The sequence below is a fragment of the Syntrophus sp. (in: bacteria) genome (assembly GCF_040768185.1).
Classification (GTDB): domain Bacteria; phylum Desulfobacterota; class Syntrophia; order Syntrophales; family Syntrophaceae; genus Syntrophus; species Syntrophus buswellii.
The window spans coordinates 516,678-574,348 of the sequence record NZ_JAXGNC010000001.1 but is presented as its reverse complement, the minus strand read 5'-3'; the positions used below and the strand labels follow the sequence as shown (position 1 = coordinate 574,348).

Below are 57,671 nucleotides of genomic sequence, written 5' to 3'. Positions count from 1 at the left end.
AGGTCGGCCGTGCCGGTCAGTTCGGCCAGCCAGTATCTCAGGCTCAGGCCCGGATCGCGCTTTCGCCATGACTTTTCGTGGACGGGGTCTCCACACCAGTGCCCGAGCCGGACATTGAACACGGTCATCAGGAACGCGACAGCGGGTGAGGTATGAAACCCCTGGTTCGGGTTTGCCGCAGCGCCCGAGATGGCCATGACCGAGCCGACCTGTACGGGACTTGCGGCATTGTCCTTCCCGTATTCCGCCGTCGGGCGGTAACCGCCTTTCACCTGGTGCGATGCCGGCTCATAGCCCGAGTACAGAGGAGTGAACGCGAAGGATGCGGCGCGCCGGTTCTGCCACGCGAGCTGCCGGCCGCGATTCAGGTTGATCGATGTCCCGAAGATGTGGAACGGCCGCTGCCCCGCCAGCTCGGCGAGAGCAAGATCGTCTTTGGGATCGAAGCCCGTCAGCAGGTGTGGACGTCGCCCCGTGTTCGTCGCGCCGAGGTAGCAGCGGGAAAGGCGGTTTCGATAAAAATGGTGCAGCGAGAACAGGTTGATGTTGACGCGCCATGACAGAAGGAGGGCTGCCATAAGCGCCGTTGCGGCGACGATCGGAAGCGTCCAGGGCGTCTTGAACCGGAGTTCCATTTGACCGTACTTTTCCTCTGCGATGTTGAGGAAGCGCTCCCATGGAGCCGGGCTGTCGATATCGCGGGCGGTGACGACGGGCGACCCCGCGGCGGATTCGGCTCGCAGATAGATTCCGGGTGCGTTGTGGCCGGGCATCCCGCCGGCCCTGGAAACATGGGATCCCTTGGAAGGGGTATCGCCGGGCCAGATCAGCGACTGGTGCAATCCCCAGGAAAGCAGGAACATCAAGCCCAGCAAGAACACAAAGGGGGCGATGACCGTCAGCTTGTCCATCCAGCCCTGTGACGCCCGATCCCCTGTCTGTTTGCTCTTTCCGGCAAAAATCCCGAATAATGTGGTGGCAATCCAGGTGATGCCTCCCATGCCGACGATCCAGTCGTTTGTCCATCCCAGTATCGCCGCTCCGTAAAATCCGATGGCGAAAAAGATTGCCCACGAGAGGGAACGCCCGATCAGGCGCCCACCGTATACGCTCCATAGCTCCCTGTCGTTTTCGTCGAATTTCCGGCCCATGATGCCGATGTAGACCGTCAGCATCAGGAGGAACGCGGCGATAACTGCCGGAGGCCCGAAGGCCACCGTCGCCCAGAGGCGGTGCGGTTCGGATACCGCCGCAATCGTGTTTACAATCCCCAGAATGACCGACCCTCCCGCTGCGCTGGCCAGGGTCATGGCTAGAATGAACGCCCCCAGCCACTTCAGATTTTCGCGGAGAACCGGAGTTCGGTTCTTTTCCCGGAGCCGGGCTGTGAAGTCACAGAGGAAGGAAATCACGACACCGATGAGCCAGAGGATGACATATTCGAAAAGAGTGGTCCTGAACAGGGATTTTCTGTCGATCTCGCTGTACTGGGCAAATTGCAGAAAGAAACAAACGGTAAGAAACGCGGCAAGGATGACGGGAATGTCATACAGGATGTTGAGCCAGAGGGAGCGCAGGTACCAGGGCCATGGGTGGCGTGGTTTTTCCGTTGCGGCCTGCGTTCGTTTATTCTTTGCGTCTGCTGCCCGGTAGAACAGTCCGAGCGTTGCGACCAGGATCGGAAAAAAGAGGACGGTGATGATGATCCCGTAATAAATGCGGCCGAAGCCGCTCCAGGCTACCAGAGATTCGGCCGCCAGGGCCGTGATCCGGGGAACGATGAGCAGCGCGGTCATCAGCGCAGCCAGGATACAGAGATTAAGGATCAGGTTGCGCAGATATGTGGCGACGGCAACGAGCGTGTCCCCAGTCATCCCCATGCGCGGGGTGAGGTAGTTGCTGAAGGCGCGCAGGAATCGGATCGACGGGGGTTCAAGGTTGTTCTCGTCTCGTTGGTTAATCACTTTTTCGGCCTCGGCGACGTTTCCTCCGGCGCAGCGCTTGATGAAAAGTGAGAGCCAGCCTCCGATGTAGCCGCCCCCCGAGATGGTCGAGAGATAATCGAAGCGCTTCAGCAGGCCCATGGCGGCCAGCGCCTGCGTAACGCCGAGGTTGAACGTCGCGCTGCGGATGCCGCCCCCGGAAAAGGCAAGCCCAAGCGCTTTTCCCTCCGGAGGGCAGCCGGCCCTTGTTTCGGCGGCTTGAACCTCGTCAAAGTGCAGCAGCTTGTTCCTGTCGTCATCACCTTCTCTTGTTGTGTTCATGCCCGTCCTTCTCAGTGTGTGTTCAGTGGAATAACCCTATGTTCTCCCCACCGGGATGATATAGACAGGCTCTTCCTGCTCGGCGAGGTTCAGAATCGCTTTGACCTCCATGTCATGAAAAGCCCCGATGACCACGGCTCCCAGGTTCAGAGACACGGCCTGAAGAGAGACATTCTGCGCCGCCCAGAGAAGCTGCGAGAGTTCGGGCAGGGGAAGGGGCGCTCGGATAAAATCCCGGATGGATTGGCGTTTGCGCAGGGCCTCTTCCACAGATTTTTCCCCGGCCGACATCGGTTCGGGAAGCTGGATCGCTTCCGGTTCAGGATGGCCGCCGTGGCCGGGAAGTGCAGAAAGGGCCATATCCCATCCTCCGTTTTACCTTCTATCCAGTTCCTTCCGTATCGCCATCCCGATTTTTTCCAGGTTGTAGGGCTTTCTCACATATTTGCCTGCGCCGAGTTCCTGAGCTTTTCCAACCCGTTCGTCTTCTGAAAAGCCGCTGACGATAATGGCCTTCTGATGGGGCTCGATTGCCCGCACCCTCGTGAACGTTTCCAGCCCGTCAATCCCCGGCTCCATGAGCATGTCCAGCAGCAGCAGATCGACCTTGTGTGTCTTCAGATATTCAATCGCCGCTTCACCGCTGGAAACGCTGCAGACCTTATAATTCAGCCTGCTCAGCAGATTGACGGCGAGTTCCCGCTGAAACGCCATGTCGTCGACAACGAGGATCGACTCTCCGCATCCCATGTACCGGGCGATATCCGATTTCTCCTGCCTGCGAATCAATTCCTCGGGGGTGACGGGAAAATAAAGCGTGAACGTGCTTCCGACGCCTTCCTCGCTTTTCGCGTCAATGAATCCATGATGATCCTTGACGGTTCCCCAGACGACGGCCAGCCCCAGGCCTGTGCCGCTGCGCCCCATCATCTTCTTCGTGTAGAAAGGCTCGAAGATTTTCCCCAGATCCCTTTCCGGAATGCCCTCCCCGGTGTCTGAAACGGACAAAACGACGTAGTCGCCTTCCTGCATGTCCTCATACCCGTTGACGGCGAAATCGAGATAGCGGTTCTCCGTCCTGATCGTGATGATGCCCTCGCCGGATATGGCTTCCGCGGCGTTGGAAACAAGATTCATGACGGTCTTGATCAGGTGGATGGGGGACCCCTTGATGCGGAACAGATCCTCTTCAAGCTCCGTCCTGACCAGGATGTTCCGATGATAGGACTTCAGCTTCTCGTGTTCGGGCGAATCCAGGTAATCGACGATGACCTTGTTCAGATTGATCACTTCCGAAACGGACACCCCTCTCCTGGCCATGGTCAGAAGGTCCTGGATGATGGCGGCCCCCCGTTCGCTGGATTGCAGAATGTTCCGTGCGTATCTTTGTTGAAGGCTGTTTTCGGGCAGCGTTTCCATCAACAGTTCCGAATATCCGACCAGCACGCCCAGGAAATTGTTCATGTCATGGGCCACGCCGCCGGCAAGCGTACCCAGTGCCTCCATCTTCTCCGCGCGGTTTAAACGGTCCTCTATCCTTTTCTGCTCCGTTATGTCGCGGACGCATTCGATGGCGGCGACGGTTTCTCCCCTGGAGTCGTGCAGCGCAACGGCCTTCGCGGAGCAGTAGCGCTCACCAGCGGCCAGACTGGAGGCAAAACCTTCTCCCTGGATGATGCCGCCTTCTGTAAGGAGGTTTGTGTAAACCCTTTCGAATTTCTCATTGCTGCGGTGGCCAAGGACAAGATCGATCAGAATCGGCCTTCTGCAGCCGTGGAAAGGAATGGCATATTCGTAGTTGCCCCTGCCGAGCATATCTTCCGCCTTGACGCCGGTAAGGGCTTCCATGGCCCGGTTCCAGGCGGTGACTTTACCGTCCTTATCGACAACCAGGGTCGCGTCGGGGAAAAATTCTATAATTTCTGAAAGTCTCCTCTGCGACTCCTTGAGCGTTTCATCCGCCCGCTTGCGGTCCGTGATATCCAGAAGGGACGCAATACTTTGTTTTGTGTTGGGGATCATATCGACCGTGAGGTGAATTTCTCTTGCCTGGCCGTCTTTGTTGACAAGGCGAAATTCGTAGTTTTTCCGGGCGAAATCCGGTTGAACCCTGCGCAGCCTGTGTTGTGTCATCAGCATGTCCAGATCTTCTTTCGCCGCGAATTCCGTCCAGGATTTTACCCCTTGGATTTCCGCCTTTGTATAACCGGTCAAGTTTTCAAATTCCGTATTGGCGAGACTGATGGTGGTGTCTTCTTCCACCACAATCATGGCTGTCCCCGTATTTTCAAAAATCGTCCGGTACCAGGCTTCGGATGTATTGAGTTCCTCCTCCGTGCGTTCCCGGCTGGTGACATCCCGGAATGTCCAGATTCTTCCATAACAGGTTCCGTCCCTCCCCAGGACGGGAGACGTGTACTGGTCCAGGATCGCGCCGTCGATCAATTCGATTTCGTTTCTGCTGGTGTCTTTCGGATGTCTGTGAAGATGGTCCGCCAGATGGGAAAATTCCCCGGGATCCCTGGTCCGTCCTGCCAGATAGTGAAGAAGAAGGGCTTCATCGTGGCCTTCCCGGATGTGCCGCGGGACTTGCCAGAGGTCCTGGAGATGGTGATTCATACGGATGATCTTGCCCTGTTCATCCACCACCAGGATTCCCTTGGCCGCGGCTTCCTTCTGAGCTTCGAGAAAAGCCGTTTTCCAGGCAAGTTCTTTCTCTGCCTTGCGATAATCCGCGATTTCGGACGTCAGGCGTTCCCGTTCCTCGAGGAGCGCCTGGTTGGCGAATATTAAATTTGTAATGATTCCAGAGATATTTTCTAAAAGGGAGACGGCGTTGTCGAGTTTTTCTCTGCTTGCGGCGGGCGATTCCGTCAGCGTCTGTAAAGAGGCCTGTTCGTCGAATCCGAAAGACCGGGCACGCATTCTGAGTTGACTCAAGCCGGGTTCCTGCGGAAAGGGTTGATCCGTCGCCGGGCTTGTGATGTTTTTCCTGCTGGTGATCATCGGAACCACACGATCCGCGAGGCTGTTATCCGTCTGTGCGATAACCCTCCCGCACTGGTTTTCCCTGTGGTTCGAGAGCTTTTGTCTGCTTGTTTCACAGGCGGATTCTGCTGTCGTGCAGACCCTCCGGAGCTTTGTGCCGATACCCCGCCAGTCCGCGGCAATCAGGATATCCAAGCCGGGGTGATCCAGAAAATTGATGGTAAACCCGGTGGCCTCGGTAAAGAGTTCGAAGATTTTCTGCAGCTGTTCCAGATCCACAATGTCGCCAATGCCGTATTTCCCTTCAATCACGTTGATTCGTTCCGGATCACTCGCTTCCATCGTCACCTCGCATTGTCAGTTGCTACTCTGTTCATTGCGCGGCATGTTATCGATGCCCTTCCATCTGTAAATCCTGAATCGTTTAACTCTGACTTTCGCTCCTTGGTTGTCCGGCTGGTTCTATTTCTGGCTGTTATGTAGCTTTTCCGCAACTGCAACATAAGGCAAGGTTTTCTTGTATGTCAATAAAAAATTGAACATGCTATTAAAAATAATACAAAAATGATCCGAAACGGGTGATCCTGGTATGGTTTTCCTGATAATCCGCAGCATCCACCCGCGAACAAATCTTGCAAAAGGAGAAACAATTCCTGATCTCATGAAAAAAGCGAAGGATTTTTAATCCTCTCTGTCTACCCTGTTGTATACTTCGTGGCATATAGGTCTTGATTAAAGAATTCTTCCCCGGTATCTTTTCCCCGTTCTGTTCTTTTTCCGGTGTATGGTCGTGGTGGTTGACAGCATGGAATCCCGATTGAAGAAATCTCATAGGCTGATCCGGATAGTCTCGGACATCAAAAGCTCACCCTATCTGACCGTGGAGCAGCTTCTCGTCTCTCACGGGATCAGCCGGGCTCAGTTCTATAAGGACAAGTCGGCCCTCAGGGAACTGGGGTTTGAATTTTTCTGGGATCGCCACCGCCGCCGTTTCAGCATTACCCGCGACGCCTATTTCCCCATCGAAAATCTCAGCCTGAGCGAACGCCTCTCCCTGCTGATGGCCGTCAGGCAACTGTCCGCTGCGGGAGACTACGCCCTCAGCTTCGAAGCCCTCAACGCCGCCCGCAAGTTGATTGCCGATCTGCCTGAGCCCATGCGGGAAACCGCCGTTTCCCTCTTTGACGACCTGGTTCTCCGCGAGGGATTCGGCTGCAGGAAGGAGATTCTCGAAAAGCTCAACACGGCCGTTTCCGAGAACCGCCGCGTTGTTCTTTCCTACCGGAAACCTTCGGCAAAACAGCCCAAGCGTGAAGAGCTTGATCCCTATCATCTTTTCTTCCAGGACCGGTCCCTCTACGTGGAGGGCTACGCCTGCCGTCAGAAGGACATCCGGATGTTCCGGCTCAACCGGATTCAGGACATCGCCTTCACCCCTATCAAGTTTACCATCCAGGAAGATTACAGCTTCGGCCAGCGTTACCGGAACGCCTTTTCCGTCTTTGCGGGAAAAACCACTGAGAAGGTCGTCGTGCTGTTTGCGGCACGCATCCGGACTTATATCGAGGAAACCCTCTGGCATCACAGCCAGATCACCACCAGAAACGATGACGGATCGCTTCGCTTCGAAGTGCATGTCGCCGAACCCCGCGAGGTGATGTGGTGGGCCTTCCGCTGGGGTGCTGGTGCGGAAATCATGGAACCGGACTGGTTGCGGGAAGAGGCGAAGGGGGAGGTGGGGAAGATGAATGTAGTTTATGGGATAATGTGGTGAGTACAGTAGTAACTTCATAAAAACTATCGAAAGAAATAAAAAATGGAAAACATTGCACATGCTGGACAAACATTAGAAGAGCATCTTTGGGGAGTTGCTGAATTAGCTAAAACTCATGCCGAAAAAATCTGCATGGGGAATTACGGGGAACTACTTGGACTTCTGCATGATTTTGGGAAATACAGCAGTGCGTTTCAAAAGTACATTAAAGATGCGATCAGGAAGGATGACCCAAGGTTTAATCCGGATGAAGACGAAGATTTCGAAGATCCGAAAGGAAAGAAAGGCAAGATTGACCATTCTACAGCTGGAGCCCAGTTCCTTGTTCGCAACAATAGTTCCTCTAGTGCACATAAGCTTCTTGGACAATTTCTCTCTCTTTGCCTGGTTTCTCATCACTCGGGGATAATCAATTGTTTAACGACCGACAATAGCGGAACTTGGGATTACTATTCGAAACGGCTGTCAAAGGATGACAATAAAACGTATTTTGAGGAATGTGCCGGAAATGCCGATAAACAATTACTCAAAAGGGTGAATGATATTCTTACAGGCACGTCATTTACGAAACCTTTTGAAAACATGTGCCGTGAAATCTTACGTTCCTCCCCAGAAAGAATCCCTTTTCAACAGTTGCCCAATTCCAATTCGGCCTGCTAGTGAGGTTTCTCTTTAGTGCTCTTATTGATGCCGATCGACAGGATACGGCAGATTCAGAAAAACCGAAAAACGTCCAGCATCGTCAGCAGGGAATTTATCGCACGTGGGATATTCTGATTGAGCGACTTGAAAATAAATACAGGACTTTTGAGACAAAAAACCATGTGGATAAAATTCGCAAAGACGTAGCGGAACATTGTCTTCGTGCAGCGAAGCGTCCGGGGATTGTTTACTTTGACCGTGCCGACCGGCGGAGGGAAGACCCTCGCGAGCCTTCGTTTCTCGTTACACCATGCAAAAGAGCATAGCATGGATAGAATTATCTACGTTATCCCATTCACGACAATTATCGATCAAAATGCTCAGGATGTGCGGGAAATATTTGAACCGAAAGAGTATCCCGAAGACGCCGGTAAAATCATTCTCGAACACCATTCGAACATCGGAGCGGATGTGCAGAGCTGGAAAGAAAAACTTTTAACTGAGAATTGGGATGCGCCAGTTGTTTTCACTACGATGGTTCAATTCCTCGAAACTGTGTTCGGGGCCGGTACCCGTGGGGCAAGGCGCATGCACCAACTCGCGAAAGCCGTCATTATATTCGACGAAATTCAAACGCTGCCAATAAAATGCGTCCATATGTTCAACAACGCCATAAATTTTTTGGTCAATCAATGCGGAAGCACCGTTGTCCTCTGTACCGCTACCCAGCCGCTTCTGGGATCGGTTGATGAGAAGAAAGGGGCCCTCAAGCTGACGGAAGAGAATGAACTTATGCCGGATGTTGACAAACTCTGTGCTGATTTGAAGCGGGTTCATGTTCATGACTGTCGCAAATCCGTTGGCTGGAGTTATCCGGAGATAGCCGCGCTTGCCATTGAGCAGCTCAAGAAAGACGGCAGTTGTCTCGTCGTGGTCAATACGAAGAAGGCCGCCCGGCTCATTTTTGAGGAGGTGCAAAGTGCTGACTTTGAAACATTCCATCTAAGCACGGGAATGTGTCCTGCACATAGAAAGAGGACTTTAAAAGCAATACACCAGAAACTTGCGGATAAAGAGCCGGTTCTCTGCATCAGTACACAGCTGATTGAAGCAGGCGTCAATATAGATTTCCGGTCGGTTATCAGAATGCTTGCCGGACTTGATTCCATAACCCAAGCGGCGGGCCGGTGCAATCGCCATGGCAGTCCGGAACTTGGGAATGTGTTTATAGTGAATCCCGCTGAGGAGAAACTTGAGTTACTGAAGGACATAGCGGTCGGTAAAGAAAAGTCAAATCGTGTTCTGGACGATTACAGAGATGAACCATCAAAATATGACAGCGACGTTATCGGACCCAAAATGCTTGAGTGGTACTATCAGAATTACTTTTACGATCGAAAAGATGCCATGGATTATCCTGTCGATGTAAGTCGCAACGACACTCTTTTAAATCTGCTTTCTTCCAATAGCAGTGCCGTAAGCGAATACGGACGAGTTCAAAAAATTTTACCGGAAATATTTCTTCGCCAACCCTTTATGACAGCGGCAAAACTGTTTAAATCAATCGATGCCCCGACACGAAGCGTTCTTGTCTGCTATGGCGACGAGGGAAAAGAATTGGTCAATCAGCTTTGTGCCACCTTTGAAGTGGATAAGCAATATGGACTCATTAAAAAAGCACAGCAATATTCTGTAAACCTGTTTCCATACGAATTTGAAAAACTGGCAAAACAGAATGCCCTGCATCAGGTCCAGGAAGACACGGAGATATTCTACCTTGATGACAGGTATTACAGTGAAACATTTGGAATTTCCATGGAGCCAATCAATAAGGAGGTTTTTCTGAATGCATGAAACGGCAAAAAACAGCATTGAATTCAAACTATGGGGGCGGTTTGCACTTTTTACCGATCCCCTTACCAAAATCGGTGGCGAGAAATGTTCTTACCCTCTACCAACCTATGAGGCGCTGAAAGGTGTGTGTAAATCGATTTATTGGAAACCTACGATTATATGGGTGATTGATTCAGTACGGGTGATGAAGCGGATTCGCACACAGACCAAGGGAACGAAGCCGCTTGAGTATGGCGGTGGGAACACTCTTGCGATTTATACATTTCTCTCCGATGTTGAGTATCAGGTCCGAGCCCACTTTGAATGGAACAATCACCATAAAGCATTGGGGAAAGACCGCATTGATGGAAAGCACTTTGCCATTGCCAAACGGATGCTTGAGCTAGGCGGGCGGCAAGATATCTTCCTTGGCACCCGCGACTGCCAGGGATATGTGGAACCATGCATCTTCGGTGAAGGTGGAGGGGCTTATGATGGGGACGATGAAATTGGTTACGGGCTGATGTTTCATGGGTTTGATTATCCTGATGAAACAGGTACAAACGACTTATACGCTCGTTTCTGGTATCCAAAGCTGAAGAAAGGATTGCTGACTTTTGAAAGACCGGAAGATTGTAAGCTGGAGCTTAAGAAATTTGTGCGAGAAATGGTCCCAAAGACCTTTGGAACTGGGAATCTTAAATCAGTGGATCTTGAAGCCCAGGAACTGGGGGTGATGGAATGAGTTGGATGCAAAAGCTTTATGAAACGTATGAAGTTTGTACTGGTAATGAAAGTATTCCAGGCGTGGATGAGTTGTGTCCTGTCGGATATTCCGTCCAAAATGCCCATATCGAGGTTGTTATTGATCAAAACGGTAATTTCAGAAGAGCATCGCTGATTGATAACAGGGAAGCAAAGACGCTGATTCCTGTAACTGAAAAGTCATTGACGGGAAGAACTAGTGGGATTGCTCCTCACTCTCTTTGCGATTCACTTCAGTATTGTGCTGGAGATTATTCTCGATATGCCGGGGATCGTGAGAGTTATTTTGACTTGTGTAGATTTACCGATAGAGAATTCACTGAGCATAATTTCAATCCAATAACGCTTATTAATCTTATTCTGAAGGAGATACAAGAAACCGAAAAAAAATCATTATCAAAGCAGAAATGTATCCGTTGGCTTAACCTTCTGCTCGTCCTTGCAAATACTGAACGATTTCCTGAGATCCAAACACGTATTCACTACAATCGGGGTGTATTGGAACAAAAGTACCCGGACGAATGTCCTTCAAACAGCTCTTCTTACTTACTTCAATTAGAACGGTGGAATAGATCAAGCTTTTCGCATAATAAAGTCAAAGCAATCTACACTTATGTTTCAAAGAAAGCTTTGGTCGAGGATTTGATTAAACATAATTTACTCGCTGTTAAGGATGGAAAGCTGGCTATTGTTGAAAAAACGGATAAAAAAGAAAAGGTTAAGGTCTTTGCATCAAAAAATGATAAAAATCCACTGTTTATGTATTCAAAGGATCTACATCCTATTTTTAAGCTCCTTACAGCAGATGACAAGGGCATAAAAAGTCAGGGCAAGGTTTTTGTCCGTTGGAAAGTGGAATCCAATGACACACTCTGTGCTGAAACCTGGAAAGATCCGACACTTTTTGAAAAGTGGGCAGAATACTCGGGGTCACTCGGTACTGTGAAGGGTTTCTGTTACATCACTGGAGAGAATGAAACAGATATAGCTCAGAAACATCCCTCAAAGCTGCGTAGCGGAAGGGATGGGGCTAAGCTAATTTCATCTAATGATCTAAGCGGTTTTACTTTTCTTGGCCGGTTTAAATCCGTTAATGAGGCAGCTTCCGTTTCTTGCGTGGTAACACAAAAGGCACATAGTGCCCTGCGTTGGCTTATTGGTCGTAAGCAGGCGTTCCGCAGCGGTGACCAAGTTTTTGTTTCATGGGCCACAACAGGAAAACCGATTCCCGATCCATGCGCCAACTCCTGGGATTTCCTTGGTAATGAATTCCAAATAAACAATACTCCGACTCCACAGATTGGAGATGTCGGGCAATCGTTCGCGCATCGTTTCAATACAAAACTCGCCGGATACAAAGCCAACATTTCCGACACAGAAGACATTGTTGTAATGGGATTGGATTCCGCTACACCGGGACGCATGGCAATCACCTTTTATCGTGAATTAACCGGTTCTGAATTCCTTGAACGCGTAGAAAAATGGCATTCAAATTTGTCATGGTACCAGAATTACGGCAAGGTCAAGAACGACAAGAAGAGCGCAATTATTTTTGAGGGAGCTCCATCACCAAGGGATATCGCAAAGTGTGCATATGGCAGTAAGGTGGAAGGGAAAAACGGCATCAAACTTCTCAATGCCACCGTGGAGCGTTTACTGCCGTCGATAGTTGATGGCAGACCGGTTCCTCGTGATCTTGTTGAGCAGTGTGTCCGTCGTGTTTCGAATCGGGTCGGTCTCGAACCATGGGAGTTCGAAAAATGTCTTGGCATTACATGTTCATTATTCAAAGGGTTTTATAATGGAAGGGGGTACAGCATGGCTCTTGAAGAAGAAAGAACTTCTCGGGATTATCTTTATGGTCGATTGCTAGCGTTGGCAGATCAAATTGAGTTTAAGGCTCTGCAACTCGCTAACGAAAAAAGGGGTACTACAGCGTCTCGGCTCATGCAGCGTTTTTCTGACAGACCGTTTTCAACATGGAAAAATATTGCGGAAGCTCTAAAGCCGTACAAGGACAGGATACGTGCAAAGTATCCCGGCTTGCTCGATGGCTATGAAGAGCTATTGGATTTAATTCATTCAAAAATATTAGCTGCCAATTATATTACAGACACAAGACTCACAGGTGAATACTTGCTTGGATATCATTGTCAAAGACAATGGTTCCGTGAACACAAACGGGAAAAAGGTCAATGGGTGTTAAAATCAGCTAATGATGTGGCAAATCAGGAAACAGATTTAGAAGAATGAAGAATTATAAAAGGAGAAATACTTATGGCTACCTTGAGCAAGAAAATCGATTTCGCAATCATAATGAGTGTAAAGAATGCCAATCCTAATGGAGATCCGTTAAATGGAAACCGTCCCCGTACTGATTATGAAGGACTTGGCGAAATCACGGATGTATGTATCAAACGAAAAATCCGTGATCGCTTGGTGGAGCGGTATGTCGCACTGAAAAATGAAGAAGAAAAGAAGGGGCAAGCTATCTTTGTGCAATCCGATGATCGAAAAATAGACGGAGAGACCAGTCTTCGAAATCGTGCAGAATCAGAAAAAAATGGCTTGGGTAAGAAGGCTTTTGGAACTAATGCGAAAAAAGATGAGACCGCAAAATTAGCCTGTGAGAAGTGGTTTGATGTCCGTACATTTGGACAAGTATTCGCTTTTGGCAAAGGAAATGATGCTGATGGCGTGTCTATTCCTGTCCGTGGACCCGTTACAATTCAGTCTGCATTCAGCAGAGAGCTTGTAGGGATTTCAAGTACTCAAATCACAAAAAGCGTCAGTGGTGAAGGTGATGGTACGAAAAGAAGTTCCGACACCATGGGCATGAAGCATCGCGTTGACCAAGGGATTTATGTCACTTATGGCAGTATGAATCCTCAACTTGCTGAACGCACTGGATTTTCAGATGAAGATGCCGCCGTTATTAAATCGATTCTTCCGAAGATTTTCGAAAATGATGCCTCCTCCGCACGTCCGGAAGGCTCGATGGAAGTGGTTAAAGTGCTTTGGTGGCACCACAACAGTAAATCCGGAGACTACTCTTCCGCAAAGGTTCACAGATCTCTGAAGGTCAATCCTGATGGATCTTACATTATTGAATCCCTTAATGGTTTGGTTCCTGAAGAGATTGCAGGATTTTAATTTGGCGGGGAACTGTAAAGACCGCTCTATCACTTGATGTCATCAATTGAGTCCCGAATCAGGTAATGTGATGCCATGTTCGACGATGATGACTTGATCATGATTTCCGCTCTCCAGCATTATTGCTTCTGCCCTCGGCAGTGTGCCCTGATCCATGTTGAGCAGGTCTGGTCGGAAAACCGGCTGACTGCTGAAGGCCGATTGATGCATGAGCGGGCGCATGAAGAAGGTGGGGAATCGCGCGGGGATGTGCGTATTGCGCGGGCTGTGATGCTGCGGTCCTTTCGTCTAGGGTTGATCGGCATGGCTGATGTCGTGGAATTTCACCGGTTGAAGGATGGCCGCTGGCAGCCCTTTCCTGTGGAGTACAAGCATGGAAAACCCAAAGCGGACGACTGCGATAAGGTGCAACTCTGTGCCCAGGCTATCTGCCTGGAAGAGATGATGAATGTCAAAATACCGGGCGGCGCGTTGTTCTATGGAAAAACGCGCCGCCGCCTTGATGTCGCCTTTGATGAAAACCTCCGTCTGGAAACGGAATCCATAGTACAGCAGACGCACGAGCTGATTTCTTCCGGTAGGACGCCGCCGCCGGTCTATGAAAAACGCTGTGAAAGCTGTTCACTATTGGAGGGATGTTTACCGAAAAAGATGCAGAAGAAACGATCGGTCAAGGCTTATCTATCCAGGATGCTGAGTGATCCATGAAGAAACATCTCAACACGCTTTTTGTGACGACTCAGGGCGCTTATCTCTCCAAAGAGGGAGAAACGGTTGTTGTAAAGGTAGAAAAGGAAGTCCGCCTCCGCGTTCCGGTTCATACGCTCGGCGGAATTGTCTGCTTCGGCAATGTCGGTTGCAGCCCTTATCTGATGGGTTTTTGCGCGGAAAAAAGCGTCTGCATCAGTTTTCTGTCGGAGCATGGCCGTTTTCTGGCCAGGGTCCAGGGGCCTGTCTCCGGCAATGTCCTGCTGCGTCGGGAACAATATCGACGTGCTGACGATCCGAAATTTTCCGCGGATATGGCGCGGCACATCCTTACGGGGAAGATCGCCAATTGCCGCACCGTGCTGCAGCGGGCATTGAGAGACCATGAGGAAAAGATCGATGCCGAGAACCTGCGGCAGACGGTGTCTCATCTCGGACGATGTTTGACGGCGTTGGGAAGGGGAAATTCGCTGGATAACCTGAGAGGGATCGAGGGCGATGCCGCCCATCGATATTTCAGCGTCTTCAGCGAGTTGATCCTGATGCAGAAGGATGCTTTTCCCTTTGATGAACGGAATCGCCGTCCGCCTCTGGATCCGGTGAACTGTCTTCTTTCATTCGCTTATACCCTGCTGGTTCACGACATCCGCTCGGCCCTTGAATCTGTCGGTCTTGATCCCTCCGTGGGTTATCTTCATCGGGATCGTCCCGGCAGGCCGGGGCTTGCCCTGGACCTGATGGAGGAATTCCGTCCTTTCATTGTGGACCGGCTGGTGCTTTCTCTTATCAATCTCCGGAAAGTCCAGGAAAAGGGTTTCAAAAAATCCGAGTCGGGGGCTGTCCTGATGTATGATGAGACTCGCCGCACTCTTCTTGTGTCCTATCAGGAAAGGAAACAGGAAGAAATTCTGCACCCCTTTTTGGGCGAAAAGATAACCGTCGGGTTATTATTCCATATACAAGCAATGCTTCTTGCAAGATTTTTACGTGGTGATTTGGACGGCTATCCCCCGTTCATATACAAATGATCATCGATATCCAACTGCATGAGTTTTTGTGAAAAGGGAAAAGAGATGATGGTTGGTGGCAGTTATGATGTGGCCAATCTGGAGGGGAGGGTGCAAAGCGATTGCGGCATGTTGCAAAGACCTGTCAAGTGTTATGGTCAGCAGTTTCAATATTCGGTATTCGAGTGCATCGTTGATCCGGCGCAATGGACGTTGCTCCGTAAGAAAGCTGATGGATGCGATTAATCCTGAAGAAGACAGTCTGAGATTTTATTTCATGGGATCGAACTGGCGGCGACGTGTTGAACATATCGGTGCTAAGAAAACAATCGACCGGGGAGGAGCCCCCTGGTAATTTGAACTTCCGCGAACCTCAAATGAGACGAAGTTTTTCGGGCATGTTCGCGGAAGATTCAGGATTGTTAATATTTATTGAAACTATGGATCTGGATAAGAAAAAACATACGATTGATGCCTCATTTGTTTATCTGTTCATAGCGCGAAGAAGATAGGTAGAATACCTCTTTAAAATCTTGAGTTAGATTTAGGACGTCGCCCCCCGCGCGGGGGCGTGGATTGAAAACCCCCCTCCTGCGCAGGGTCAACCAGGTAATCCGTCGTCGCCCCCGCGCGGGGCGTGGATTGAAACCTGCGTCGCCTCCCGGTGGTCTACGGCGGGGGCAAATTCGCCCCCGCGCGGGGGCGTGGATGAAACCCCGGAAGGTTGTTCTCCCGACGACGAGTCGTTGAGTCGCCCCCGCGCGGGGCGTGGATTGAAACGCCTTTATAGGGTCCCCGATGAGGTACGAGTATGTCGCCCCCCGCGCGGGGGCGTGGTTGAACACCCGGCTCAAGCTGGATTTCGAGGGCCGACGGCGTCGCCCCCGCGCGGGGAGGCGTGGATTGAAACGAGGCGTTTTATGACGACGACGCCGGCGGGTCCGCGGCCCCCCGCGCGGGGGCGTGGATTGAAACGGATAAACATAGTATATCTGTTAGTCGCGATGGACGTCGCCCCCCGCGCGGGCGTGGTTGAGAAACGAGGAAGTGAAAGCGGCCTTGATGCAGGGGATTATGTCGCCCCCGCGCGGGGCGTGGATTAGTAAGGTGCGCAACGAGGAAGACACGGGCTGGCTGACGTCGCCCCCCGCGCGGGGAGCGTGGATTGAAACCACCGTTTCGGCCAAGGATCGCGTCCAGGTGTACAGTCGCCCCCCGCGCGGGGGCGTGGATTGAAAACCGCGTGTTAATGCGAATCGAGAAACGAAATGAGTTGTGTCGCCCCCGCGCGGGGGCGTGGATTGAAACGATGGGTATTATTGCGAGGATTGCTATGATGGTCGCCCCCGCGCGGGGCGTGGATTGAGAAGCAATGACGCAGCCATGCAATCATTGATGATGAGGCGTCGCCCCGCGCGGGGGCGTGGATTGAAACCTCTCAACCTCCCGCAGGAGTGCGCGGACAGGGAGTCGCCCCCGCGCGGGCGTGGATTGAAACCCGCCGAATGTCCCGGAACCAGATGTATCCACGTCGCCCCGCGGGGCGTGGATTGAAACACAGAGGAGGAATAATAATGAGCGATAGGAGAAACGTCGCCCCCGCGCGGGGCGTGGATGAGCTGTTTCACCAAACTAAGCAGCGCTCTTGACGGGGCGTCGCCCCCGCGCGGGGGCGTGGATTGAAACCTACGCCATTGTTAACCTGGAGAGATCGTAGCCTTGTGAGTCGCCCCCGCGCGGGGCGTGGTGGAACAACGTACAGACTCAGACTGACCCGGCTACACCCTATAGTCGCCCCCGCGCGCGGGGCGTGGATTGAAACAAATCCAAGATGCTTTACGCTGAGAGCATGAAAAGTCGCCCCGCGCGGGGCGTGGATTGAAACACCTGTTGTCGGTGCGAGGATGTTTTCCCGAGCGATGTCGCCCCCGCGCGGGAGCGGATTGAAACATGAGCAGGGATGATATTGAAAAAATCCGGAAACAGTCGCCCCACGCGCGCGGGGGCGGATTGAAACGCAGGTGTCAGGATGAAGTTTGTCGAGAACTCCAGTCGCCCCCCGCGCGGGGGCGTGGGTCAAAGCATTGCCGTGGCTGGCGACACCGCGGCCATTCGGTCGCCCCCCGCGCGGGGCGTGGATTGAAACCGGTGCTGCTAGGCACGCCTCGTAAGATCTGGCGTCGCCCCCGGCGGGGCGTGGATTGGGCTGAATTTTGCCGGGGCGTGTGGGGCAGTCTCACGTCGTCGCCCCCGCGCGCGGGGGCGTGGATTAGAGCGAGCATCTGGCATGGCAATGGGACAAACTGCGTCAGTCCGCCCCCCGCGCGGGGCGTGGTTGAAACACAGGTAAGCCCATCAGATGGTATCTCTACGGAACGTCGCCCCCCGCGCGGGCGCGTGGATTGAAACATCTCGCGCTTTCGGAGTGCCGTCGTGGTTATGTCGCCCCCGCGCGGGGCGTGGATTGAAACTCTTTAATATGTCAACAAAATTGTGCCCTTACCGTCGCCCCCCGCGCGGGGCGTGGATTGAAACATCTCTCGCCTTGGAGTGCTGCAATCATTGGTTGTCGCCCCCCGCGCGGGGGCGTGGATTGAGCCATCGCCCGTAGCCCCGAACCACTTGGGATTCGACGTCGCCCCCGCGCGGGGGCGTGGATTGAAACGGTTGTCAAGACTTTTTTTTTCATTGTTCGTTCATTGTCGCCCCCGCTGGCGGCGTGGATTGAAACTCGAGCCTTGCTTTATCACTAGAACAATCGTTCTGTCGCCCCCCGCGCGGGGGCGTGGATTGAAACTCAAGGCTCCAGGCTGGCAACTATACGGGTACGGTCGCCCCCGCGCGGGGACGTGGATTGAAACGATCGGGGAAAAACCTCGATGCCGGGGTGCGGTAGCTAATGCGCCCCCGCGCCGCGGGGCGTGGATTGAAACTTCCCCAACGTGATTTTTGTGCGCCTGCCCCAAGTCGCCCCCGCGCGGGGGCGTGGATTGAAACTCGATAACCTTGAACCCATGTTGCTTTCGGCCTGTCGCCCCCCGCGCGGGGCGCGTGGATTGGCTCTCAAGATCTTCCGATCCCGCCTTTTGAGCGCTTACGTCGCCCCCCGCGCGGGGCGTGGTTGAAACGGTAGCCAGGTCAGTACCGCCCCGCCCTGAAAGTCGCCCCCCGCGCGGGGCGTGGATTGAAACTTCTGAGCGCCGAAAACGGAGAGTGGTACGACGCCCGGGTGCCGCCCCCCGCGCGGGGGCGGATTGGTAGTCAGCGGGAGGAGCTGCGGACCTGGAGAAATTGTCGCCCCCGCGCGGGGCGGCGGGTTGAAACGTAACATCCCCGGCAGATATTCCTGCCGAAAAGTGCAGTCGCCCCCCGCGCGGGGGCGTGGATTGAAACTCGGCATGGCCTCTGCTGCTACTCTCGGTTGCAGCCCGCCCCCGCGCGGGGGCGTGGATTGAAACTACGTCGTCATCCTGGCATCGGCGATATACTGTAGTGCGCCCCCGCGCGGCGTGGATTGAAACGTCCTGTCCGGAACATCCACTGAGGCAGACCAATGTCGCCCCCGCGCGGGCGTAGTTGAAAACCTGGCCGTCATCACCAACGCGGAAAGCAGGCACGGTCACTTCCGCGCGGGCAGCAGGATGAAGCCCACTACCGGGCGGTGGATCAATGAATGATCAATCACTTTGCGCGGGGGCGTGGATTGAAACGGCGTCCGATCAGGAAACTGTGCGCCTCCGGTGACGTCGTCGCCCCCCGCGCGGGGCGTGGATGGCTCACACCGGAAACAGAAGGGCAATAAAAAACGTCGCCCCCGCGCGGGGGCGTGGATTGAAGCTGTTTACCCTTGTACCAAGTCTGTGACCGTATGTCGCGCCCCCGCGCGGGCGTGGATTGAAACCTGCTGATATGGACATGCAGGCCGCAGAGTCGTGGTGTCGCCCCCCGCGCAGGGGCGTGGACGAGCGATCGCGCTCCCATCGTCCATGCACCTATTAGCGTCGCCCCCGCGCGGGGCGTGGATTGAAACTCGCAGGTATTGGCATCGTAGCGCTTGACTAATGTCGCCCCCCGCGCGGGGCGTGGATTGAAACATGTGGTCTGTAGCTGTCAGAAATCGGAATGTTATGTCGCCGTCATCGTAAAAGCGGATGTCCTCCTCGATCAGGCTGTAGCTATATCCGAAATCGGAATGTTATGTCGCCCCCCGCGCGGGGGCGTGGATTGAAACATAAAGCTGCCACCCCGCAGCCCTCGCTTTCCGCGCGATTCCTGGTTTTTTGCCCCTCGTCCAGGACGGACTGCCGCTGAGCTTCCGTGTCGGCTGTTTTCGCCTCGATGGTCCTGGTCGTCATCATGTTCCCCACATGCTTGGAAATGAGCGTCCCCAGGCGATATGCCGCCTTGGCATCATCGGGCTCATCAAGAGTACGCTCAGAAGGATTTTCATCCACAGCTGATCGCGGCTTGTCACTGGTTTGAAAGGAAAGGAAAAACGACTAATCAAGGCTTAACCGGGGGAAATCAAGCGGTTGAGCGCTTCAACCAATTGCTTTACAGTGAAGGGTTTGCTCAGGTAGTCATCCATGCCTGCGGCCAGGCACACGTCGCGGTCACCTTCCATGGCGTGAGCGGTCAACGCGAGAATGGGAATCCGGGAGCTTCCCGATTCCTGCTGACGGATGATCATGGTGGCTTCATAACCGTCCAGTTCAGGCATTTGGCAATCCATGAGGATCACATCATAAGCGGCGCCGGCGATGCGTTCCAGGCATTCATTTCCATTGGAGGCCACCTCGACTCTGCAGCCAAGGGATTCCAGCATGGCCTTTCCCACTTCCTGGTTTACTTCGTTGTCTTCCACAAGCAGAATTCTGCGTCCGGCAAAGCTTGAGGAAAAGGGCTTCTGCATGGGCCCCTCGTTTCCATTTCCGCCCCCGGACGCCTCTCCACTGTCTCCGGGTCTCAAGGCTTTGAGAAGCTCGGTCCGGAGGATCGGCTTGGAGAGGTAAGCGTGAACGCGGTATTCCAGGTTCTCACGATTGGTCCGGGGAATATCCGGGGAGGCGAACACAATCAGCTTCAAGTCGTCCAGGCTTGAATCCATCTGGATGACCTTGGCAAGATCGAAGCCGTTGGTCATCGGCAGCGCTGCGCCCAGGATAACGAAATCATATGGATTTCCATGCCAGACCGCCGACTGGAGCACGTGCAGAGCCCGGCGTCCGCTCTCCGCCTTTTCCGCTTCTGCCCCCAGCCCCCGCAATTGATGGCACAACATGGTACGGTCCGTTTCATGGTCATCAACGACAAGAATCTTCAGCCCCTCCAGCGATTCGTCGGGATGGAGGTCCTCTTCGGGCTTCAGAACCTTCTGTTCTTCCAGGGCAAGCGTAAACCAGAATGTGGACCCCTGCCCGGGTTGACTCTTGACACCCATCGTGCCGCCCATCATCTGGGCGAGCTGTTTTGCGATGGCCAGGCCGAGACCTGTTCCGCCGAAACGCCTCGTGACCGATCCGTCTCCCTGGGAAAAGGCCTCGAAGATGTCCTGCTGCATATCTTCCGAAAGACCGATTCCCGTGTCAGAGACTTCAAACTTGAGCCGCAGCCGCCCCCGGTCGCGGCTGAGCACGGCCACACGAACGGACACGTTGCCCTGTTCGGTGAACTTGATGCCGTTGCCGAGAAGATTTATCAGAATCTGGCGAATTCGGCAGGCGTCACCCCGCAGCGAAAGAGGCACGTCCTCCCCGATATCATAGGCCAGCTCCAGGCCCTTGCGGCGGGCGCTTTCCCTAAGGAAGCCGATCAAGTCTTCCAGGAGATTGTGGAGATCGAACTCGATGAGGGATAACTCCATCCGACCGGCCTCTATCTTGGAAAAATCCAGAATGTCATTGATGACGCTCAGGAGGGAATCGCCGGAGGAGCGGGCCATTTTCAGGAATCGTTTCTGTCGATCGGACAGATGCTCGGTGGACAGAAGTTCCATCATGCCCAGGATTCCGTTGAGAGGGGTGCGGATTTCATGGCTCATATTCGCCAGGAACTGAGATTTGGCCTTGCTGGCGCTTTCCGCATCCTCCTTCGCCTTCTTGAGAGAATTCTCCCAGCGTTTACGCTCCGTAATGTCCCTGACGATGCTCAGGGTATACCATTCGCCTTGAGTATCGAGTGAAGAGGACAGGGATATCTCCACCTGCACCCGTGCGCCGTCCTTTCGGATGACCGGCACTTCGGCGGTAGATCCCTTCAGGGGCTCTTTGCCGGGTCGCTGCAGCTTCGGCCTGTTCGCCGCATAGTCCACATCTGTCGCCGCCGGGCCCAGCAGCTCCTGGAACGGTTTCCCCATGACTTCCGTCTTGGTATAGCCGAAGATCCGCTCCGCGGCAGGATTCCAATAGGTGACCTGCCCGTGCTGATCGGTGACAACGATTCCATCGTGGGCGGATTTTGCCAGGAAACTCAACGTTTTTCTGCTCTGGTGAAGTTCGGCTCTGACCCGGCGCCGCTCTTCCTCGGACTGCAGCGCCGTGACCAGAATTCGAAGGTATTCGCGATCCGCCTCACTCAGGATTATCTGTCCGCCATAACCCAGAAAGAGTATGCCGGACTGCTTGCCGGAAAGGCTGAATTTCTGATAGACCGCTGTTTGAAAAGGGCCGCTGAAAGGGGGATGCAGGATGGACAGATCGCTTCCGGACTCCCGGAATGCGCTTTCGGACAGGACCGCCGTAAACGCCTTGCCTGGATTCAGGCGCGGATCGGCATTCCCTCGGCTCCAGTAGGCGATGGGCTTCAATGAATCCCCGGAGAGGACGGCGTATTCAACCTGGGAGGCCATGAGCTGACTTCCACAGAGGGCAACGAGGCGCTGAATGTTCTCCCTCGAGTCGATTCCGAAACTCAGCAGGCACTCATTGAGCAGCGACAGCCGTTTTTCCGCCCGCCGGCGCTCCCGGATTTCGATGACGAGTCGATCATTGGTCTCAACCAGATCCCGGGTCCTCTCGGCGACAATTCTCTCCAGGTTCTGGCGGTGGCGAAGCAGCTCCCTGTTGGCTTCAACCATTTCCTCCGAGCTCAGATCAAAGGCCCGTTCCAGCATGCCCCTGTCCTGGTCGAACTGGATATAGGTTTCGTTTACCACCTGCATCAAGGTCTTGACGGTTTCGGGGAGAGACAGGACGTCGCCCAGATATCGCTTGATCTGACGTTGGAACAATCTGTGCGGATGATCGATCATGGCTGCCTCTCGTAAAAGGTCGTGATCGTCATGGTCTGGTTGTGGAGTTCGCACTTCGCCCCAGGCCGGAAGGGGGCGATTTCCCCATAGGAGTAGAATCCGGTCAGCGCCGCCTGATCTCCCAGAACTTCCCTGACGCTTTCAACCTCCTCTTCAACCCGCTGCTTCAGGATCAGTTTTCTTCCGATGCAGCTGATCAGGATTGCAAGGGAGGGGAATTCTTCCCTGGTGGATTCACGGCTGATTCTGGCGGCCTCGCTTGCACCGTCAATGAGCCGTTCGAAGTTCGCCTTCATGAGGCGCACGATGGAGCCCTGCGGAACATCTCCGGCGAAGGTCATGCTTCCCGATTCTTCGCATACCCCCAGGATCGTGCGGACTGTATTCATGCCGCCGTTCCCGGTGCCCAGGCTCAGGGGGAACAGGAGAGCCGCAGCGGGAAGCTCCCGGGCATGCTCTCCGAGATACCGTTTGTACAGGGCGAGTGCGGATTTGTTGTCCAGTTCATAAACCGTATTTCCCACAGCCCGGGTCACCAGCCGTTCCGGTCCGAACTGGTCCCAGCCTCCGTAGGATCCGTATCCGACGGAGAGGCGGTCCCCGTAAAACCCGATGGCCACAATGGCCTTTGTTCTGAGGGCCCCATCCCAGATGACCCATGTTTCCCGGAAGCGGTCGCCGTCCGCAGACAGTCCACCCGTTATCGTTACCCGCTCCGGGAGCCCGGCCGAAAGGCCTCGCACCAGTTCGCTGCCGTTGATATTCAAACCGTCGGAGAGAACAAAGATATGACGTAGCCCGTCGCCGTTCAGGACCGCAGCCAGTTTGCGGCCGGCTTCCATGCTTTCCTCCGCGCCGTTGACATCAACTTGAGTGCCCCGCACCCGGGTGCCATCAAATCGAACGGCGGTGACGATCCCCGTGCCGTCGTTCACCTGTGTGTCGACGATCTCCCCCGCGGTCGAACAGCCTGAGATCATGGCGGCTGGATATGCCTTCCTTACAGAATCCAGAATTTCGGCTGTGCGGACAACCTTGCCGCCGCTGAATACGAGAACCAGTTGGACTTCTTCATCCGGTGCGGGGGCCTCCGGATGCCAGCTTCCGTCCGTGTCGCATGTGTACTGAACCACCTTCACAGCCAGCACCTCCTGTTGTGAAACGTGTCGCTGACGCTGCGTCCGTTATTCTGCTGTCAACGCAGTTTTTCTGTCATCGGTCTTCCTTCGGCGATTACGAAACGGTTGTCCAAAGCGGACGTGATCCTGCAGCAGAACAGTTGAAATCGCACTCAGGTTTCATCCGTAGTTGATAAGGGCACTAAATTGCTTTGCAATTGCCTTGCCATCAAGGATCTTTACGCTGCATGAAAGGTAAACAGCCGGTTCGGAAGTGATTTCCCCTTGATCGTGCAGATCCGGCCCGGTTATACTGGGTTGGGGAAAAGGGACTTCCTGTAGCGGACTTTTCTATTTCCGCGGGCCATGTCGACTCCGGATGAAGCGGGGTGAACAGGATTCAAGGGGGAAACGATGAAGCTCTTCCTTTTTGCGGCTGCGCTCCTTTTTTTCTGCGGCGCCTTTCCGGCTCAGGGCGGCGAATTCGAGGCTGAGCGAAAAAAGATGGTGAGGGAGGTGATGGCCGATGCGGCCGTGACCGCCCTTTACGTCGGAAGTTCGGCGATCAGCCCTTCCGTCATCAAGGCGATGGAGAAAGTGGAGCGCCATCGCTTTGTGCCGTCCGGACTGGTCCCCCTTGCCTACCTCAACCGCCCCCTTCCGATCGGGCATGGACAGACCATCTCGCAGCCTTACATCGTGGCGCTGATGACCGACCTGATGAAGGTCAAGCCCGGCGACAGGGTGCTTGAGATCGGAACCGGCTCCGGCTACCAGGCAGCGATTCTTGCCGAGCTGGCGGGTTCTGTGTATAGCATTGAAATCATCGAGGCGCTGGGCAGGGAGGCGGATGCCAGGCTGAAGGCGCTCGGCTGCCGCAACGTGAAAGCAAAAGTGGGCGACGGATACTACGGCTGGCCGGAAGCGGCGCCGTTCGATTCCATCATGGTGACGGCAGCCGCCAGCCATGTGCCTCCGCCGCTGATCCGGCAGCTGAAGCGGGGCGGACGCATGGTCATCCCACTGGGCACGCAGTTTCTGACCCAGTCGCTGATGCTGGTGGAGAAAAAGCAGGATGGGACCATCACTAGCCGCCAGATCCTGCCGGTGCGCTTTGTTCCCCTTACCGGCGGTCATCCGTGATGACGCGCCCTCCGCTTTTCGCCATCGGAATTCTTTCCGCCTGCGTCCTTGCCTACGAAGTCCTGTTGACGCGCCTGTTCAGCATTGCGCTGTGGCACCACTTCGCCTACATGATCATCAGCGCTGCGATGCTGGGCTACGGGGCCAGCGGAACCGCCCTGACGCTGCTGAAGGGGAGGCTCGTCCGGCGCTTCGGGGCGGCCTACGTCGGAGCCGCTGCGGCGATGGCCGTGCTGATGCCTTCGGCGTTTCTCCTGGCACAGCAGGTCCCCTTCAACCCCCTTGAACTGCTGTGGGACCCAAGCCAGCCGTTCCGTCTGCTTGCCGTCTATCTGCTGCTGATGCTGCCCTTCTTCTTTGGTGGTCTGGGAGTCGGCCTCGTTTTTGCCCTTTCCGGCAAGCAGGCTTCCCGGATCTATGCCTTCGACATCCTGGGCGCAGGCGTCGGCAGCCTGGGCGTCATTGGTGTGATGTTCGTCGTACCGCCTCCCCGGATTCTGGCCCTCCTGACGGCGCTGGCCTTCCTGGCGGCCGCCGTCGCCGTCGTCGAATTGAGGATGCGGCAGAAGTGGCTGGCGGTGCTGTTCTCCTGTTTCGCGGTCCTGGCAGCCGCGGCGATGCCTCCCTTGCCGGTCGGTCTTTCCCCCTACAAGGATCTGAGCCAGATGCTCAACGTCTTCGGGGCGCGGGTCGTCGAGGAGCGGAGCAGTCCCCTGGGACAGGTTACGGTCGTGGAAAATCTCCGTGTGCCGCTGCGGTACGCGCCGGGGATGAGCCTCAACGCAACGGCCGAACCTCCGCCCCAGCTGGGAGTGTTCGTGGACGGAAACGGCCCCTCTGCACTGACTCGGTTTGATGGAACGATCGCGCCACTGGAGTATCTCGATCAGCTCACCTCGGCGCTCCCCTACGCCCTCCTGGAACGGCCGCGCGTTCTGGTGCTGGGAGCCGGTGCGGGGAGCGATGTGCTTCAGGCGCTGTATTGCGGAAGCGCCGCGATTGATGCGGTTGAGCTGGACCGCAACGTCATCGACCTGGTCCGCGGGCGCTTCCGGGATTATGCCGGCAGCCTGTATCATCTGCCGGGCGTGACGGTGCATGAAGCCGAGGCTCGCGGCTTCGTCAACGCCGGCCGGAAGCGGTATGACCTGATCCAGGTGGCGCTGCTGGATTCCTTCGGAACGGCGTCCGCCGGACTGTATGGCCTGAGCGAAAGCTATCTCTATTCGGTGGAGGCCTTTCAAGCCTGCCTGAAGCGCCTTGCGCCGGGCGGAGTGCTGGCCGTCACCCGCTGGCTTTCACTGCCGCCGCGCGATGCGCTGAAGCTCTTTGCCACGGCGGTGTCCGCCCTGGAGAAGAGCGGCGTTCCCGATCCCGCGGATCGGCTGGTCATGATCCGCGGCTGGAAGACCGTCACGCTGCTGGTGAAAAACGGCGCTTTTTCCGCAGGGGAAATCTCGGCCATCAGGGAGTTCTGCCGGTCGCGTTCTTTCGATCCCGTCTGGTTTCCCGGGATGGAGGCCGAAGAGGCGAACCGCTGCAACCAGCTGGCCCGGCCGTATTTCTTCGAAGGGGCCGTGGCGCTTCTGGGCCCGTCGCGCCGGGCATTTATCGATTCGTACAAGTTCTACATCGAGCCGGCAACCGATGACCGGCCCTACTTCTTCCGCTTCTTCAAATGGAGGGCCGCAGGGGAGCTCTTCGCGCTTCGGGAGCAGGGCGGTATGCCGCTGCTCGACTGGAGCTACCCGCTGCTGGTGGCGACTCTGCTCCAGGCACTGCTGGCAAGCGCACTGCTGATCCTGTTGCCGCTCGGTCTGTCCCGCTGCCGGAAAACCCTTCCGGGCGCACCGGTGGCCCTGTATTTTCTGAGCATCGGCTTTGCCTTCATCTTCGTGGAGATCGCCTTCATCCAGAAGTTCACGCTGTTCCTGGCGCACCCCCTGTACGCCCTGGCGGTCACGTTGTGCGCCTTCCTGGTTTTCGCCGGCCTTGGAGGCTGGCTGGCCGGCCGCTCCCAGGCGGCGGGGAAGGTCCCCCTGGCGATTCTGGCGATGGCGGCCCTGGCGCTTCTCTATCTCGCCATCCTGCCGCCGCTCTTTTCGGCGTTGATCCACTGGTCCGATGCGGCGAAGATCGTTCTGTCCGTGCTGCTGGTTGCGCCCCTGGCGATGTGCATGGGCGTTCCGTTCCCCACGGGGATGTCGCGGCTGGCGCACGGACGCGAAGAGGCCATTCCCTGGGCCTGGGCGATCAACGGCTTCGCCTCCGTGGTGGGCGCCGTTCTCGCCACCCTCCTGGCGGTTCACCTGGGCTTTGCCGCTGTGGTTTTTCTGGCCGTCCTGATTTACGCCGCGGCCGCTGTTGCAGAGAGGAAATTCCCATGATAAAGGTCATGGTGCAGCGAGGTGTTGCAGGGCACAAGGCTCGGAATGCCCGGCTTTTTCGGGCTTTGTGCTGCCGATGACGTTGATGGGCTGATTTTTTCAGAGGAGGCGTTATGAGCCAGATTCGTGCATGGGCCGCCCCTGCGGCCGGAAAACCCCTGGAAGCTTATTCGTTCGATCCCGGTCCCCTTGCGCCGGAGGAGGTCGAGATTGCCGTCGAGCACTGCGGCATCTGCCATTCCGATCTCTCCGTGCTGACCAATGAATGGGGAAACGGAATTTACCCCTGTGTCGCCGGCCATGAGGTTGTGGGGCGGGTTGTCGCTCTCGGTGAGCAGGCAAAAGGCCTGAGCGTCGGCCGGCGCGTGGGGGTGGGCTGGAACTCCGGGAGCTGTAACCAATGCCGTCTATGCCAATCCGGAGACCAGCACCTGTGTTCCAGCGTGCAGCCGACAATTGTCGGCCATCACGGCGGCTTTGCCGAGCGGATGCGCGCCCACTGGACCTGGGTTTTCCCGTTGCCGGACGGTCTCGACAGCCGCGCGGCCGGTCCGCTGCTCTGCGGGGGTATCACCGTGTTTTACCCGCTGCTCAGCTACGCCGCCCCGACCCAGCGCGTAGGCGTCGTGGGCATCGGCGGCCTCGGGCACATGGCCCTGAAGTTCGCCGGCGCCTATGGGTGTGACGTGACCGCGTTCACCTCGAGCGATTCGAAGCATGAGGACGCCAGGGCCTTCGGCGCGCACCGCGTGATCGACTCGCGCGATTCCAGCGCTATGAAAGCCATCGCCAGGTCGCTCGATCTGATCCTCTATACGGCCAACGTGCCGCTGGACTGGAAGGCGCTGATGGCGACACTGGCTCCGAAAGGGCGGTTTCATGTCGTCGGCATGGTGCTGGAGCCGATGCTCGTTAAGGCCACAACCCTGATTGCGGCGGAGAAATGCGTCTCCGGATCGCCCACCGGCCCCCCGAGTGCCATTGCGGAGATGCTGGATTTCGCTGCGCGCCACAACATTTCACCCAGGATCGAGCGCTTCCCCATGAGCCGCATAAACGAAGCGCTTGAACACTTGAGTTCCGGAAAGGCGCGTTACCGCATTGTGCTGGATGCCGACTTCGGCTAGACGGTCGTCAGGGACGGCCCGATGAAGGATCAACGATGATTCCTCGTGTCAGCCCGTGACCATTCTTGCCCACGACGATCCAGCGCCATCCGTCCACAACCATGATCATGGGTTGATCGGTTTTCGGGGTTTTAAACCGTAGATAAATGCGGTGGTGCATCCGGCTCTGCGCAGGATGGTCCGTGTCGATGATAAAATTTCCCCTGCTGGATTTAACGGGCAGGGTGTCGCACGTGACGTCCAATTCCGTTAATTTATCCATGGAATAGAGGATTTCCCCGATGCCCGGCCGGACCACAAGCTCCAACGTGACCATGCTTTCCGGCTTGAATGCCCGTGAGCCCTGCTCAAACCACAGTTCATTTTGCCTGCCCCCCGAACCGTTGAGCCCTCCGGTGGTGACAATCTTCCCCGATTCCATGGAGGGGCCTGCCGGTGCCCGCGGAGCGTCCAGCAGTCCGAGCGGCATCCCCGATCCGAGCCTGAACTCCAGGAGACCCTGTTCCTGAAGCTTGGCGGCATCGGCTGAAATCACCCTCTTTGGAGCGATGTTCCAGGGGCCGGCGAGCTTTTTTCCCGTTTGCGCTTCGTAGACGGAAATGCTGGCCGCCGCGTTCCCGGAATTCGCGATTGCATAATGCGGCTTGCCGGCTTGCCAGTATTCCTGAACGAAGACCCCTTGATTCCAGTCCAGGCCGATGCCGGTCAATTGCCCGACCATCAGGATTGCCATCAACAGCGCCGGCATTGCCAGATCCTCCACTTGGACCGCTGGTTGTTGTAAATAAAGAAGGCCACCCGTGGGCGGCCTTTCCTGTTTCGGTGCGTTAAGATGCCTTTTCGCCTCCGCCTAAACTTTCCTTCTGCGGCGGGCGCCTGCAAAAACAGCAACCAAGCCGGACCCGAAAAGGATCATTGCGGGGGGAAGCGGGACCGGGGTTACATCCCATCCGATGACATCAAAGGCGCGGAGGTCGGCGCCGGTTATATCCTGAACGGTCGCGGAAGCCAGCGTGGGGTCCATGAGGCCGATATAGACGCCCGTCTTTTCATCAGCCTTCCAATGGCTCGCCTGCTGTCCATCTCCCGTATATCTTCCCGTTGAGAGGGACCACTTGTTATCGACATCACAGAAGTAGGATTCTCCGCCGGTAAGAAGCGAGCGGACTCCCGTCGTAAATGACGCCTCGTCGGTGGGAGTGCCGGCGCCAAAACGGAAGAGGTCCAGCGCATAAAGTGAAATTTCAGCCGTTTCCCCGATCGACAGGTAGTAATCGACGACATCAACGGCGGAGATGAAGCCGAGGACATGACCGATTTCGTGGGCGGCAACGGTTTCAAAGTCATAAGAGCCGGCGCTGACGCCATCTGAATTGTCAAAGTCAAAATTAAAATTGGTGCTGAAGGTGATGTCGGCGTCGCTTGCTCCAAACATGCCGTCCAGACCCTCATAGCCCATTGCCTTGAGGTTTGCCTTGGTCGTGGACATGTCCGAACTCAGGCTGAAACCGGATGGCAGATTGACGCTGAGCTGTGATGCGGTCGGGAGATAGGAAACGATGCCGTTGCCTGCTTCATCGGCGGCGTCCGCCACCATCAGGTTCCGCACATTGTTGTATCCCCAGGACAATGTCACCGCATTTGTTGTTCCCAGGACACCGGTGCCCAAGGCGGCCATATCGGCGTTGATCGTTACCGTGATCGGATCGGCTAGCTGCTTGCCCCAGGAATCGGCGGCGCGCTGAAATGAGCTCAACGCCGCTGCATTGCCCGCCAGCGTGGCGCCCGGATTGATGACGATGTTCGTCGCATAACCGCTTCCCGCAAAACACAGGCATATCAAACATGCCCAAAGAAAACTCCTCGATAATCGTTTCATAAGATACCCCCTGTCTAATGCAGCTCTAGGTTGAACGAATCATAAAAAAACAAGGACACCATCCCCGTTAAAGCGACTGAATTCGTTAGTTAACTAACGCCGTCTCACCCCCTTGCCGATAGACAGTTTCATCCTCTTTTGGAGCATTCCGATGGATTCCAATGCCGGTTAAAAGAAATAGACGGAAATACAATAGAAAGTTAAAAGATTTGAAAACATAAGGCAACCTTATTTTCGTGTTTCAAAATTCTTAATACGAGATAAGGGATGGATGTGTCGGTAAGGTTCAGGATTAATCCATCTTCTCTTTGCCTACGAACAGCATGCCCCAAAGGTTTTCTCCAGCCATTGCACGGTCGTTTCCAGAATTCGGGCGTAGACATCCGATTCTGGAATTCCCATGGACTTGGGAATGTGGAAGGAATGGTCGCCGCCCTCAATGACATCCAGATTCTAGGGGGCTTTCAGTTTGGCCAGGACCATCTGAAGCGTCTCCAGGGCGCAAAGCCGATCTTTTGTTCCGGCGAAAAAGAGCATTGGAATTTCGATCCGGTACAGGTGGGCGTCTCGGAGCTTTGAAAGGTCGCCTGCCGGGTGCAGGGGATAACCGAGAAAAATCAGCCCCTCTACGGGCAGCTTTTGATCGGAAACCATCGTTGACGCCACCCGTCCGCCCATGGACTTTCCTGCGGCGATGATGCGGGTCAGCTCAACGCCCGAATCCTCCGAGAAGTAACGGCAGGCCGCCTCCCAGGCCTCTTCCAGCTTTTCAGGCCGGTCCGGCGTCTTTCGCCCCTTCTCCTTATAGGGAAAATTGAAGCGCATCGTCGGATAACCCGCCTCGGCCAGGCCGTCCGAGAAGGCGACCAGAAGCGGATGCTCCATATCGTTTCCGGCTCCGTGCGCCGTGATCACTCCCACACCCTTTTGCCCTGCCGTCGGCAGGGCAAGAACGGCCGATAGAATTTCGCCTCCCGCCAGTGGGATGGTCACTTTCCGTCTTTTCATGGAAGCCCTCCAGATATTTTTTTGAAGAAAATTTGGTTGACATAGAAAATCAATCACATTATATTCGTCCCGCTTGAAGGCAGACTTCAGATATCACAAATAAGAAATCAAGTCTGCGATCTTTTATGCGGTCCATACTGGGGAATCGTTCAATGGTAGGACAACGGACTCTGACTCCGTGAATATAGGTTCGAATCCTGTTTCCCCAGCCAAACAACAAAAAGGGCTAGACGTTTATCGCTAGCCCTTTTTATATGACGTTATCTGCGCGCGGAAGCCTGAAATAGTGTTTTTCGGTCTCGGGCTGCCGCCATTCCTATGCCTGCAGCTGCTCCACGGGGCCATGAGGGGAACGGCTTTCTCTCCGATTGCCGGGACCGTGTGTTCAGGGAACGTCGCCTTTGGGATCGGTTCGCTTAGCCTTTCGGACAACGACCAAAACGCCGATCACGACATACATGGACAACGCCCCGATAAAAAACCATAGAATATACATCAAGTTCATGATCTGCTCCTGGGCCGTACAGCCTGATTTTGCCCTGTATTTATCTTGACTTAGGTGTATTCAACGGTCGTGCCACAACATGTAGCCGATCCGGAAAATATATTCATCACCGGTCTTTTTCGCCCGCCGGATGTCCTTCTGCCTGAAAAACGGCATTTTCGTTCCGACCGCTCTCATTCCTGCCGCAATTCTCTTTCTTTTTTCCGGCTCTCTGGGGAAGGGCAACCGTATTCCGGGCATCCCCATCGTTGAGAATCTGTCCCGCTCCTTTGGATCGCACAGCCTCGCCTAATGCGTGATGAAATATTTCGCAACATTCTGCGCCGAATAACCACCCGCGGTTGAAAAAGAACCGCCGACCATCAAGTCGGAACCATATGGAAAAAGGAATATGACGTTGCCGTCCGTTCCCGAACCCACACTTTTCCAATTCACGCCGTCCCAGCTCATGATGTGATTCCCTGCGTTTCCCCCGCCGGCAGTAAATGTGCCTCCCGCATACAGTTCGTTATTGTAGGATGCCAGCGTATAGATCTGTCCGCCGCCGCTGATCCCGCTGCCGACGGAAGACCAGCTGGTTCCATTCCATTTCGCAATGCTTGCTGCTGGAACACCACCGGCCGTAGTAAAGGAGCCGCCGGCATACAACATTCCATTGTGAACGGCTAATGCGGTGACCTTCCCGTTCATCCCGCTGCCCAGCGGACTCCAGCTCGTTCCATTCCACCTGGCGATATAATTTGCAGATATGCTCCCCGGATTTTCAGTTCCCTTTGAAGTCAGGTAGGCCGCTCGAGTGAAGAAACCCGACACGACCAACTCCCCGTTGTAGATCACCATGTCGGTTACGTTTGCATTCATTCCTCCACCGACGGGGTGCCATTCCGTTCCGTCAATCTGCTGGCTGAGAAAAGCGTTCTCTCGCAGATGGAAAGCGCCGCCTGCCGTGGCAAAGCTGCCGCCTGCGTTGCCCGTTGCACACAATCAAGGGAATTGACATAGCTGACATTCCGCTGTCGTCATTGCCCGCCCCACTGCTGCAGGCTGTCCAGCTTCCGCCGTTGAACTCATGGGCTGGATGAGCAGCCCAGCCACTCTCCGGGTATATACGGTGAAGTCGCCGCCTGAAAAAAGGACATTATTGAAGTTCGCCAGGGCATATACGTCACCTGAACCAAACAGGGCGTGCAATCCACTCGACTTGTCCGTCCAGGTCGTCCCATTCCATTCTGCAACACCATAACTCGCCGCGTACAGCTTTCCGGCATAAGATACGAATGAATTTACATTGCTTTCTAAACCATTGCCCAATCGACTCCAGACACCGAAACCGCGTGTCGGAGCTACGATCAAATTTGTATTGGTAAAGCTGGTCTTGTAACTCCTCCGACTTCCATCGGCGTTCATGAGCCAGACAGCCGTCTGCCCCGATGCTATCTTTCTCACGATCAGGTCGGTGATGCCGTCGTTGTCGAAATCCCCTGTTCCGACGACCGCCGTGTTCGTATCCGTAAAGATGACCTTGTAGCTTTTGCGTGTTCCATCGGCGTTCATGAACCAGATAGCTGCCTGTCCTGACGATGTTTTTCTCCGGATCAGGTCACAGATGCCGTCCTTGTTGAAGTCCCCGGTTCCGACGATTGCCGTGTTCACATCCGTAAAGATGATCTTGTCGCTTTTGCGCGTTCCATCGGCGTTCATGAACCAGATGGCCGTCTGTCCCGATGGATGCCTTTTTCACAATCAGGTCACAGATGCCGTCCTTGTTGAAGTCTCCGGTTCCGACGACCGAGGTGTTCGTATCCGTGCATGATCTTGTAGCTTTTGCGTGTTCCATCGGCGTTCATGAACCAGATAGTCATCATCCGGACGTTAGTGTTCTTCGATCAGGGTCACAGATGTCGTCCTTGTTGGAAATCTCCTGTCCTGACGACTGTGGCGTTCATATCCGTAAAGATGATCTTGTAGCTTTTGCGTGTTCCATCGGCGTTCATGAACCAGATAGTCGTCTGTCCCGACGATGCTTTTCTCCGGATCAGGTCAGTGATGCCGTCCTTGTTGAAATCTCCGATCCCAATGACGGAGGCATTCGTATCGGTAAAGATGGTCTTTGAGCTTGACCGTGTTCCGTCCGCATTCATGAACCACAGGACGGTCTTGCCAGTGGAATCATATCTCAGCAGCAGATCGGACCTGCCGTCCTTGTTGAAATCTCCTGTTTCCGCCCAGAGCATGCCGGCGCCGAGAAAGCTGAGCAGCACAAACACGATGACCCGTCTACATTTCTTCATAAGCCTGTCTTCCCTTTTTTCGTATTTCTGATCGTCGGTTCTTTGATTGTTACAAACCTATGTTCAACCTGTGAGCGGCACCCTTTTCTGAAGATCTGCACGAACGCAGATGCATGCTCAGAAACCGTCTGAAACAACGCCTCCGAAGTTTGATATCGGGGATTTATCGCAATAACTTTACAAGGAATATAAAAAAGAGTTGGGATAAGCTGGATTGCTGCAGAATCCAGTCTGCTGGACTGCTGTATACGACTCTTTGACTCCATCGAGAGAATTCTGAAAGCAAAAAAGGTCCGCGTTATTCAACACGGACCTTTTTCTTCGGTGCTTCAATCTATTCCAGCTGATGCCATGGCGCGAGGCCTATTTTCTCAGCCCTTCCTGCCCCCGGCGGCTTTCGCCCAGGAATCCCGCAGCGGGACAATGCGGTTGAAAACGGGTTTGCCGGGCGCCGTATCCGGATCGGCGCAGAAATATCCCAATCGCTCAAACTGGTATTTGAGCCCCGGCTCCGTAGTTCCCAGGCTGGATTCAGCATAACAGGAGGAGAGGATTTCCAGGGATTCCCTGTTCAGGTGCTTCGTATAGTCCTCTTCGCTTCCCGGATCCTCAATCCGGAACAGCCGGTCGTACAGCCTCACCTCGGCAGGAACGGCATGCCGGGCCGAGACCCAGTGAATCACCCCCTGAACCTTGCGCCCGTCGGCCGGCGGCGCATTCCGGGTTCCGGGATCGTAGGAGCAGTGAAGTTCGATGACCTGCCCGGTCTTTTCGTCCTTCACCATGCTTTCATATCGGATGACGTAGGCATTCCGGAGGCGGACCTCCCGTCCCGGACCCAGGCGGTGATATTTTTTCGGCGGGTCTTCGAGAAAGTCGTCCTGTTCGATGTAAAGCTCCCTGGAGAAGGGCAGCTTCCGTGTTCCCATGTCGGGATCCTGGGGATGGTTGGGGCATTCGATCTCCTCAACCAGGTCCTCCGGATAATTGTCGATCACCACCCGAAGGGGGTTCAGAACGCACAGCGCCCTGGGGGCATGGGCATTGAGGTCCTCCCGGACGCAGTGCTCCAGCAGGGAGATGTCGATCAGGTTGTCATTTTTCGCCACGCCGATCTGGGCGCAGAAGTTCCGGATGGCTTCCGGGGTGTAGCCCCGGCGGCGCATGCCCGTGACGGTCGGCATCCTGGGGTCATCCCAGCCCTGGACGAAATGGTTTTTCACCAGTTCAATGAGCCGCCGTTTGCTGAGCACCGTGTAGCTCAGGTTGAGGCGGGCGAATTCGATCTGCTTCGGACGCGGGCCCGGTATCAGTTTCTCCACGAACCAGTCGTAAAGGGGACGGTTGTTTTCAAACTCCAGGGTGCAGATGGAGTGGGTGATCCCTTCCAGGGCGTCGGAGAGGCAGTGGGCGAAGTCGTACATGGGGTAGATCACCCAGTCGGTGCCCGTCCGGTAGTGGGGCTCCCGCTTGATGCGGTAGATGATGGGGTCGCGCATGACGATGTTCGGCGAGGCCATGTCGATCTTCGCGCGCAGAACATGGGCGCCGTCGGCAAACTCGCCGGCCCGCATCCGGGAAAAGAGATCGAGGTTCTCTTCCACCGACCGGTTGCGATAGGGGCTTTCTCTTCCCGGCTCGGTGAAGCTTCCCCGGTGCTCCCGGATTTCATCGGGCGTCAGGCTGCAGACATAGGCGTCTCCGGATTGAATGAGCTCGACGGCGAACGAATAAAGCCGTTCGAAGTAATCTGAGGCGTAAAAGAGCCGGTCTGCCCAGTCGAATCCAAGCCAGCGGACATCGTGGATAATCGATTCCACGAATTCCATGGACTCTCCCAGGGGGTCCGTGTCATCCATCCGGAGATTGCAGGTTCCCTGGTACTGCTGGGCGATGCCGAAATTGAGGCAAACCGACTTGGCATGACCGATGTGGATGTAGCCGTTTGGTTCGGGCGGGAAGCGGGTGGCCACTCGTCCCTCATGTTTGTTGGTCCGCAGGTCATCGTCGATGATGTCCCGGATGAAATCCGTCGGGTTTGAAGTCGTCGGTTGCGTCATGTTACAGCTCCTTTCGCCTTGATGATTCTGCAGGCAGGACCGCCGGACAGAGGCCCTCCATCTTTCGGAAATTCCGGCGCCGCCCGCCTTGAACACCATGGTGCCCCGGGCCCGGCCCCGAAGGAAAAGCCTCTTCTGTCAAGGTCGAATGCCGGTTGGTTATCTAGTATATTCATGGAAATATATCAAGGGCATAAACTTTCAAATTTCTTCCGGATACAATGCAATTGACTTCATCGGAGTTCTTTTCTTATACTGGCTTCATAAAAATGATGCGTCATCACACGGGACCCCGTCATGACGGGAAATTGGAAAGGCTGAAATGGATATAACCTCCGCGCTTCTCATCGTCCTGGGGCTTGCCCTTTTCGAATCGATCACGAGCATCGACAACGCCATCATCAATGCCGAGACGCTGCAGACCATGCAGCCCAAAGCGCGCAGGTGGTTTCTGACCTGGGGGATCCTCATCGCCGTCTTCCTGGTCAGAGGGGTTCTTCCCTGGCTGATCGTCTGGGTCATGGCGCCGGGCGTCGGCCCCTGGGAGGCCCTGACGGCAAGCCTGACCGGAGATCCGGCGGCGCTCAAGGCCATTCAGGAAAGCTCCCCCGTTCTTCTCATGGGGGGAGGCGTCTTCTTCATCTTTCTTTTCTGCCACTGGATCTTTCTGGAACCCAAGAAAATAGGCCTGCCGGTGGAGGTCCTCATCGCTCGGCAAGGGGCCTGGTTCTATGCGGTCGTGTCGGTCTTCCTGACGGCCATCGTCTGGTTCACTCTCAAGGAGAGCCCCATGCTCGCCTTCGGGGCCGTGGTCGGCTCCACGGCCTTCTTCATCGTCCACGGTTTCAAACGCTACGCTGAAGAGCAGGAGGCTCGCATTCTGTCGGGCGACGTCCATATGACCGATATCGGGAAGGTCCTCTACCTCGAGGTCATCGACCTGACCTTCTCCATCGATGGCGTCGTCGGGGCCTTCGCCTTCACGTTATCCGTACCACTGATCCTTCTTGGAAACGGCATCGGGGCGATCGTGGTCCGGCAGCTGACGTTCTACGGTGTCGACAGGATCAAAAAGTACGTTTATCTGAAAAACGGCGCCATGTACTCCGTCTTTGTCCTGGGCTGCGTGATGCTGGCCCACGGTTTCGGGGTCCATGTGGAAGAGTGGATTACACCCGTGGCCACCTTCCTCATCGTCGGCTATTTTTTCCTCAAATCCAGATGGCATGCAAGGAAAGCCGGGAGCTCTCCCGGATAGGTGCGGACAGGGGCAGGGAACGTTGCGGGCAATGACGGGAACAGGGGGAGGTTTTTCATGAAAAGATGGGATAAAGTCCTCTATGCCTCCTTTTTCTTCCTGCTGGCCGTCATCGGCTCTCTCCAGGGAGGTCCTGCCGGATTTCCCAGGTGGATTTTCCTCCTTCTCGCCGTCGTGATCGTCGTGTACCTGCTGAACAAGGACAAAGTCGACAAGAGCTTCCGGAAGTAACCAGGAATCATCCTTTGTGATATGGAACGGCAACCTGCAAAAACGGAAACCGACCCGGCATACAGGCTTCTCGGCATTGTCCGTGGGCTGTTCAGCGAACTGCGGGGAAAAACCGGGCAGGAGGATCGCGTTTCTCTGGACAGTCTGCTGGACCGCGATCTCGGCTTCGACAGTCTGGCGCGGGTGGAATTGCTGTCTCGAATCCAGCGCTCCTTCGGCGTGGATCTGCCGGAGGAAATCCTCAACCGCGCCGAGACGCCGCGTGACCTGCTCGAGGCCTTGAGGCGGGCGGCCAGGGGACCGGCACAGCAGGAATTGGCCGCTTCCCTGGCGACGCTGGAATCTGCGCAGGGTGAAGCGGCCGGCGCCGACACGTTGCTTGAGGTGCTTGACTGGCATGTGCGCCGGCAGCCCGAACGCGTCCAGATCATTGCGCGCACTGAAAGCGGAGATCAGCCGATCTCCGGACGCAGCCTGGCGCAGGCCTCGGAGGAGATCGCCGCCGGTCTGCAGAACCGGGGGCTTGAACCGGGGCAGTCCGTGGCCATCATGCTGCCGACCTGCCCGGAGTACTTTTACGTCTACCTGGGGATTCTCCTTGCCGGCGGCATTCCCGTGCCCATTTATCCCCCCGCCCGCCTGACCCAGGTGGAAGAGCATGTACGCCGCCATGTAGGGATCCTTTCCAATGCCGGGACCGTTCTGCTTGTTACGGTCCCCGAAGCTCGAGCGGTGTCCCGGCTGCTGCAGGCTCATGTCCTTTCCCTGCATTCCGTGGTCAGTGTGCAGGAATTGCGGTCGTCAGGCGCCTCCTTTATCCGGGTGCCGGTAACGGCCCGGGACGTGGCTTTTATTCAGTACACTTCCGGCAGCACGGGCGATCCCAAGGGGGTGGCGCTGACCCACGCCAATCTGCTTGCCAATGTCCGCGCCATGGGGCAGGCGGTGGGCGTGGGGCCCGATGACGTGTTCGTCAGCTGGCTGCCGCTGTATCATGACATGGGGCTGATCGGCGCCTGGCTGGGGACGCTCTATTTCGGCATCCCGCTGGTTGTCATGTCCCCCCTGGCCTTTCTCGTGCGGCCGGTGCGCTGGCTGCGGGCAATCCATGAGTACCGCGGCACCCTTTCGGCGGCCCCTAATTTTGCCTATGAGCTCTGTGTCAAGAAGATCGGCGAAGAGGAGCTCTCCGGACTGGATCTCAGCTCGTGGCGGCTGGCTTTCAACGGGGCGGAGGCCGTCCTGCCGGAAACGCTGACGCGCTTTCGGCGGCGTTTCGCTCCGTTCGGCTTTCGAACCGAAGCCCTCACGCCGGTCTATGGGCTGGCCGAGAATTCCGTCGGGCTGGCGTTCCCGCCGCCGGGCCGCGGTCCGGTCATCGACTGCGTCCAGCGGGAAACCTTTTCGCGCACCGGACGGGCGGTACGCGCTTTGTCGGAGGAGGCCTCGCCGCTGTGCTTTGTCTCCTGCGGCCGGCCGCTTCCCGGCCACGAACTGCGCATTCTCGATGCGTCCGGTCACGAGCTGGCCGAGCGCCAGGAGGGGCGGATAGAGTTCCGGGGGCCGTCGTCGACGCGCGGCTATTTCAACAATCCACAGGCCACGTCCCAGCTCTTTCACGGCGGCTGGCTGGACAGCGGCGATCGCGGTTACATCGCCGGTGGAGAGGTTTTCCTCACGGGCCGCGCCAAGGACATCATCATCCGGGGCGGGCGCAACATCTATCCTCAGGAACTGGAGGAGATCGTCGGCGAGATACCCGGGGTGAGAAAGGGCTGCGTCGTGGCGTTCGGCAGTCCCGACCCGGCTTCGGGTACGGAGCGGCTCGTTGTGATCGCCGAAACCCGCCGGAGCGATCCGGCTGAACTGGAGCGTCTGCGCGGGGAGATCCATGCTGCCATCTTTGAAGCGCTCGGCGAACCGGCTGACGAACTTGTGATCGTCCCTCCCGGGACCGTTCTCAAGACCTCCAGCGGCAAACTGCGGCGTGCCGCCAATCGCGACCTTTTCGAGGCGGGATTGGCGGATGGGCGCAAGCGGACCGGACGGCGGCAGATGGCCCGCCTTGCGGCAGGCGCCTTGGTTCCCCAGCTGCAGCGCTGGACTGCCAGGGCAGGGGAGGTTTTATTTTCCGCCTGGGCCTGGTCGGTGTTCTATATGGTCATGCCGGCTGTCTGGCTGGCCACGGCCATGACGGAGCGCCCGTCAACGGCCTGGTCCGTCGGCCGGGCAGGGGCGCTGCTGCTGATCCGGCTCACCGGTACGCCCTTTTCGGTGAGCGGGCTGGAGCATCTGCCAAAAGGGTCGCCCTGCGTTCTGGTGGCCAACCACGCCAGTTACATCGACGGGATCGTCCTGCTGGCGGCGCTTCCGGAGCACTTTGTCTTTGTCGCCAAGCGGGAACTGGGCGAAGGGTTCCTGGCCCGCCTTTATCTCCAGCACCTGGGCGCCCATTTCGTTGAGCGCTTTACAGCCACGGAGAGCGTCCAGGACGCCGGCCGCCTGGAGGAAGTGCTCCGGGCAGGCCATGGGCTGGTCTTCTTCCCCGAGGGCACATTTACCCGGGTGGCCGGCTTGCAGCCCTTCCGGATGGGGGCCTTCCTTGTGGCGGCCAATACAGGGACGCCGGTCGTTCCGGTGGCGATATCCGGCACCCGGTTTGTGCTGCGCGACGGCCAGTGGCGACCGCGGCGCGGCGCGATCCGCGTTTCTGTCGGCGATCCCCTGGTGCCGGCGGCGGATGCCCGGGATGCCTTCGCGGCCGCCGTTGCGCTGCGCGATGCCGCTCGCGCCCATATCCTGCGGCACTGCGGCGAGTCGGATCTCCAGCCGTTCGAAATTTCGGAAAATGGGAGGTGAACAGCAATGGCAGGGTCCATGAAAGCGATGGTGTGCCGGGGGCCGGATTCCTATGGCCTGGAGGATGTTCCGGTTCCTGAAATTCTCGAACCCGGGGATGCGATCGGCAGGGTCCTTCTGACGACGATTTCCGGGAGCGACCTGGCCCTTGTACGGGGGGGGATCCCCGGGGTCCGCTATCCGCTCATTGTGGGCCACGAGTTCTGCGCTGAAATCGTGGAAACGGGTCCCGCGGTAAAAAAGCTGAAAGTCGGAGACCGGGTCGTGGTCTCCTGCTTCGCCTGCTGCGGCGAATGCCGGTACTGCCGGCAGGGCCTTTACGCCCGCTGCCTGAAGGCCGGTTGCGGGACCTTCGGAATGCGCGGACCGGGAGGCTGCCAGGCGGAATACGCCCGCTTGCCGGACGCCGACGCCTACTGCTTCAAATTTCCGGAATCCCTGTCCCCCGGGGATGTCCTCTTCTGCGGCGATGTTCTGTCCGCAGGTTACTTCGCGGCGGAGCTGGCCCGCATCGAGCCCGCTGAAACGGTGGCCGTGGTGGGGGCCGGTCCCGTCGGACTCTGCGCCATGGCATCCGCCCGGTTGTGGGGACCGTCAAGGATCATCGCCGTAGACACGTCGCCGTCCCGGCTGGATGCGGCCATGAAAGCCGGTGTGGCGGATCTGGCTCTCAATCCAGCGGAAGCAAATGTTGTTGAAGCCATCCGGGAGCTTACCGACGGGTTCGGTGCGGACAGGACCATCGAGTGTGCGGGACGGCAGATGACCTTTGACATCGCCTTTTCCGCCCTTCGTTGCGGAGGCGGAATATCAACCGTCGGCATTTATGAAAAGCCGCTCCTCCTTCCCCTGGATGAGGCCTGGGGCACCAATATCACCTTGAGCTGGGGCGTCGCGCCGGTCGATCGTCTGCCCAGGCTGATCGAACTCATCGAAGAGGGGAAAATCGATACCCGCTTCCTGTGCACCCATTCCGTTCCCTTGAATGAAATTCTGAAGGGTTACGAACTGTTCGCCAACCGGACGGCGGGCTGCCTGAAAGTGCTGATCACACCCTGGGAACCGTAAAAATCCCGCTCTGCCGCTCTCTTCCGGGGCGCATGTCGCTCTCAGCGCCGTTTCCCCGGCATCGGGCTGCGCCCTTCCGGCCTTTTGCCGCCCGGCTATTGTTCGTGGGCGCGGAGGGGAATCAGAGATCCAGGGTATGGAGGATGTCGAAAAAGGACATTGCCCGGTCCGGGTCGGGGGGCAACCCGGAGTACAGCGAAGGGGACACCATTCCTGCCAGGCTCTTTTTCAACTCGGCCTGGGTTCTGGTGTCGTCAAACCGCTCCAGGCATTCCAGGGCGAAGGCAATAGCCCGCTCCTGGAGTGAGCTGACGGAGTCGGCCTGCTCCTCTCCCGTCACCGGATGGCGGTAGGTGAGAGTGGACTGGAAGAACCGGGGATCGGATTCCTGGCAGGTAGCGTAGAAGAGGGCTTCGACCGGCTCGATCCGGCGGGCCTGGCGGGGAGCCAGGATATCGAAGAGGCCGAGGAACTGGTGGACGCGCCTCTGCTGGATGATGTGGTGAATCAGGGCATGCTGCCAGAATGTCAGTTTCAGAGAGGAGTTGGCGGCCAGGATCTTTCCGAAATACAGCAGGTTCAGCAGCTTCAGAAAGGCGCTTTCCTCGTTTTCGCGGTTTCGGTACAGGTCGATGAGGCGCAGGTTTCGAAATGAAGCGTTGCCGTTGCGGCTTAACAGGTGGAGATCCAGGGCCGATTCAAGGCGGCGATGGCGGGTCGCGGCGCGGGAGGCCTGGATCGAGGGAACATCCTTGTCGTTGCCGCTGAAGTGGAAGATGAGGGGGTGAAAGACCGAATCCACGGCCACATGGGTCATGGCGCCCGCCAGAAAAGGCCGATATCCCTCCGGCAATGTTTCGGAACTTTTTGCCAGCGGCCCGAAGGGGTTAAAGGGGCTGGAAACCCTGTAGCCGTGAAGCCTGTTCGCCGCCGCGATCAGGTTGGACCGGTTCTGCCCGGTCAAGGCATAATAGGGTGTATCGAAGATAACAGAGCCCAGATAATAGAGAGCTTTGTTTTCCTGAATCTCCGTTTTCAAAAGCCCGTCAGGCATAGCCTGCCAGGTCTGCTCCGCCAGTATCCAATGTGCTGCTTCCTTGGGCATGACTCTTACTCCTCCGACGCGGCGGCAGACATGGGAATCTTCAACAGGATCAGGCCGCCAAGAACAAAAAGAACAGCGAGGCTCAGTATCCCGTACCGGGATTGGCCGGTCATCCGACTGGCCAGCGCCATCAGCAGGGGTCCGAGAATCGCCGCGAATTTTCCGAAAATGTTATAAAATCCGAAAAATTCAGCAGACTTTTCCTTGGGGATGAGGCGGCCGAAATAGGAGCGGCTGAGAGCCTGAAGGCCGCCCTGGGAGCTGGCGATGAGAACGGCCAGCATCCAATAGAAAAAGATTTTTTTTGACGCCGTGGGCAGTTCGGGAAGGTAGAAGGCGATGAGCACGATGATCAGATACACCCCCAGTCCCACATAGAGCATGGGCTTTGTTCCCAGAAGCACGGCCAGCTTCCCGTAGAGCAGGGCGAAGGGAAAGGCGAGAATCTGGATAACCAGGATGAGGGTCAGCAGCTGGGACGTCGTCATTCCGATGTCCACGCCATAGGCGGTCGCCATGCGGATGATGGTGTCCACGCCGTCGATGTAGAAAAAATAGGCAAGCAGAAAGAGAAACGCCAGCCTGTACTGTCGGATTTCCTGGAAGGTGGCCATGAGGCGGCGGAAACTGCCGCGCAGAGGCTGCGCCGAAGGTGGAATAAAATGGTGCTGATGGACATTCCGGATCATGGGCAGGGAGAAGATCAGCCACCAGAGGGCCGTGAGGACAAAGGAGATGCGGGTGGCCTGCAGCGGGGAATCGAGCCCGGCGAGGGAGGGCTTCTGAATCAGGATCATGGCCAGGACAAAGGGGACGGTGCTGCCGAGGTATCCCCAGGCGAAGCCGTTGGAGGAAATCCAGTCCATTTTCGAGTCGGGAGTGACGTCGACGAGGAAGGCGTCATAGAAGATGTTGGCCCCCGCAAAGCCGATATAGGCCGTCACATAAAGCAGGAGGCACAGCACCTGATCGCCTTCGCCGGGCAGGGTGAGCAGCAGCGTGAAGATCACGCCTAGGAAGAGGAATCCAAGGAAAAATCGCTTCTTCCAGCCCTGGTAATCGGCCAGCGTCCCCAGCAGAGGGGCGAGCAGCGCCACCAGCAGGGAGGCAAAGGCGTTGGCCATCCCCCAGTTTGCCGTGGAGACGGCATTTTCCACTCCCCGGGCTGCCACATTTTTAAAAAAAATGGGCATAATGGCCGTGGAAATCGTCAGAATGAAGGCCGAATTGGCCACATCGTAGAGTATCCAACTTTTTTCTTCCCGGGTCATCTCATTCGGCTTCCTTGGAGTCTCATCTCAGTCAACATCCTTCAACGTCTATCACGTTTTGCAGGTGAGCGGAACTCTTTTGTGAAGGGAATGGGGATTGCACGGCAACGCCATAAACCGTGCAGGAAAAAAATGTCCGGGAGGCTCTTGAGGAATGTTTTTTCCCATAAATTGTGTTATAGGCCGTCGCAATTTATGGGAAAACACCGGGACAGACAGAGGGCTTCCATCTGTTTCAGGCGTTCAGCGATTTATATTGTTCGTGAAGAATAGAGGAGGTTGACATTTCCTTATGCTGGAAACCATTTCGCTGCTGTTTCTTTCCAACCTGTTCATGACGTTCGCCTGGTATGGTCATCTCAAGTACATGAACGGCAAGCCGCTGCTTCTGGTGATCGTCCTGAGCTGGGGCATCGCCTTTTTCGAGTATATTCTGCAGGTTCCCGCCAACCGGATCGGCTTTCGCCATTACGATCTCGGTCAGTTGAAGGTCATCCAGGAAGTCATTACCATGACGGTTTTTGCCGGCTTCGCCTTTTTCATCATGAAACAGCCCTTGAAATGGGACTATCTCTGGGCCGCCTTCTGTCTTGTCGGGGCCGTCTATTTCATGTTCCGGGGCGGGATGCCTCACGCCTGAACCGGATCCCCCTTCGCCGCGACCTCAATGCGGGTGCTGATGAACCGGCGGATTTCTTCCAGGAAATCCGGGCCATAGCGCTCCAGCTTGTGGGCTCCGACACCGTGGATGTTCTGGAACGCCTCCGTATCCGTGGGCCGGAATGCGGCCATTTGAGCCAGGGAGGTATCGCTGAAAATGACGTAGGGAGGGACGCCGGCCTCGTCGGCCAGCCTTTTGCGCAGGGCGCGCAGGGTTTCGAAAAGCGCCCCGTAGGCGTCAAGCGCTTCCGGTCCCTTCCCGCGGCCGGCCTTGCTCTTTTCTTTCGCGGAAACGGCGTCCGCTCTGACTCTCGGTGCGGCCATGGTCAGAGGCTGTTCGCCGCGCAGGATGGGGCGGGCGGAATCCGTGAGCCTGAGGATCGAATAATTGCCCACGTCCTGTTCCAGAAAGCCGTTGTGAACCAGGTGGTGAAGGAGGCTTCCCCAGTGCTGCTGGCTCTTGTCCCGGCCGATCCCGTAAGTTGACAGCCGGTGGTGGCCCAGCTCCAGAAGTCGCTCCTTCTGGGAGCCGCGCAGTACGTCGATGACGTGCCCCATGCCGAACCGCTGCCCCACCCGGTAAACGCAGGACAGGGCTTTTCGGGCGTCCTCCGTCACATCGACCAGTTGTGGCGGATGGAGGCAGATGTCGCAATTGCCGCAATCCTCCGCGAGGTGATCGCCGAAATAACCCAGCAGGATGCGTCGGCGGCAGCTCAGGGCCTCGGCATAGCTCACCATGGAATTGAGCTTGTGCAGCTCGATCCTCTTCCGCTCAGGATTTTTCGTATTCTCGATCAGGCTCCGGGCCACGGCGATGTCGCCATATCCGAAAAGAAGCAGGGCTTCCGCTGCCAGGCCGTCGCGTCCGGCGCGCCCCGTTTCCTGATAGTAGCTCTCGATGTTTTTCGGGATGTCGTAGTGAACCACATAGCGGATATTGGATTTGTCAATTCCCATGCCGAAGGCTACCGTGGCGACGATGATCCGGATGTCGTCCCGGAGAAAATCCTCCTGCACTTTCTTCCGTTCCCCTACCGAGAGTCCGGCGTGGTAGGGGGCCGCACGGAAACCGGCTTCGCGGAGCTGCCCGGCCACCTTTTCCACCCGCTGACGGCTCAGGCAGTACACGATGCCGGACTCTCTGTAGCGGGGCTGGAGAAAGGTGGTCAACTGAGCGAAAGGCTTTTGCTTTTCCAGGACCGTATAGCGGATATTGGGCCGGTCGAATCCCGAGACATAGCACCGGGCACTCCGGAGGCCCAGGCGGTCCAGGATGTCTGTGCGGGTGTGCGCTTCAGCCGTGGCCGTCAGGGCGATCAGGGGGATGCCGGGGAAGACGCCGCGCAGCCGTCCCAATTGCCGGTATTCGGGGCGGAAGTCATGGCCCCACTGGGAAATGCAGTGCGCCTCGTCAATGGCGAACAGGGCGATGGGGATGCCGGTGAGCCGTTCGAGAAACTCACCGCTCATCAGGCGCTCCGGGGCGATATACAGCAGGTCCAGTTCGCCGCCATGAAGGCGGGCCAGCACGTTTCGCGCTTCCGAGCTGTTGAGGGAGGAATTGTAAAAGGCCGCTTTTACGCCGTGGGCCTTGAGGCTGTCAACCTGATCCTTCATCAGGGAAATCAGGGGCGAAACGACAATCCCCACCCCCGGACGGTGCAGGGCCGGGATCTGGTAGCACAGGGATTTGCCTCCGCCCGTGGGCATCAGGACAAAGGCGTCCTCGCCGCTGATCAGCCCTTCGATGATTTCCTGCTGGGAAAGCCGGAAGGCGTCGTACCCGAAGATTTTTTTCAGACTTTCAAGTGGGGTTCTATGGGGAAAAATTTTTCTGTCGCGTCCTTATCTCAAATTCTCTTACAGGGATGCCAGGTAATGAGCCAGGGAATCCCTTACCCGGTCGTACTCGTGTTCCAGAGGGGCTACCCGGTTTCCGGCGCCGTCGATCACGCCGCTTCGTGCCATCATCTCCAGCTCTCTGCACTGTTCCGCAAAATTCACGGCTCCCAGGCTCGCGCTCGACGACTTCAGGGTATGGGCTGCTGTCAGGAGGGCGGTAATGTCATGGCTGTTGACGGCATCCAGAATGCCCTTCATCTGCTTTGAGGAGCTGTCCAGATACACGGTGATCAGCTTTGTCAGCAGCTCTTTGGCTCCCTGCGGCTGAAGGGACGCCAGCATCTCTAGGGCCTCGTGGTCAATGGCCGGGGAACTCTCCCGTCCCTGCGCATCGGAAGCGCCGCCTTCCTCCCGCCGCGCGGCGAGCCACTTGTCCAGCATCGCCTGGATATCGGCGATCCTGCATGGCTTGGCAAGACAATCGTCCATTCCCGACCTGAGAATCGCCTCGCTACCGCCCGCCGCGGAAGAGGCGCAAAGGGCCACCATGGGAATCTTTTTCCCGGCCGTTCCCCCCGGGTTTTTCGCCTCCATGCTTCTGATGCTTTCCGCCGTTGCAAAGCCGTCCATTTCCGGAGTCAGGCATTCCAGGAACATCATATCAAAGGATTCGCGGGAACAGGCGTCCACGGCCTCATGGCCGTTCCCGGCGACGTGCACCCGGCAGCCGCAATGCTCCAGCATATCCTTGACGATTTCCCGGTTCAGGGGATCGTTGTCCACAAGCAGAATAACCGGCCTTGTTTCTTCGTTCCGTTTGTCCATGGAGGCTATCCTTTCATCATTGGTGTGAAATTTATACCGTGAGGAGCCGATGCTGTAAATTAAAATTTTCTGTGGGAATTCGCAGAAGCGGTTTCGCTCAGGGCGGTGCTTTTGCGACGGGAAGGGGCGTTCACGTGTTTGCCGATCTGCAGGACGGCGTCTCGACACGTCCCGCTTCCTCCTCTTCCGCATGGACCTCCAGGCGGATCAGCCATCGCGAGAGAATGGAGCGGAGCTCCTCGATTTTAAAAGGCTTGCTGAGATAGTCGTCCATACCGGCCATCAGGCAGACATCCCGGTCACCATCCAGGGCATGGGCCGTGAGGGCCACAATCGGCACGTGGCGCTCCTCGCCTTGCCGGCGGGATTCGGCCTCCTTTTCCCGGATCACCGCCGTGGCTTCGTACCCATCCATTTCGGGCATCTGGCAGTCCATGAGGATCAGGTCATACCTTTTCTGGTCCAGTTTTTCGAGGGCCTCCAGGCCATTATCCGCCATGTCGGCGCGGCAGCCGAAATAGGCGAGCATCGCCGTGGTCAAGGCCTGGTTGACGGGATTGTCCTCCACCAGGAGGATGCGGAGTGCGGCAAAAGGCTTCTGCTCCTGCTCTTCGCCCCTGAAGGCGCCGTTCCCGGGTTCCAGGGAGGACCGGACGCGCGGTTCCGCGGTGATGGAGGGGCTGCGCCTTTTCTGCAGCCGGACTGTGAACCGGAAGATGGAGCCCTTTCCTGGTGCGCTTTCGACATCGATCCCGCCCCCCATCATCTGAACGAGTTGACCGGCAATGGCAAGGCCCAGGCCGGTCCCTCCGTACCGCCGCGTCGTGGAGCCATCCGCCTGGGCAAAGGCTTTGAAAATGGACGGGAGAGCGTCCTGCGCAATGCCAATGCCTGTGTCCTGCACCTCGAACCGGAGAAGGGAGGTCTGCTCCGCTTCTTCATCCTGGGAGACGCGGACCGAAATTTCCCCTTTCTCCGTAAACTTTACGGCATTCCCAAGCAGGTTGACGAGCACCTGGCGCAGCCGCACCGGGTCCCCCCGAAGGATCGCAGGCGTTCCTTCGGCGAAATGGCAGGTCAGTTGAATTCCCTTTCTGTGCGCCTGGGTTGTAAAAAACTCAGTCACCTTATTTACAAGATCCGGGAGATCGAATTCCGTGACGGAAATTTCCATTTTCCCGGCTTCGATCTTTGACAAATCCAGGATGTCATTGATCAAATGAAGAAGTGTGTCCCCGGAGGCGAGTGCTGTGGCGATGTATTTCTGCTGCTGCAGGGTCAGCCTTCCGTCCTTGTGAAGCAGTTCCAGGAAGCCCAGGATGCCATTGAGCGGCGTACGGATCTCGTGGCTCATGTTGGCGAGGAATTCACTCTTGGCCTTGTTGGCGCTCTCCGCCTTCAATGCCAGCTTCAGGGATTCTTCCATGCTCTTTTGGAGGCGCTGGTTGGCGCACTCCGTTTCCTCCTTGGCCTTCCGGAGAAACTCGAAAGCCCGCTTGGATTCCGAGATGTCCGTGATCACACAGAAGGATCCGGAAAAGGAGCCGTTTCCGGCGTACATGGGGGATGCGGAAAGCATGGTGGAGACCGTGCCCCCATCCTTCCGGATCAACTCCAGCTCATAGCGTTCGCTGATCCCTTGAATGCGGCGGGCGATGCGTTCCCTGATCCGATTTGCATTGGCATCATCGACGAAATCAAAGAGGGACCGGCCCCGTATGGATTCCAGGTCGTAGCCGAACATCGTGGCGAATGTCGCATTGGCAAAAGTGATGTTTCCCTGGAAATCAACGGTGAGGATGCCTTCGTTGGACTGTTCCAGGACGCGCCGATAGTTCCCCTCGCTCTCCCGAAGTGCCTGCCGGATGTTCCAGTTTTTCAGCAGGGAGGTGACCAGCGAGTAGAGCTCGTCCTCGTTGAAGGGTTTCTTGACGTAGTAGATGTCGTCCTGCAGACGCTTCCTCATTTCGGAGGGGCTGACATCCGTATAGGCCGTGATGATAATGATCATGACTTCCGGATCAGCCGCACGGATCGTTTCCGCCGCCGTGAGCCCGTCCACGTTTGTCATGCGCATATCCAGCAGGCACAGGGGGATGCGCTCCCCCCGCCTGTGCTCGGAAAGAAAAAAATCGACCAGCTGAGCGCCATCGGGAAAGGTATGGACGGCGATGGGGGCCTCGGCCCTTTTTTTGCCGAAGAAATCCAGGCTGTCATCCTGTTCGAAAATGTTCCGATAGTACTCGAGCAGTTGAACGTCATCATCAGCAATCAACATACGCTTATTCATTGCCTATCTCCAGAAGCAATTCCGCGCCCGAATTCGGGCCGGGACTGGCGATCTTGATCGATCCGTTGTTCTCGTTCAGGAAATTCAAAAGTGAATGCAACCCCAGTCCGTGCCCGTCAGCCTTGGTGGTGAAGCCGGAATGGAACATGAAGGGCATATCCTCCGGGCGGATTCCGACGCCGCTGTCCACCACTCGTATGACCGCGCGTTCCCGATCTCCGGGCTTGCCGAACAGGTCGACGCGGATTTCCCGTTTCTCCCCCGCACCGGCGTCTATGGCCTCGATGGCATTTTTGATGATGTTGGTGAACCCGTGAACCAGTGGGTTCTTTTGACTTTTTACGCTTATGCCACGATCCAGCTCCAGATGTACAGATATTTTATGCTTTGCCAGGGTCGGCTGGAAATCCTCCATCACGTTTTCGATCATCTCCGCCAGGTTGATGGTCTGCACAAATTTGACATTGCGCTGCCGCGATGTATTGAACATGTCCTGCTGGAACTTGATGGTCTGCACCATGTGATTCTGGGTCCGGGTAATGGCTTCCAGATTCTCCGCGATGCGCGGCAAGGCGCGGTTCAGCAGAATTTCCTCCAGGCGGGCCAGCAGTTCGGGAGTGCGATCGTCCTTCCCCCCGCCGGCCACCGCCTCTTCATGAGCCTCTCTCAGCATCCTGAAGGCTTCAGGATACTGAGTGCCTGATTCCAGAACCCTGCGGATGTTGAGCAGCTTTCCGTTGATGCCGGCCAGGGAGTTCCCTATGTTGTGGAAGTAGGAGCTCGCCGATTCAAAAAGCCCCGCATTGTAAGCGATGAGGGCATCCTTCTCCTTGGTCTTCTCCCGCAATTCACTTTCGACGACGCGGCGGATCGAGGACTGCAGCTCATCGGCCATTTCATTGAAGGAGCGGGCCAGATCCCCCATTTCGTCATTGGAGTTCGCCTCCAGCCGATGGTCCAGCCGGCCGCTCTGGAAAAGGCGGATGCCGGAGATGACGGCGGTGATCCGGCGAGTCAGCACGGCGGCCATCCAGATGGCCACGGCGATGACGAATGCCGCCATCACCAGGGTAGAGAAACTGAGGGACTGGGCGGTTGACGCAAGGGAATAATCGATTTCCTGCTGGGCCAGGCTGTTTTCCCGATCCACCATGTTCACATAGCCTTCGGCGAGTTTCTGCAGCTGCTCGGAAGATTCCGTGGCGGCGGCATGGAATTCGTTCACGTCGGCGCCGATTGTTACATATCCGAAACCCCGCGGTGAATCGGCGTACCGGCCGGTGTAATACGGGATCGTGGCTGCCGTGGTCAGTTTCCACAGTCCGGTCCAGAAGATCAGGAAAGATCCGGAGCCGCCCTTGCTGGTCAGTTCATGCCATCCCCTGCACTGGGGGGCGAAGTTGAGGAAGCGTCCATCCAATCCGACCCATCCCGCCTTGGTCAGCTCCGCCGCCGGCTTCCTTTTGAGAGAAGGCGATGAGAATTGCGGGGCCTGGCTCAGGAATTGTTCGAGCTCCAGGCCGCTTCCTTTCCAGGATTGGTAAATTTCGGCGTCCAGCCAGGGGGTTGCCGCCTTTCCCGTTTGCGGATCGTAGCCGCAGATGCTGTGGTGCCTGGGATGACAGATGCTGCGCCCCTTGTAGTCCCATATGAAGGCATAGTTGCCGGATGCGGCGTCGTTGATGGCGGTGTAACGCTCATCCGTGGGGACAATGGTGCGGGTGAATTCGTTGAGATGGGTATGGTCCAGGGCCAGCGTGACATAACCGACAACCCGGCCCGCATCGACGACCGGGGTCGCCCAGCGGATGATGCCCTGGAACCGGATCCCCACGGGGTTTTCCTTGCCGGCGTATGCCTCCTTTTCCGGCTGGAAGGGGATTCCCCGTTTTCTGGCGGCTTCTTCGGTGTAAGGCCCGATGATGCGGCTGGGGACGTAGGCGCCGATGACATCGGAGACATGGACCTCGCCGGGTTTCAGGAGACGCAGGAAGGAGCCGTAGGTTTCCGCCTTGCAGAAGGTGTTCTCGCGCCTGGTGATGTCCCTGAGTTTCGGAGACAGCCAGGGAACCGTGGTGACCTTGATTTTTTCAACTCCATCAAGGCCGACAAAGGATATTTCCGCGTAAAGGGGAGTCGAGACGGGGCGGCCCTGCCGCTCCGGGGGCCGGTAATGCCAGTCCGTCCGGTTGTCCGGCACTTCCGTCGCCACGGTATCCGTCTGGGGCGGCTCCTGCTCGGCAGGGGCCCATCGGTCTTCCCGGAGCTTCCACGTGCCGTGATCCAGAACAGGGCGTGTCAGGGGTTTCAGGAACTTCCGGTACCGATCCTCCGACGGCTGAAGGTGGGATGCGAGAAGGATCTGCTGATCGCGCTGATAGAGGAAATCCGCCACCTGCCTTGCCGTATCCGTCGTCAGGCGCTCAATGGCCTCCCGCGATTTCAGATCCAGGGCGCGGATCGAATCTTCACCCGCCTTTCTGCCGACCTCCTTCACGAGCTTCCGGGTTTCCTCCACCATGAGGGCCGTCCGCCGTTCGATCTGATTCCCGAGAGAATCGACCTCGTGCCAGGCCAGCCAGCACAGAAGGATGAGGGGGATGACCTTGATCACGATGAAAATCGCAATCAGCTTCCCCCGGATCCCAAGCCAGAAGGGGCGTTTCAGAGGTTGTCTTTCGGAAGGCGCAGCGGAAGAGGTCGTCCTGTTCTGCCCGTCGCCGGCCTGTCCCCCGGTGGGGGTGCCCTTTTCAGCAGCCATCGCCATCAATCGTCCCCTTCCGGATTTTTTTGCCCCTGTTAGAATTCAAAGGCCCCTCCTAGAACCTGTAGGTCAGTTTGACCTGAACGTTCGCTGTCGTCCTGCGAAATGACATCCTGTAGGTGTTCATCGGAGGCAGGCGCTCCGTAATCCTCATCGAAAAGATTGTAGAGAGTACCGGATAATTCCAGATTTTTCCACAGTTCTCGGCTGAGTAGGGTCAGGTTGGCGACGAAAAAATCATCAACCCGGCGGCCCTGGGGTGATTTGCAGGAAGACGTGTACTGGAGCTCCAGGCCGGCGGCGAGCCTCGGGCCGATAACCGCACGTGCTTCGATTTTGCCAATATGTTCCGGAGAATTTGGCAATTTGCCTCCTGTATCCTCGTCTGTGCTCTTCTGCCAGGCGTAGCTGATTCTTCCCTCGATGCCGCCCGACCACTTCCCTTCGACTTCGAATTCCGCCCCTTTTGATTTCACCTCTTTCAGATTTTTAAATACGAGAAGGCCATCGGCCGGATCTGTCCAAAGCGAGACCAAATCGCGGATCGAATAGTAATGGCCGGAGAGGGAAAAGCGGTAGTTTTTCCAGTAGTGTTCAAGGGCAAGCTCGTAGGCGTCGATCTTTTCCGGCTGAAGATCGGGATTGGCCTTTTGCGTCTCGTTGGCGTCGCTGTAATAAAGCTCGTAAGGATTCGAGCCCGGAATCCCCTGCCGTAGTTCAACTTCAGCGCGGTCTGTTCGGCGGGTTTATAGATCAGGAGGTTCTGAAATTGGTCGTGCCCCCGAAGGTCGAATAATAGTCGTAGCGCAAACCAGCGCTGATGAGGACCCGGTTTTCCAGCAGGGAAAACGAATCCTGAAGATACGCCGCCCAGTTGTAGGAGCTGCGGTTGTCGTCGAGATACGAGAAGGAAGGATTCTCATCGTAGTTCTTCTGCTTCAGGAGGAAATAATCCGTATAGGCTGTGCCGAGAACAGCCGTATGGTTATCAAGGAACCTCTTGATGAATTCCAGTTCGCCGCCCCACCATTCGCTTTTTGTATAGTCCCTGTTGAGGGTATAGGGTTTTGTATTGGTCAAGGGGTTGTCGTCCGCGTCGAAGAGCCAGTCCCCCCTGTAGGAATAGTAATCGTAGAATGCCCGGAGCGTGACAGCAGTCGTTTCATTGAAATCCGATTCGTAGGACAGATCCAGGTAGGCCCTCTCATCCTTGAAATGGGTCCGGTTGTCGTTGAAGACGGTCCCGTAGGCGGCTGTGGGAACATCCTTGGTTCCGACCCGAAAAGCCCCTGGAGGGAGAATCCCCTGTGCTTGAGGGTTGCGAAGAGGCTGCCGCCTTCCTGGGAATCGCAGGAGTCCGCCCGGCCTTTGTGCGACAGGGGACTGTCGTATTCCTTGAAATAGAGATCCTGTCCCCTGCTGCTGACGTGTGTTCCCGATAAAAGCACCTGGGCGCCGCTGGAAAATTCCCGGCCATAGGACGCCCTTTCCTTGAAGGACTGAAAGCTCCCCGCTTCTCCGGAAAGCTCCAGGCCGTCTAGATCCGCTGCGTTTCGGGTAATGACGTTGATGACTCCCAGAAAGGCGTTGCTCCCGTACAGGGAATGGCTTGGACCGCGGATGATCTCCACGCGGTCGATAAGATCCACATCGAGGGGAAATTCCGTGCCGAGATACGCCTGGTTGTAAATGCCGTCGTTAATGCGGTGGCCGTCTACGATGAGGAGAAGCCGCGTATTGTAGTCGCCCGGACGTGAGAACCCGCGGACTCCTGCATAGCTGTAAGACCGGTCATTGCTCGTGTAGAACCCCCGGACGCTTTGCAGAATTTCGGCCAGGGTTCGGTAGCCGTACTTTTTGATGTCCTCTGCCGTCACGATGCTGACCGATGACGGGGCATCCGTTTCCTTCTGCTCGAATTTGACGCCCCGGAAACGTCCGCAACTTCGATGGTCATGAGTTCCTCGATGTTGAGTTCCAGCAGGTCGTCAGGCCCTTTACCGCCTTCCGGGACCGCCGTAGGGGCAATTGTTGAGGATAAGAGGCACAGGCCGACGATCAGGAGGCATAAAAGGGGAGAAGGCCGTAAACAAGGGCGCCTCCCGGCAGAGGCGCGAAAGGGGCCGCCGCCGTTCATCGCTGTATGGGTCTTTCTTACCGGGATCTTCATGAGATGGCTGTTCCTCTTCCCTGTAGTGTTTTCATGATGCGCCTCCCGGGGCAACCGTCTCCGTTTTCCCGGGGAGGGACAAGAGCAGAGAAGTTATTGCGCTTTCCTCCAGGGGGCGTGAAAACAGGAAGCCCTGCCCCCGGCTGCATTTCATTTTCTGCAGCTTCTCCCTCTGTTCGACCGTTTCGATGCCTTCGGCGACAACATCCATACCCAGGTTGCTGCCGAGCATCAGGATGGTTTCGATGATGTTTGTCTGCTCCCCGTTGAACGCCAGCTTATTGATGAAGGAGCGGTCGATCTTCAGCGTGTCGATGGGGAGATTCTGGAGATAGCTCAGGGATGAATACCCGGTGCCGAAGTCGTCGAGGGAGATGTGGATGCCGAGGGCCTTCAGCTTGAGCAGCACATTTACGATGGAAGAGCTCTGCTCCATGAGGATGGTCTCGGTAATCTCCAACTCGAGATTTTCCGGATTTACCCCTGATTCCCGGATCACGTTTATCACCATATCCGGGAACCCCGGATCCCTCAGCTGGACCGGAGAGATGTTGACGGCCAGCCGCAGAGGCGGCACCCCGCCGTCAAACCAGGTCTTGAGTTGCCGACAGGCGGTGCGCAGCAGCCATTCCCCCAGGGGTACGATCAGGCCTGTCTCTTCTGCCAGGGGAATGAAATCGGAGGGTGCCACTAGTCCCTGGTGGGGATGCTGCCATCGCATCAGGGCCTCCATGCCGACGATGGAGCTGTCCTTCAGGGCGACAATGGGCTGGTAGAAAATCTTGAATTCGTTCCGTTCCAGTGCGGTGCGCAGATCGGATTCGAGCCGGATCAGGGCTACGGCCTGCGACCGCATGTCGGGTGAAAAGACCTCGTAACGGCCCCTTCCCAGGGCCTTGGCCTGATACATGGTGATGTCCGCGTCGCGCAGCAGATCTTCGCCGCAGGGATATTCCGAGGAGCCCAGGGCGATGCCGATGCTGGGGGTGCTGACAATCTCTGCTTCGTTCACGTAGAAAGGGCCTATAAAGGATCTCTGTATCCGTTCGGCGATCCGTTTCGCGTTTTCCAGATTCTTGACATCCTCGAAGAGCATGACAAATTCGTCTCCGCCGAGCCGGGCTGTGGTGTCTCCAGGACGGGCGCACTGCTCGAGGCGCCGGGCTGTCTCGATGAGGACAGCATCTCCCGCCGAATGGCCGAGGCTGTCGTTGATCATCTTGAAGCGGTCCAGATCGAGGAAGAAAACGGCAAAGAGGTAATCCGGAAGGCGGCGCGTCCTGCGGAGGGCATTGTTGAGCCGGTCCATGAAGAGCGCCCGGTTGGGAAGCCCGGTAAGGCCATCGTAAAAGGCATCGTGCTGCAGCTGCTCCTCGGCGTGTTTCCTTGCGCTGATGTCCGTGTGGGAGCCGGCCATCCGGTAGGGGCTGCCGGTCTCATGGCGTATGGCGATCCCCCGGGACAGAATCCAGCGATAACTTCCGTCCTTGTGGAGCATTCGGTGTTCGTGGATAAAATGGGTGTTGAGACCCTCCAGGTGGGAGTTGATCTCGATCTTCACCTGCTGCGAATCGTCGGGATGAATGCGGCTGAACCATTCCTCGATGTCTGTGCCGATTTCCTCTTCGCTGTAGCCGAGAAGCCCTTTCCAGCGGCTGGAAAAGTGGACCTCGTTCGTCAGGAGATTCCAGTCCCATAGCCCGTCGTTTGCAGCGAGTGAAGCCAGGGCATAGCGCTCCTCGCTTTCCCGTAATGCCTTTTCCGTCCGTTTCCGTTCCGTGATGTCCCTGACGATGTTCAACGCCTCGTTTTCCCCGCTCCGGATGGTCCGAATCTCCCAGTCGTGAAGCGCTCCCCCGATGGCCACACGGCATTCCAGCAACTGGACGATTCCCGTTTCCAGAGTCTTGTGCACCTGGCCCATGAGCTGGTGGGCGAGCAGTGACGGCAGAAACTCGAAGATGTTGGGGTTGTCCCCTTCAGCGACGGAGGGAAGGTCCCTGTCACTGGAATTTCTTGATTCGAGCAGGGTTCCGTCATGGGAAATCCTCAGCATGCCGTCCGGGATAGCGCCCAGCAGGGCCCTGCTCTTCGATTCCGCGCGATAGACATCATCAAAAGCCTTGCTTGTCCGAAGCAGATAGCGCACCCGATAGCCCAGGAGCAGCCAGTTGATCGGCTTGGTGATGAAGTCCGTTGCTCCCGCCTGGTAGGCGCGGTGAATGGACCCTGTATCTTCAAGGCCTGTCATCATGCAGATCGGGGTCCGCTCATGTCCGGGGGATCTCCGTACCTGCTCACAGGTGGAAAAGCCGTCCAGCTCAGGCATCATGACGTCCAGGAGGATCAGGTCCGGCTTCAAGGCGTTCAGAAGGGACAGCGCCTCCGCGCCGTTTTCCGCCTCCTTTACCCGGTAGCCTTCCCTTGCCAGGGAGGTATGGGCGAGCATACGCATGACCGTGTCGTCATCAACCACAAGGATCAGGGGAGTGTTCTCCCCGTTATGTTCTCTCATCATGCCGTTCTCCTTTCAGGTTTCCTCCCATGCAGCGGCTGTCCGCCGGCATTCATTCCTGAGGTTTTCTTTCCGCCCCGCCGTCTTCTTTTCCCTGTCGGCCGGAAGCAAGCCATCGGGACAGGACGTTATGCAACTCGTTTAATTTGTATGGTTTGCTCAGGTAATCATCCATTCCAGCCTCCAGGCACGTTTCCCGGTCGCCCTCCATGGCATGGGCCGTGAACGCTATGATGGGAATATGGCCGGACCCTCTACCCTCGAGGGCGGTCTCCTCCCGCCGAATAGCCCGTGTCGCCTCGTAGCCGTCCATCACAGGCATCTGGCAGTCCATCATGATGATGTCGTAGCTCCCGGCGGCAAAGGCGGCAAGGGCCTGCCGGCCGTCTTCGGCCACGTCGGTCCGGCAGCCCAGTGAGTTCAGCATGGCCACGCCCAGGGCCTGGTTGACGGGATTGTCTTCCACAAGGAGGACATGGAACGAAGGCAGCTTTCCCTCACCCCCTGGTACGCCGGAAGGCTCTCGGACATCGCGGGCTCCGGGGGCGATCGATTCCGCAAGGGAGGCAAGGGCGTTGAAAAGCTCGGATTGCCGGACCGGTTTTTTAAGGAGCGCATGAAAATCCAGCTCCGGACAATCTGCATCGAGGTCCGATCCGGTCGTCAGGAGGAGAATTTTTGTCCCCGCCGTCTCCGGATCGGCGAGAATGGTCCGGGCCAGCCCCGGCCATTCCGCTTCCAGCATGGCCGTATCGAGAATCATGATCCGGTATGGCTTCCCCGCCCCGGCGGCGGAACGGAGCATCCGGAGGGCCTCGGTGCGGCGCTCGGTGCTGCTGCTCCTTATTCCCCAGCCCTCCAGCTGCCGGCTCAGGGTTGTCCTGGCTGTTGCCGATGTGGAGAGGATAA

The 57,671-nt window shown here is 56.6% G+C and carries 39 protein-coding genes, 1 tRNA gene and 1 pseudogene (2 of these 41 cut by a window edge); 18 read left to right on the top strand and 23 right to left on the bottom strand.

Annotation, left to right across the window (positions count from 1 at the left end):
* The 3 genes in view from AB3175_RS02665 to AB3175_RS02655 are tightly spaced (at most 36 nt apart) and all read right to left on the bottom strand, a layout consistent with a single transcriptional unit that may run on beyond the window.
* Positions 1–2,264, bottom strand: partial view of a patatin-like phospholipase family protein gene (locus AB3175_RS02665; RefSeq protein ID WP_367359383.1) — the 5' portion only. 526 nt of this gene lie to the left of the window's left edge; only the first 2,264 of its 2,790 coding nucleotides appear in the window; it begins with the start codon at positions 2,262–2,264; its stop codon lies off the left edge, out of view.
* Between the two features lie 36 nt (positions 2,265–2,300).
* Positions 2,301–2,624, bottom strand: coding sequence for a nitroreductase family protein (locus tag AB3175_RS02660; RefSeq protein WP_367359382.1), 324 nt, complete (start codon positions 2,622–2,624; stop codon positions 2,301–2,303).
* 15 nt (positions 2,625–2,639) lie between these two features.
* A complete protein-coding gene (locus AB3175_RS02655) occupies positions 2,640–5,594 on the bottom strand; it encodes a PAS domain S-box protein (protein ID WP_367359381.1) in 2,955 nt (984 codons plus the stop codon).
* 475 nt (positions 5,595–6,069) lie between these two features.
* Here AB3175_RS02655 and AB3175_RS02650 point away from each other — a divergent pair, with 475 nt between their 5' ends.
* From AB3175_RS02650 to AB3175_RS02610, 9 genes are all read left to right on the top strand, one after another.
* Entirely contained in the window at positions 6,070–7,026 is a 957-nt protein-coding gene (locus AB3175_RS02650) for a helix-turn-helix transcriptional regulator (RefSeq protein ID WP_367359380.1), read from the top strand.
* A 42-nt stretch (positions 7,027–7,068) separates the two neighbouring features.
* Positions 7,069–7,686, top strand: coding sequence for a CRISPR-associated endonuclease Cas3'' (locus AB3175_RS02645; protein ID WP_367359379.1), 618 nt, complete (start codon positions 7,069–7,071; stop codon positions 7,684–7,686).
* A gap of 204 nt (positions 7,687–7,890) precedes the next feature.
* The gene (cas3, locus tag AB3175_RS02640) at positions 7,891–9,522 is read left to right on the top strand and encodes a CRISPR-associated helicase Cas3' (protein ID WP_367359378.1); all 1,632 of its coding nucleotides are present in this window, start codon (positions 7,891–7,893) and stop codon (positions 9,520–9,522) included.
* The gene (gene cas5c / locus AB3175_RS02635) at positions 9,515–10,246 is read left to right on the top strand and encodes a type I-C CRISPR-associated protein Cas5c (RefSeq protein WP_367359377.1); all 732 of its coding nucleotides are present in this window, start codon (positions 9,515–9,517) and stop codon (positions 10,244–10,246) included. Before cas3 ends, cas5c begins: the two co-directional genes overlap by 8 nt.
* Positions 10,243–12,519: a type I-C CRISPR-associated protein Cas8c/Csd1 gene (gene cas8c / locus AB3175_RS02630; RefSeq protein WP_367359376.1), complete on the top strand. Its 2,277-nt coding sequence runs from the start codon at positions 10,243–10,245 to the stop codon at positions 12,517–12,519. The genes cas5c and cas8c overlap by 4 nt, the downstream gene beginning before the upstream one ends.
* Before the next feature lie 24 nt (positions 12,520–12,543).
* Positions 12,544–13,419, top strand: coding sequence for a type I-C CRISPR-associated protein Cas7/Csd2 (cas7c, locus tag AB3175_RS02625; protein ID WP_367359375.1), 876 nt, complete (start codon positions 12,544–12,546; stop codon positions 13,417–13,419).
* 75 nt (positions 13,420–13,494) lie between these two features.
* Positions 13,495–14,127: a CRISPR-associated protein Cas4 gene (gene cas4, locus AB3175_RS02620; RefSeq protein WP_367359374.1), complete on the top strand. Its 633-nt coding sequence runs from the start codon at positions 13,495–13,497 to the stop codon at positions 14,125–14,127.
* Positions 14,124–15,155, top strand: coding sequence for a type I-C CRISPR-associated endonuclease Cas1c (gene cas1c / locus AB3175_RS02615; RefSeq protein WP_367359373.1), 1,032 nt, complete (start codon positions 14,124–14,126; stop codon positions 15,153–15,155). The genes cas4 and cas1c overlap by 4 nt, the downstream gene beginning before the upstream one ends.
* Positions 15,156–15,173: 18 nt before the next feature.
* On the top strand, positions 15,174–15,380 hold the full coding sequence (locus tag AB3175_RS02610; RefSeq protein ID WP_367359372.1) for a CRISPR-associated endonuclease Cas2: 207 nt from the start codon (positions 15,174–15,176) through the stop codon (positions 15,378–15,380).
* Positions 15,381–19,644: 4,264 nt separating this feature from the next.
* Here AB3175_RS02610 and AB3175_RS02605 read toward each other — a convergent pair.
* Positions 19,645–22,383, bottom strand: a complete 2,739-nt coding sequence (locus tag AB3175_RS02605; RefSeq protein ID WP_367359371.1) for a response regulator — start codon at positions 22,381–22,383, stop codon at positions 19,645–19,647.
* Positions 22,380–23,522, bottom strand: coding sequence for an FIST signal transduction protein (locus AB3175_RS02600; RefSeq protein ID WP_367359370.1), 1,143 nt, complete (start codon positions 23,520–23,522; stop codon positions 22,380–22,382). Before AB3175_RS02600 ends, AB3175_RS02605 begins: the two co-directional genes overlap by 4 nt.
* A 498-nt stretch (positions 23,523–24,020) precedes the next feature.
* Here AB3175_RS02600 and AB3175_RS02595 point away from each other — a divergent pair, with 498 nt between their 5' ends.
* From AB3175_RS02595 to AB3175_RS02585, 3 genes are all read left to right on the top strand, one after another.
* Complete coding sequence (locus AB3175_RS02595; protein WP_367359456.1) at positions 24,021–24,644, top strand: protein-L-isoaspartate(D-aspartate) O-methyltransferase; 624 nt, start codon at positions 24,021–24,023, stop codon at positions 24,642–24,644.
* Positions 24,644–27,031 carry an SAM-dependent methyltransferase gene (locus AB3175_RS02590; RefSeq protein ID WP_367359369.1) on the top strand — a complete coding sequence of 796 codons (2,388 nt, stop codon included), beginning with the start codon at positions 24,644–24,646 and terminating at the stop codon, positions 27,029–27,031. The genes AB3175_RS02595 and AB3175_RS02590 overlap by 1 nt, the downstream gene beginning before the upstream one ends.
* A 113-nt stretch (positions 27,032–27,144) precedes the next feature.
* Positions 27,145–28,158 (top strand): NAD(P)-dependent alcohol dehydrogenase, encoded by a 1,014-nt coding sequence (locus tag AB3175_RS02585; protein ID WP_367359368.1) that lies wholly within the window; start codon positions 27,145–27,147, stop codon positions 28,156–28,158.
* Between the two features lie 7 nt (positions 28,159–28,165).
* Here AB3175_RS02585 and AB3175_RS02580 read toward each other — a convergent pair whose 3' ends face one another.
* The 3 genes from AB3175_RS02580 to AB3175_RS02570 all read right to left on the bottom strand — a co-directional run bounded on the left by AB3175_RS02580 (position 28,166) and on the right by AB3175_RS02570 (position 31,045).
* Positions 28,166–28,906: a hypothetical protein gene (locus tag AB3175_RS02580; protein WP_367359367.1), complete on the bottom strand. Its 741-nt coding sequence runs from the start codon at positions 28,904–28,906 to the stop codon at positions 28,166–28,168.
* Between the two features lie 102 nt (positions 28,907–29,008).
* Entirely contained in the window at positions 29,009–30,037 is a 1,029-nt protein-coding gene (locus tag AB3175_RS02575; RefSeq protein ID WP_367359366.1) for an NF038122 family metalloprotease, read from the bottom strand.
* A 453-nt stretch (positions 30,038–30,490) separates the two neighbouring features.
* Complete coding sequence (locus AB3175_RS02570; RefSeq protein WP_367359365.1) at positions 30,491–31,045, bottom strand: alpha/beta family hydrolase; 555 nt, start codon at positions 31,043–31,045, stop codon at positions 30,491–30,493.
* 138 nt (positions 31,046–31,183) lie between these two features.
* Between AB3175_RS02570 and AB3175_RS02565 the strand changes: the two genes are divergently transcribed.
* Positions 31,184–31,257: transfer RNA gene (locus AB3175_RS02565), tRNA-Gln, on the top strand.
* A 581-nt stretch (positions 31,258–31,838) separates the two neighbouring features.
* Here the strand turns inward: AB3175_RS02565 and AB3175_RS02560 are convergent.
* The 4 genes from AB3175_RS02560 to AB3175_RS02545 all read right to left on the bottom strand — a co-directional run bounded on the left by AB3175_RS02560 (position 31,839) and on the right by AB3175_RS02545 (position 35,901).
* The gene (locus tag AB3175_RS02560) at positions 31,839–32,390 is read right to left on the bottom strand and encodes a hypothetical protein (protein WP_367359364.1); all 552 of its coding nucleotides are present in this window, start codon (positions 32,388–32,390) and stop codon (positions 31,839–31,841) included.
* A gap of 144 nt (positions 32,391–32,534) precedes the next feature.
* Positions 32,535–33,251 carry an FG-GAP repeat domain-containing protein gene (locus AB3175_RS02555; protein WP_367359363.1) on the bottom strand — a complete coding sequence of 239 codons (717 nt, stop codon included), beginning with the start codon at positions 33,249–33,251 and terminating at the stop codon, positions 32,535–32,537.
* Positions 33,252–33,442: 191 nt separating this feature from the next.
* Entirely contained in the window at positions 33,443–33,841 is a 399-nt protein-coding gene (locus AB3175_RS02550; protein WP_367359362.1) for an FG-GAP repeat domain-containing protein, read from the bottom strand.
* A gap of 371 nt (positions 33,842–34,212) precedes the next feature.
* Positions 34,213–35,901 (bottom strand): glutamine--tRNA ligase/YqeY domain fusion protein, encoded by a 1,689-nt coding sequence (locus tag AB3175_RS02545; protein ID WP_367359361.1) that lies wholly within the window; start codon positions 35,899–35,901, stop codon positions 34,213–34,215.
* Positions 35,902–36,223: 322 nt separating this feature from the next.
* Here AB3175_RS02545 and AB3175_RS02540 point away from each other — a divergent pair, with 322 nt between their 5' ends.
* From AB3175_RS02540 to AB3175_RS02525, 4 genes are read left to right on the top strand one after another with little or no spacing between them, the layout of a single operon-like run.
* On the top strand, positions 36,224–37,159 hold the full coding sequence (locus AB3175_RS02540; RefSeq protein WP_367359360.1) for a DUF475 domain-containing protein: 936 nt from the start codon (positions 36,224–36,226) through the stop codon (positions 37,157–37,159).
* A gap of 57 nt (positions 37,160–37,216) precedes the next feature.
* Positions 37,217–37,390, top strand: a complete 174-nt coding sequence (locus AB3175_RS02535) for a hypothetical protein (RefSeq protein WP_367359359.1) — start codon at positions 37,217–37,219, stop codon at positions 37,388–37,390.
* Positions 37,391–37,411: 21 nt separating this feature from the next.
* Entirely contained in the window at positions 37,412–40,249 is a 2,838-nt protein-coding gene (locus AB3175_RS02530; RefSeq protein WP_367359358.1) for an AMP-binding protein, read from the top strand.
* Between the two features lie 6 nt (positions 40,250–40,255).
* Positions 40,256–41,317, top strand: a complete 1,062-nt coding sequence (locus tag AB3175_RS02525; protein ID WP_367359357.1) for an alcohol dehydrogenase — start codon at positions 40,256–40,258, stop codon at positions 41,315–41,317.
* 121 nt (positions 41,318–41,438) lie between these two features.
* On the opposite strand, the gene AB3175_RS02520 is transcribed toward AB3175_RS02525, so the two are convergent.
* Both AB3175_RS02520 and AB3175_RS02515 read right to left on the bottom strand, forming a co-directional pair.
* Positions 41,439–42,422, bottom strand: coding sequence for a zinc dependent phospholipase C family protein (locus AB3175_RS02520; RefSeq protein WP_367359356.1), 984 nt, complete (start codon positions 42,420–42,422; stop codon positions 41,439–41,441).
* 5 nt (positions 42,423–42,427) lie between these two features.
* Entirely contained in the window at positions 42,428–43,693 is a 1,266-nt protein-coding gene (locus AB3175_RS02515) for an MFS transporter (RefSeq protein WP_367359355.1), read from the bottom strand.
* A gap of 292 nt (positions 43,694–43,985) precedes the next feature.
* Here AB3175_RS02515 and AB3175_RS02510 point away from each other — a divergent pair, with 292 nt between their 5' ends.
* On the top strand, positions 43,986–44,333 hold the full coding sequence (locus tag AB3175_RS02510; protein ID WP_367359354.1) for a DMT family protein: 348 nt from the start codon (positions 43,986–43,988) through the stop codon (positions 44,331–44,333).
* Here AB3175_RS02510 and recQ read toward each other — a convergent pair.
* The 9 genes and pseudogenes from recQ to AB3175_RS02465 all read right to left on the bottom strand — a co-directional run.
* Positions 44,324–46,186: a DNA helicase RecQ gene (gene recQ, locus AB3175_RS02505; RefSeq protein ID WP_367359455.1), complete on the bottom strand. Its 1,863-nt coding sequence runs from the start codon at positions 46,184–46,186 to the stop codon at positions 44,324–44,326. The two genes, AB3175_RS02510 and recQ, sit on opposite strands and share 10 nt — an antisense overlap.
* A gap of 30 nt (positions 46,187–46,216) precedes the next feature.
* A complete protein-coding gene (locus AB3175_RS02500) occupies positions 46,217–47,023 on the bottom strand; it encodes a response regulator (protein WP_367359353.1) in 807 nt (268 codons plus the stop codon).
* 130 nt (positions 47,024–47,153) lie between these two features.
* The gene (locus AB3175_RS02495; RefSeq protein WP_367359352.1) at positions 47,154–49,313 is read right to left on the bottom strand and encodes a response regulator; all 2,160 of its coding nucleotides are present in this window, start codon (positions 49,311–49,313) and stop codon (positions 47,154–47,156) included.
* Entirely contained in the window at positions 49,306–52,074 is a 2,769-nt protein-coding gene (locus AB3175_RS02490) for a PAS domain-containing sensor histidine kinase (RefSeq protein ID WP_367359351.1), read from the bottom strand. Before AB3175_RS02490 ends, AB3175_RS02495 begins: the two co-directional genes overlap by 8 nt.
* Positions 52,075–52,112: 38 nt before the next feature.
* On the bottom strand, positions 52,113–52,781 hold the full coding sequence (locus tag AB3175_RS02485) for a TonB-dependent receptor (RefSeq protein WP_367359454.1): 669 nt from the start codon (positions 52,779–52,781) through the stop codon (positions 52,113–52,115).
* Between the two features lie 49 nt (positions 52,782–52,830).
* Positions 52,831–53,430: a TonB-dependent receptor gene (locus AB3175_RS02480; RefSeq protein WP_367359453.1), complete on the bottom strand. Its 600-nt coding sequence runs from the start codon at positions 53,428–53,430 to the stop codon at positions 52,831–52,833.
* A 230-nt stretch (positions 53,431–53,660) separates the two neighbouring features.
* A pseudogene (locus AB3175_RS02475) lies at positions 53,661–53,969 on the bottom strand (Plug domain-containing protein); the annotation flags it as partial.
* 309 nt (positions 53,970–54,278) lie between these two features.
* Positions 54,279–56,765, bottom strand: a complete 2,487-nt coding sequence (locus AB3175_RS02470; protein ID WP_367359350.1) for an EAL domain-containing protein — start codon at positions 56,763–56,765, stop codon at positions 54,279–54,281.
* Positions 56,766–56,814: 49 nt separating this feature from the next.
* On the bottom strand, positions 56,815–57,671 hold the 3' portion of the coding sequence (locus AB3175_RS02465) for a response regulator (protein WP_367359349.1). 1,993 nt of this gene lie beyond the right edge of the window; the window shows 857 of its 2,850 coding nt (coding positions 1,994–2,850); its start codon lies off the right edge, out of view — the gene reads right to left on this strand; it ends in the stop codon at positions 56,815–56,817.

Coding starts and splice junctions, on each gene's coding strand:
- AB3175_RS02590 (WP_367359369.1), top strand. CDS start 24,644: ATGACGCGCCCTCCGCTTTTCGCCATCGGAATTCTTTCCGCCTGCGTC.
- AB3175_RS02555 (WP_367359363.1), bottom strand. CDS start 33,251: ATGAACGCCGATGGAACGCGCAAAAGCGACAAGATCATCTTTACGGAT.
- AB3175_RS02535 (WP_367359359.1), top strand. CDS start 37,217: ATGAAAAGATGGGATAAAGTCCTCTATGCCTCCTTTTTCTTCCTGCTG.
- cas7c (WP_367359375.1), top strand. CDS start 12,544: ATGGCTACCTTGAGCAAGAAAATCGATTTCGCAATCATAATGAGTGTA.
- AB3175_RS02490 (WP_367359351.1), bottom strand. CDS start 52,074: ATGGCTGCTGAAAAGGGCACCCCCACCGGGGGACAGGCCGGCGACGGG.
- AB3175_RS02470 (WP_367359350.1), bottom strand. CDS start 56,765: ATGATGAGAGAACATAACGGGGAGAACACTCCCCTGATCCTTGTGGTT.
- AB3175_RS02510 (WP_367359354.1), top strand. CDS start 43,986: ATGCTGGAAACCATTTCGCTGCTGTTTCTTTCCAACCTGTTCATGACG.
- AB3175_RS02550 (WP_367359362.1), bottom strand. CDS start 33,841: ATGAAGAAATGTAGACGGGTCATCGTGTTTGTGCTGCTCAGCTTTCTC.
- AB3175_RS02605 (WP_367359371.1), bottom strand. CDS start 22,383: ATGATCGATCATCCGCACAGATTGTTCCAACGTCAGATCAAGCGATAT.
- AB3175_RS02645 (WP_367359379.1), top strand. CDS start 7,069: ATGGAAAACATTGCACATGCTGGACAAACATTAGAAGAGCATCTTTGG.
- AB3175_RS02575 (WP_367359366.1), bottom strand. CDS start 30,037: ATGAAACGATTATCGAGGAGTTTTCTTTGGGCATGTTTGATATGCCTG.
- cas8c (WP_367359376.1), top strand. CDS start 10,243: ATGAGTTGGATGCAAAAGCTTTATGAAACGTATGAAGTTTGTACTGGT.
- AB3175_RS02560 (WP_367359364.1), bottom strand. CDS start 32,390: ATGGTGATCTACAACGGGGAGTTGGTCGTGTCGGGTTTCTTCACTCGA.
- AB3175_RS02660 (WP_367359382.1), bottom strand. CDS start 2,624: ATGGCCCTTTCTGCACTTCCCGGCCACGGCGGCCATCCTGAACCGGAA.
- AB3175_RS02520 (WP_367359356.1), bottom strand. CDS start 42,422: ATGCCCAAGGAAGCAGCACATTGGATACTGGCGGAGCAGACCTGGCAG.
- AB3175_RS02540 (WP_367359360.1), top strand. CDS start 36,224: ATGGATATAACCTCCGCGCTTCTCATCGTCCTGGGGCTTGCCCTTTTC.
- AB3175_RS02595 (WP_367359456.1), top strand. CDS start 24,021: ATGGCCGATGCGGCCGTGACCGCCCTTTACGTCGGAAGTTCGGCGATC.
- AB3175_RS02585 (WP_367359368.1), top strand. CDS start 27,145: ATGAGCCAGATTCGTGCATGGGCCGCCCCTGCGGCCGGAAAACCCCTG.
- AB3175_RS02500 (WP_367359353.1), bottom strand. CDS start 47,023: ATGGACAAACGGAACGAAGAAACAAGGCCGGTTATTCTGCTTGTGGAC.
- AB3175_RS02515 (WP_367359355.1), bottom strand. CDS start 43,693: ATGACCCGGGAAGAAAAAAGTTGGATACTCTACGATGTGGCCAATTCG.
- AB3175_RS02570 (WP_367359365.1), bottom strand. CDS start 31,045: ATGAAAAGACGGAAAGTGACCATCCCACTGGCGGGAGGCGAAATTCTA.
- cas1c (WP_367359373.1), top strand. CDS start 14,124: ATGAAGAAACATCTCAACACGCTTTTTGTGACGACTCAGGGCGCTTAT.
- AB3175_RS02610 (WP_367359372.1), top strand. CDS start 15,174: ATGAGTTTTTGTGAAAAGGGAAAAGAGATGATGGTTGGTGGCAGTTAT.
- AB3175_RS02525 (WP_367359357.1), top strand. CDS start 40,256: ATGGCAGGGTCCATGAAAGCGATGGTGTGCCGGGGGCCGGATTCCTAT.
- AB3175_RS02655 (WP_367359381.1), bottom strand. CDS start 5,594: ATGGAAGCGAGTGATCCGGAACGAATCAACGTGATTGAAGGGAAATAC.
- AB3175_RS02495 (WP_367359352.1), bottom strand. CDS start 49,313: ATGAATAAGCGTATGTTGATTGCTGATGATGACGTTCAACTGCTCGAG.
- cas5c (WP_367359377.1), top strand. CDS start 9,515: ATGCATGAAACGGCAAAAAACAGCATTGAATTCAAACTATGGGGGCGG.
- AB3175_RS02580 (WP_367359367.1), bottom strand. CDS start 28,906: ATGCCGGCGCTGTTGATGGCAATCCTGATGGTCGGGCAATTGACCGGC.
- AB3175_RS02530 (WP_367359358.1), top strand. CDS start 37,412: ATGGAACGGCAACCTGCAAAAACGGAAACCGACCCGGCATACAGGCTT.
- AB3175_RS02545 (WP_367359361.1), bottom strand. CDS start 35,901: ATGACGCAACCGACGACTTCAAACCCGACGGATTTCATCCGGGACATC.
- cas4 (WP_367359374.1), top strand. CDS start 13,495: ATGTTCGACGATGATGACTTGATCATGATTTCCGCTCTCCAGCATTAT.